Annotated in this window: 36 protein-coding genes (1 of these 36 cut by a window edge); 15 read left to right on the plus strand and 21 right to left on the minus strand. The window is 65.7% G+C overall.

Annotation, left to right across the window (positions count from 1 at the left end):
* The 3 genes from U5775_RS19760 to U5775_RS19770 form a co-directional block, all read left to right on the plus strand.
* A protein-coding gene (locus tag U5775_RS19760) for an efflux RND transporter permease subunit (protein WP_322059777.1) crosses the window boundary here: on the plus strand, positions 1 to 1,383 show its final stretch. The gene continues 1,776 nt to the left of window position 1, outside the view; the window shows 1,383 of its 3,159 coding nt (coding positions 1,777-3,159); its start codon lies beyond the left edge, outside the window; it ends in the stop codon at positions 1,381 to 1,383.
* Between the two features lie 38 nt (positions 1,384 to 1,421).
* Positions 1,422 to 2,975, plus strand: coding sequence for an efflux transporter outer membrane subunit (locus tag U5775_RS19765; RefSeq protein WP_322059814.1), 1,554 nt, complete (start codon positions 1,422 to 1,424; stop codon positions 2,973 to 2,975).
* Positions 2,976 to 3,282: 307 nt separating this feature from the next.
* Entirely contained in the window at positions 3,283 to 3,705 is a 423-nt protein-coding gene (locus U5775_RS19770; RefSeq protein ID WP_322059778.1) for a hypothetical protein, read from the plus strand.
* Between the two features lie 348 nt (positions 3,706 to 4,053).
* Here U5775_RS19770 and U5775_RS19775 read toward each other — a convergent pair whose 3' ends face one another.
* Positions 4,054 to 6,573: a penicillin-binding protein 1A gene (locus U5775_RS19775; RefSeq protein WP_322059779.1), complete on the minus strand. Its 2,520-nt coding sequence runs from the start codon at positions 6,571 to 6,573 to the stop codon at positions 4,054 to 4,056.
* A 634-nt stretch (positions 6,574 to 7,207) separates the two neighbouring features.
* Here U5775_RS19775 and U5775_RS19780 point away from each other — a divergent pair.
* The 4 genes from U5775_RS19780 to U5775_RS19795 all read left to right on the plus strand — a co-directional run bounded on the left by U5775_RS19780 (position 7,208) and on the right by U5775_RS19795 (position 11,833).
* A complete protein-coding gene (locus tag U5775_RS19780) occupies positions 7,208 to 7,858 on the plus strand; it encodes a hypothetical protein (RefSeq protein WP_322059780.1) in 651 nt (216 codons plus the stop codon).
* Positions 7,859 to 8,216: 358 nt separating this feature from the next.
* Positions 8,217 to 8,897: a PspA/IM30 family protein gene (locus tag U5775_RS19785; protein ID WP_322059781.1), complete on the plus strand. Its 681-nt coding sequence runs from the start codon at positions 8,217 to 8,219 to the stop codon at positions 8,895 to 8,897.
* Positions 8,898 to 9,005: 108 nt separating this feature from the next.
* Positions 9,006 to 10,190: a tetratricopeptide repeat protein gene (locus tag U5775_RS19790; protein WP_322059782.1), complete on the plus strand. Its 1,185-nt coding sequence runs from the start codon at positions 9,006 to 9,008 to the stop codon at positions 10,188 to 10,190.
* A 131-nt stretch (positions 10,191 to 10,321) separates the two neighbouring features.
* The gene (locus U5775_RS19795; RefSeq protein ID WP_322059783.1) at positions 10,322 to 11,833 is read left to right on the plus strand and encodes an NAD(P)/FAD-dependent oxidoreductase; all 1,512 of its coding nucleotides are present in this window, start codon (positions 10,322 to 10,324) and stop codon (positions 11,831 to 11,833) included.
* Positions 11,834 to 11,858: 25 nt separating this feature from the next.
* Here the strand turns inward: U5775_RS19795 and U5775_RS19800 are convergent, their stop codons facing one another.
* Both U5775_RS19800 and U5775_RS19805 read right to left on the minus strand, forming a co-directional pair.
* Complete coding sequence (locus tag U5775_RS19800) at positions 11,859 to 12,629, minus strand: class I SAM-dependent methyltransferase (RefSeq protein WP_322059784.1); 771 nt, start codon at positions 12,627 to 12,629, stop codon at positions 11,859 to 11,861.
* 136 nt (positions 12,630 to 12,765) lie between these two features.
* On the minus strand, positions 12,766 to 12,894 hold the full coding sequence (locus U5775_RS19805) for a hypothetical protein (protein ID WP_322059816.1): 129 nt from the start codon (positions 12,892 to 12,894) through the stop codon (positions 12,766 to 12,768).
* Positions 12,895 to 13,170: 276 nt separating this feature from the next.
* On the opposite strand from U5775_RS19805, the gene U5775_RS19810 reads away from it, so the two are divergent.
* Positions 13,171 to 14,589, plus strand: coding sequence for a methyl-accepting chemotaxis protein (locus tag U5775_RS19810; protein WP_322059785.1), 1,419 nt, complete (start codon positions 13,171 to 13,173; stop codon positions 14,587 to 14,589).
* A gap of 94 nt (positions 14,590 to 14,683) precedes the next feature.
* Here U5775_RS19810 and U5775_RS19815 read toward each other — a convergent pair whose 3' ends face one another.
* The 4 genes from U5775_RS19815 to U5775_RS19830 all read right to left on the minus strand — a co-directional run bounded on the left by U5775_RS19815 (position 14,684) and on the right by U5775_RS19830 (position 18,804).
* Positions 14,684 to 15,502: an ABC transporter permease subunit gene (locus U5775_RS19815; protein ID WP_322059786.1), complete on the minus strand. Its 819-nt coding sequence runs from the start codon at positions 15,500 to 15,502 to the stop codon at positions 14,684 to 14,686.
* Positions 15,499 to 16,434, minus strand: a complete 936-nt coding sequence (locus tag U5775_RS19820) for an ABC transporter permease subunit (protein WP_322059787.1) — start codon at positions 16,432 to 16,434, stop codon at positions 15,499 to 15,501. The genes U5775_RS19815 and U5775_RS19820 overlap by 4 nt, the downstream gene beginning before the upstream one ends.
* Positions 16,431 to 17,591 (minus strand): ABC transporter ATP-binding protein, encoded by a 1,161-nt coding sequence (locus U5775_RS19825; protein WP_322059788.1) that lies wholly within the window; start codon positions 17,589 to 17,591, stop codon positions 16,431 to 16,433. Before U5775_RS19825 ends, U5775_RS19820 begins: the two co-directional genes overlap by 4 nt.
* Positions 17,592 to 17,703: 112 nt before the next feature.
* Positions 17,704 to 18,804 (minus strand): polyamine ABC transporter substrate-binding protein, encoded by a 1,101-nt coding sequence (locus U5775_RS19830; protein WP_322059789.1) that lies wholly within the window; start codon positions 18,802 to 18,804, stop codon positions 17,704 to 17,706.
* A gap of 514 nt (positions 18,805 to 19,318) precedes the next feature.
* On the opposite strand from U5775_RS19830, the gene U5775_RS19835 reads away from it, so the two are divergent.
* Positions 19,319 to 19,522: a DUF1289 domain-containing protein gene (locus tag U5775_RS19835; RefSeq protein ID WP_322059790.1), complete on the plus strand. Its 204-nt coding sequence runs from the start codon at positions 19,319 to 19,321 to the stop codon at positions 19,520 to 19,522.
* A gap of 119 nt (positions 19,523 to 19,641) precedes the next feature.
* On the opposite strand, the gene U5775_RS19840 is transcribed toward U5775_RS19835, so the two are convergent.
* The 3 genes from U5775_RS19840 to U5775_RS19850 all read right to left on the minus strand — a co-directional run bounded on the left by U5775_RS19840 (position 19,642) and on the right by U5775_RS19850 (position 23,165).
* Positions 19,642 to 20,286: an OmpW/AlkL family protein gene (locus tag U5775_RS19840; RefSeq protein WP_322059791.1), complete on the minus strand. Its 645-nt coding sequence runs from the start codon at positions 20,284 to 20,286 to the stop codon at positions 19,642 to 19,644.
* Positions 20,287 to 20,370: 84 nt separating this feature from the next.
* Positions 20,371 to 21,561, minus strand: a complete 1,191-nt coding sequence (locus U5775_RS19845; RefSeq protein WP_322059792.1) for a nitronate monooxygenase family protein — start codon at positions 21,559 to 21,561, stop codon at positions 20,371 to 20,373.
* A 170-nt stretch (positions 21,562 to 21,731) separates the two neighbouring features.
* On the minus strand, positions 21,732 to 23,165 hold the full coding sequence (locus tag U5775_RS19850; protein WP_322059793.1) for an aldehyde dehydrogenase family protein: 1,434 nt from the start codon (positions 23,163 to 23,165) through the stop codon (positions 21,732 to 21,734).
* A gap of 223 nt (positions 23,166 to 23,388) precedes the next feature.
* On the opposite strand from U5775_RS19850, the gene U5775_RS19855 reads away from it, so the two are divergent.
* A complete protein-coding gene (locus tag U5775_RS19855) occupies positions 23,389 to 24,120 on the plus strand; it encodes a hypothetical protein (protein WP_322059794.1) in 732 nt (243 codons plus the stop codon).
* A 79-nt stretch (positions 24,121 to 24,199) separates the two neighbouring features.
* Here U5775_RS19855 and U5775_RS19860 read toward each other — a convergent pair whose 3' ends face one another.
* Positions 24,200 to 25,792 (minus strand): ABC-F family ATPase, encoded by a 1,593-nt coding sequence (locus U5775_RS19860; RefSeq protein WP_322059795.1) that lies wholly within the window; start codon positions 25,790 to 25,792, stop codon positions 24,200 to 24,202.
* 212 nt (positions 25,793 to 26,004) lie between these two features.
* Positions 26,005 to 26,913 carry an NAD(P)-dependent oxidoreductase gene (locus tag U5775_RS19865; RefSeq protein WP_322059796.1) on the minus strand — a complete coding sequence of 303 codons (909 nt, stop codon included), beginning with the start codon at positions 26,911 to 26,913 and terminating at the stop codon, positions 26,005 to 26,007.
* 280 nt (positions 26,914 to 27,193) lie between these two features.
* Here U5775_RS19865 and U5775_RS19870 point away from each other — a divergent pair, with 280 nt between their 5' ends.
* Positions 27,194 to 27,403, plus strand: a complete 210-nt coding sequence (locus tag U5775_RS19870; protein WP_238463415.1) for a dodecin — start codon at positions 27,194 to 27,196, stop codon at positions 27,401 to 27,403.
* A gap of 184 nt (positions 27,404 to 27,587) precedes the next feature.
* On the opposite strand, the gene U5775_RS19875 is transcribed toward U5775_RS19870, so the two are convergent.
* The 4 genes from U5775_RS19875 to U5775_RS19890 form a co-directional block, all read right to left on the minus strand.
* A complete protein-coding gene (locus tag U5775_RS19875) occupies positions 27,588 to 28,673 on the minus strand; it encodes a BMP family ABC transporter substrate-binding protein (protein ID WP_322059797.1) in 1,086 nt (361 codons plus the stop codon).
* Positions 28,674 to 28,746: 73 nt separating this feature from the next.
* Entirely contained in the window at positions 28,747 to 29,676 is a 930-nt protein-coding gene (locus U5775_RS19880; protein ID WP_322059798.1) for an ABC transporter permease, read from the minus strand.
* 64 nt (positions 29,677 to 29,740) lie between these two features.
* Complete coding sequence (locus tag U5775_RS19885; protein WP_322059799.1) at positions 29,741 to 30,847, minus strand: ABC transporter permease; 1,107 nt, start codon at positions 30,845 to 30,847, stop codon at positions 29,741 to 29,743.
* A gap of 183 nt (positions 30,848 to 31,030) precedes the next feature.
* Positions 31,031 to 32,704 (minus strand): ABC transporter ATP-binding protein, encoded by a 1,674-nt coding sequence (locus U5775_RS19890; RefSeq protein WP_415913610.1) that lies wholly within the window; start codon positions 32,702 to 32,704, stop codon positions 31,031 to 31,033.
* A gap of 280 nt (positions 32,705 to 32,984) precedes the next feature.
* Between U5775_RS19890 and U5775_RS19895 the strand changes: the two genes are divergently transcribed.
* Entirely contained in the window at positions 32,985 to 33,917 is a 933-nt protein-coding gene (locus tag U5775_RS19895; RefSeq protein WP_028216261.1) for a LysR substrate-binding domain-containing protein, read from the plus strand.
* A 135-nt stretch (positions 33,918 to 34,052) separates the two neighbouring features.
* On the opposite strand, the gene U5775_RS19900 is transcribed toward U5775_RS19895, so the two are convergent.
* The gene (locus tag U5775_RS19900) at positions 34,053 to 35,474 is read right to left on the minus strand and encodes an 8-oxoguanine deaminase (protein WP_322059800.1); all 1,422 of its coding nucleotides are present in this window, start codon (positions 35,472 to 35,474) and stop codon (positions 34,053 to 34,055) included.
* Between the two features lie 616 nt (positions 35,475 to 36,090).
* On the opposite strand from U5775_RS19900, the gene uraH reads away from it, so the two are divergent.
* Entirely contained in the window at positions 36,091 to 36,444 is a 354-nt protein-coding gene (uraH, locus tag U5775_RS19905; protein WP_322059801.1) for a hydroxyisourate hydrolase, read from the plus strand.
* 205 nt (positions 36,445 to 36,649) lie between these two features.
* Positions 36,650 to 37,843, plus strand: coding sequence for a urate hydroxylase PuuD (locus U5775_RS19910; protein ID WP_322059802.1), 1,194 nt, complete (start codon positions 36,650 to 36,652; stop codon positions 37,841 to 37,843).
* A gap of 103 nt (positions 37,844 to 37,946) precedes the next feature.
* Here U5775_RS19910 and U5775_RS19915 read toward each other — a convergent pair whose 3' ends face one another.
* From U5775_RS19915 to U5775_RS19930, 4 genes are all read right to left on the minus strand, one after another.
* Entirely contained in the window at positions 37,947 to 39,671 is a 1,725-nt protein-coding gene (locus tag U5775_RS19915) for a TolC family outer membrane protein (protein ID WP_322059803.1), read from the minus strand.
* Positions 39,668 to 41,782, minus strand: coding sequence for a peptidase domain-containing ABC transporter (locus U5775_RS19920; protein WP_322059804.1), 2,115 nt, complete (start codon positions 41,780 to 41,782; stop codon positions 39,668 to 39,670). The genes U5775_RS19915 and U5775_RS19920 overlap by 4 nt, the downstream gene beginning before the upstream one ends.
* Position 41,783: 1 nt before the next feature.
* Entirely contained in the window at positions 41,784 to 43,001 is a 1,218-nt protein-coding gene (locus U5775_RS19925; protein WP_322059805.1) for an HlyD family secretion protein, read from the minus strand.
* Positions 43,002 to 43,095: 94 nt separating this feature from the next.
* Positions 43,096 to 44,052 carry a hypothetical protein gene (locus U5775_RS19930; RefSeq protein WP_322059806.1) on the minus strand — a complete coding sequence of 319 codons (957 nt, stop codon included), beginning with the start codon at positions 44,050 to 44,052 and terminating at the stop codon, positions 43,096 to 43,098.
* Positions 44,053 to 44,664: 612 nt separating this feature from the next.
* Here U5775_RS19930 and U5775_RS19935 point away from each other — a divergent pair.
* Positions 44,665 to 45,339 (plus strand): ESPR-type extended signal peptide-containing protein (locus U5775_RS19935; RefSeq protein ID WP_322059807.1); only part of this gene is annotated, 675 nt, incomplete at its 3' end.

A 45,339-nucleotide genomic window follows, 5' to 3' on the forward strand; every position in this document is an offset into this window, starting at 1 on the left:
GCCTCGTTCGACGCCACGCTGCGCCAGACGAAGCGTCTCGAAGAAGCGCTGAAGGGCCGGCCCGAGATCGACCATTCGATCGACTTCGTCGGCACCGGCGCGCCGCGCTTCTATCTGCCGCTCGATCAGCAATTGCAGCAGCCGAATTTCGCGCAGTTCGTCATCACCGCGAAGTCCGTGAAGGATCGCGAGAAGCTCGCGAGCTGGCTCGAAACCAGGCTGCGCAACGACTTTCCGGCCGTGCGCACGCGTCTTTCGCGCCTCGAAAACGGGCCGCCCGTGGGCTATCCCGTGCAGTTCCGCGTGAGCGGCGACGACATCGCGACCGTGCGCGGGATCGCCGAGCGCGTGGCCGCGGCCATGCGCGCCGATACGCGCACCGAGAACGTCAACTTCGACTGGGACGAGCCCGCCGAGCGCTCGCTGCACTTCGAGATCGACCAGCAGAAGGCGCGCGCGCTCAATATCTCCTCGCAGGACGTCGCGAACTTCCTGCAGATGACCTACTCGGGCTACACCGTCACGCAGTACCGCGAGCGCGACAAGCTCATCAGCGTGGATCTGCGCTCGCCCGCCAACGAACGCGTGGACCCGGCCCGCATGCTCTCGCTCGCCATGCCCACGCCGAACGGCCCGGTGCCGCTGGGCGCGATCGGCCACCTCGTGAACTCGCTCGAATACGGGGTGATCTGGTCGCGCGACCGGCAGCCGACCATCACCGTGCAGGCCGACGTGCGCCGCGGCGCGCAAGGCATCGACGTCACGCATGAGCTGCAAAAGCAGCTAGAGCCGATTCGCGCGACGCTGCCCACGGGCTATCGCATCGAGGTGGGCGGCTCGGTCGAGGAAAGCATGAAGGGCCAGGCGTCCATTTTTGCGCAGCTGCCGGTTCTCGTGATCGCCGTGCTCACGCTGCTCATGATCCAGTTGCAGAGCCTCTCGCGCGTCATGATGGTCGTGCTCACCGCGCCGCTCGGTCTGATCGGCGTCGCGCTCGCGCTGCTGCTCTTCGGCGAGCCGTTCGGCTTCGTCGCGATGCTCGGCGTGATCGCCATGTTCGGCATCATCATGCGCAACTCGGTGATCCTCGTGGACCAGATCGAGACCGACATCCGCGCGGGACACAAGCGCTTCGACGCCGTGGTCGGCGCGACGGTGCGGCGTTTCCGCCCGATCATGCTGACCGCCGCGGCTGCCGTGCTCGCGCTGATCCCGCTCGTGCGCTCGAACTTCTTCGGGCCGATGGCGACCGCGCTGATGGGCGGCATCACGAGCGCGACCGTGCTCACGCTGTTCTTCCTGCCCGCGCTCTACGCCGCCGCGTTCCGCGTGCGCAGCAGCGAAACCGACGCGCCCCGCCCCAACGCGGAGAACACACCATGAACCGCGTCATGAACCGCATCACCCACGACAGCGCGCCGATGAAGACCCGCCATCCGCGTCCATCGCATCGAACGAGACCGCGCGCGTGCGCGGCGGCGCTTTGTGCGCTCTTCGTGAGCGCCTGCGCATGGGGTCCGGGCGGCGCGCCGCCCGCGATGCCCGAGCCCGCGCATTACGGCGCGCAGGCGCAGCCGGCGCAAACCGTGGCCGCGCAAGGCGTCGCGCAGCAGTTCGTGACGGGCGCGCAGCCGGTGCCGCAATGGTGGACGCTCTACGGCTCGCCCGAGCTCGATGCGCTCGTCGACGAGGGCCTCGCCAACAGCCCGAATCTCGCATCCGCCGATCACAGCCTGCAGGCCGCGCGCGAGCAGTTGCGCGGCCAGGTCGGCAGCTCGATGCTGCCGACCATCGACGCGCTCGGCACCGCGCAGCGCCAGCGCGCCCCCGGCGTCCCGCAGCTCGGCATCGACAAGCTTCAGTACGACCTGTTCGCGGGCCTCGTCGAAGTGCGCTACTCGTTCGACATTTTTGGCGCGACGCGGCTGAACAACGCCGCGCTCGCCGCGCGCGTGAACATGCAGGCGTTCCAGTACGAGGCGGCGCGCCGCGCGCTCGCGGCCAACATCGTCGCGAGCGCGCTGGGCGCGGCCACGCTGCACGCGCAGATCGACACGACCGAGCGGCTCGTCGCGCTCGCCAACGCGCAAGCCGACGACGTGCAAAAGCGCTACGCGCTCGGCGCGGTCTCGCATACCGATCTGCTCAGCGCGCAGCAAAGCGCGGCTTCGCTCGCTGCGAACCTGCCGGGGCTGCGCCAGCAACTCGCGGCGCTGCGCCACGCGCTCGCGGTGCTGCTCGGCCGCACGCCCGACGCCGCCCCGCCCGATCTCGACCTCGCCAGCTTGACCTTGCCCGCGCAGGTGCCCGTCGTCGTGCCGTCGGATCTGCTCAAGTCGCGGCCCGACATCGAGGCCGCCGGTGCGGCGCTGATCGCCGCGTCCGCCGACGTGGGCGCGGCCACGGCGCAGATGTTCCCGAGCATCACGCTTTCCGCGGGCCTTGGTCAGGGCGGCTTCAGCTGGCCCGTCGTGACCTCGGGCGCGGGCGCGCTCTGGGCGATCGGCGCCTCGCTCACGCAGCCGATCTTTCACGGCGGCGCGCTGCTCGCGCAGCGCCGCGCGGCGCTGCAGTCCTACGACGCGGCCAACGCCTCGTACAAGCAGACCGTGCTTGCGGCATTCCAGGACGTCGCCGACCGGCTCGCCGCGCTCGAGCATGACGCACAGGCCCTCGACGCGGCCGGGACATCGGCGCAAACCGCCCAGGGTGTCTATGAGGAGACGAACGCGCGCTACCGGCTGGGCGCGGTGCCCTACTACGCCGTGCGCCAGAGCGAGCAGCAATGGCGCAACGCGCGGCTCGACGAAGTCCGCTATCGCGGGGCGCGGCTTTCGGATACGGCGGCGCTGTTCCAGGCCATGGGGCAGCCGCCGACGAGCGCCGATGCACCGGCTGCGAACGCCCAGACGCGCGCTGTGAGCAATGAAAACGGCGAGAAGGCCGCCGGCGCGGCAGTGCCGTCGCGTGAGTAGAACGCGCCCCCGAGTTCCCTGCGCGTGAGCGAAAAATAGAACGACACATCCGCCACGCGCATTCCCCGAGTGTCCTTTCCCTGCGCCGCTTCACGACTCGCTGCCCTCTGTTAATCGGCTGTCGACGCCGCCTTTCCGTCGGAAAGATCTGAGCCTTATTTTCGAGACAATGCTGCTACACTGCGTCGCAAATCGAGATAACAAAAGCCGGTCCATTCGGATTCCTCTGTAAATTGCGACCGTCTCCAGCGGAGACAGCCGTTGCCGAGGCATGCAACGGCGCACGACAACCTTGACGAGCTCGATCATGCGAATCCTGTCGAATCGCGGCCTTGGCGCCGCAGTGCTTCTCATGGCCAGCGTCACCGCGCATGCGGGCATCGACTGTTCCGGCTCGCACGGCGGATTCCGCTTCATGACCTCGGATAGCTGGACAGGCACCGACAAACTGGAGCACTTCGGTGTCTCCGCGCCGTTTGGCGCGCTCGGCGGATGGCTCATGCGCGACACCGATCATCCCGTGATCTACGGCACGCTGATCGGCACCATACCGGGCCTCGCGAAGGAGACGCTCGACGGCACCTGCCGCACGGACGGGTTCTCGCCCAAGGATCTTTTCGCCGACGCGCTGGGCGCGCTCACGGGCGCGTGGCTCGCGCATTGGGCCCTCATGTACTCGCGCGACTCGCACGCCAAAACGTTTGGGCTGCAATACGACAACGTGTTTTGAGCTCGCGCGATGTGTACGTTGCCTCACGTCGCGCGTTTGCTCGTAGAGCCTTTTGGATCATGGAGTTAGCTTCGCTCTCCCAACGTTATCAACAGGGCCTTCAACAAAAACTGTGGACAACGGAGGGTTGGGTCGGGGGTGGGTTTATCAACAGTTTTTGTTGAAGTCCCTGTGGAAAAGCCCTGGGCAACCCGACCAAGTCCTTGATGCACAAGGAAAACAACGCCCCAAAACAAAACGCGGCACACCGTTGCCGGTGTGCCGCGTTCAAGACATCGCTACGAGCGGGCCTGAGTGGATACAAGCCTATCTACCAGGCAGCCCGAAACGTCCGCTAAAGAGTCCCCATCAAGGCTTGTTCGTCTCAAACAAATCCATGATCTGCTTGCGCTCGGTCTGCGTGACGCTCGGCGGCGCGAGACCGCCCGGCCCCATCGTGCCGGTCGCACCGCTCGCGTCGCTGGCCGCGCCCGCCGGGTTGCCCGACTCCATGCCGATCGCCGAGACGAAGCCCGCGCCCGGCGTCGCATCGGAGTAGTAAAGCTCGTCGCCGATCGTCGTGAGCCCGGACGGCATCGGCGGCTCTTCCTGCGGCATGCCGCGCAGCGCACGGCCCATGTAGTCCACCCAGATCGGCAACGCGAGCTGCGCGCCGAACTCGCGGCTGCCGAGGCTCTTCGGCTGGTCGTAGCCCATCCACGCCACGGCCACGAGGTTGCGCTGATAGCCGGCGAACCAGCCGTCGTGCGCGTCGTTGGTCGTACCGGTCTTGCCCTGCAGGTCGTCGCGATGCAGGACGTTCGTACCCGCGCCCGTGCCCGCCGTCGCGACCGAATGCAACAGGCTGTTCATCACGAACGCATTGCGCGGCGTGAGCGTCTGCGGCGCATTCTGGCCCGCCACCAGCGGCTGGGCGCGCAGGATCGGCTGGCCGTGCGCGTCGTCGACTTCGGCGATCAGATACGGGTTGATGCGATAGCCGCCGTTCGCGAACACCGAGTACGCGCCCGCCGACTGCAGCGGCGTGACGAGGCCCGCGCCCAGCGCCATCGGCAGGTACGGCGGCGTCTTGTCCGCGTCGAAGCCGAAGCGCTGCGTCACGTAATCCTGCGCGTACTTCGTGCCGATGTACGAGAGGATGCGGATCGACACGAGGTTCTTCGACTTCTGCAGCGCGAGACGCATCGTCATCGGGCCTTCAGGGTAGTCGTCGTCCTTCGGCTCCCACGCGTCGCCGCCCGGCGTGCTGGGCGGGAAGTACAGCGGCGCGTCGTTGATCATGGTGGCCGGTCCGAGGCCCTTCTCGAGCGAGGCCGAATAGATGAACGGCTTGAAGCTCGAACCAGGCTGACGCCACGCCTGCGTGACGTGGTTGAACTTGTTCTTGTTGAAGTCGAAGCCGCCGATCAGCGCGCGAATCGCACCGTCCTGCGGCGTGAGCGACACGAGCGCGCCTTCGACCTGCGGCAATTGCGTGATCTGGTAGTTGCCCTTCGCGTCCGTCATCAGGCGCACGATCGAGCCCGGCTTGATGCGCATCGTCGCCGACGCGCGCGCCGAAAGGCCGGCTGCGGCGAAGCGCAGGCCGTCGCCCGTCACGTTGATCTGCGTGCCGTCGAGCAGTTGCGCCGTGACCGACTTCGGGCTTGCGGCGATCACCACCGCCGAGACGATGTCGCCATTGTCGGGGTGGTCGGTGAGCGCGTCGTCGATGGCCTGATCGCGGTCGTCGCCGGGTGCCGGCAACTGCACGAAGCCTTCGGGACCGCGATAGCCGTGGCGGCGCTCGTAATCCATCACGCCCTTGCGCACGGCCGCGTAGGCCGCGTTCTGGTCGGCCGAATCGATCGTCGTCGTGACCGTGAGGCCGCGCGTGTAGGTTTCGTCCTTGTACTGCGAATACATCATCTGGCGGACCATTTCCGCCACGTACTCCGCATGCACGCTGTATTCGGTGCCCGCGGTGCGCGTGTGCAGCGGCTCCTTGATCGCCTCGTCGTACTGTTCCTGCGTGATGTACTTGAGTTCGAGCATGCGCTTGAGGATGTACTCCTGGCGGATCTTCGCGCGCTTCGGATTGACGATCGGGTTATACGCGGACGGCGCCTTCGGCAGACCCGCGAGCATCGCGGCCTCGGCGAGCGTGATGTCCTTGAGGTCCTTGCCGAAGTACACGCGCGCAGCCGCCGAGAAGCCATAGGCGCGCTGCCCCAGATAGATCTGGTTCATGTACAGCTCGAGGATCTGGTCCTTCGTGAGCGCGCGCTCGATCTTGTAGGCGAGCAGCATTTCGTAGATTTTGCGCGTATAGGTCTTCTCGCTCGAAAGGAAGAAGTTGCGCGCGACCTGCATCGTGATCGTGCTCGCGCCCTGCGAGGCGCCGCCGTGCATCAGGTCGGCCACGCCCGCGCGCAGGATGCCGACGAAGTCCACGCCGCCGTGCTCGTAGAAGCGGTAGTCCTCGATGGCGAGCACCGCTTTCTTCTGCACGTCGGGGATGTCCTGGAAGCGCACGAGCTGGCGCCGCTCCTCGCCGAACTCGCCGATCAGCACGTGGTCGGCGGTGTAGATGCGCAGCGGCACCTTGGGCTGATAGTTGGTGAGCGCGTCGAGCGAGGGCAATTGCGGCCCCATCACGACGAGCGCATAGCCAACGATCAGCGCGCCCACCACGCAGAGCGTGGCGATCAGGCCCGCGAACCAGATCGCGATCGACGCGCCGATCGAGCGGCGGCGCGGACGCTCGTCGCGCGAGTCGCCACCGCGCGAGTCACGCGGGCCGCGCGGCGGCTGACGTCCATTGTTGAAGGAGGGTTCCCGATCGTCGTTCGGGTAGTGCGGGGAAGGCGGTCGTTTAATGATAGGCATGACTGGAATGATTGGCGCGTTCGTTCTGCGCCCCCGGCTGCGCGCGGCTCGCGCGCATAGATCTCGATCCTGGCGTCATGGCGCCAATGCGGCGTGTGGCAGCGCCGCACTGCTGAACGCGGCGCCCTGTGGCGTGACCGGCAACGCCCCCGTCCGGCCACGCGGCGCGCATGTTCGGCGCACCGTCGCAAGGTTACTCTTTCAATACCCTTTCGCATGGGCGCCTTTACGGCAGCGCCCGTGGAAATGTAACAGCGCATTCTAAATAATTCGTGCGCGGGCGGTCGGGCTTTTTTTGTAAGAGTTTCTTTGGAACGGGTCTGCGACCCTCTTTTTTCGTCCTTCGTGACACCACTTGCGCCAATCGGCGCGTTCTGCGGAGAAAGTTGCGGAATCAACGGAGAAGCAGACCGGGAACGCGCGGAGTTTGCCCGCTAATGTGGAACATTATTGCGCTACGAAGCGGCGCCAGGCGCGCGTGTTTGCGTTGCGCATCGCGCGTCGCGTCTTATGATGGAAAGGTTGCTGCACGCCCTCCTCGCCTTGCCTGCCGGCCAATACGCACCTCTCCATTAGCCGTCGCGCGCATGCGGGACCCGAGTTCACTCGAAGCCGATCCAACGGCCAGCCGACCATGAACAAGCCCAGCGAACGCATCGTCGTCTTCGTCACGCCCGCGCAAAAGCGTGCGATCTCCGCCACGGCCGATGAACTCGGCATCAGCATCAGCGAACTGATGCGCCGCGCCGTGATGGCTTTTAGCGCGACGAGCGACCAGGTGAAGGCGGCGAGCATCGTCGACCGGCTGAGCGCGACGCGCGAGCCCGACGCGCTCGCGCAGGTGCTGCGCAAAGCGGCAAGGCCGCTGCGAACCGGGCGCGCGGCGGGTCTGCGGCCGGCTGTTGCGGAGCCTGCGGCGGCTGACGCGCAAGCGGACGTCGAAGCCGCCGGGACGCTGAACACCGAAGCGCCGCTGCCAGCAGGAAGCGCAGAAAACACCGTCACGGTGCCTGAGGCCAGCACCGAACCGGATACGGCGGATATCACGGACACCAGCCGCGCCGAGCGCGAATTGGCCCTGGCCGTTGCGCGCCTCTCCGGCGCCGCCGAGCAAGCGCCCGGGATGACCGAAGCGGAAACTGGCGCCGCGCTCCCCGAGGACGCGCATCGCGAAGAATCCGAACCGCTGCGGCCACTGAGCGGCACGCCGTTCGCACGCGCCGCGCGCGACGAAGAAGACGCTCGCCGCAGCGATCCCGCACCTGATACGGGCAAATTTGCCTGACGCCAGGACGCGCCAATCGAGCCGCCACCGCAGGCCCTTTAAGTCCCTTTTAAGAGACCCCGTGGTGTAATATCCGCGAGCGATGCGCCAGGGCCCCTGAGCCGGCCGAGCCGAACGATACGGCTCAGTGTGTGGCGCAAGGGTTAATTTAGCGGCGTTGGCCTGTTGCAATTGGCAAAAACGCCCCGAATTGCGCGCTGCATGCGCGGCTAGCGCAAAGCGGCGTAAGCTGAACGCGAGATTGTCGCGCGGCCCGTTCGGGTCCGCCGCAACACATCGCGCGCAACGCGAACGCCGCACGCGCGCATCGCGGCCCGCTGGAGCACAGCGGGGCCGATCTCAATCACCGGAGGAATTCATGTCGCTTTTCGACTCCATCTCTCGCACGGTCAAGGGTCTCTTGAACGACGCCGCCGACTCCGTGCAAGACCCGTCGCGCGACGCGCGCCAGATCGTGCGCGAACTCGACGACAGCATCGGGAAAGCCGAGAACTCGCTCGTCGAGATCCAGGCGCAGGTCGCGATGCAGCAAAGCAAGCGCGACGTGGCCGCGGACAAGGCGAAGAAGTATGAAGACGGCGCGAAGCGCGCGCTGCAATCGGGCGACGAAGCGCTCGCACGCGAAGCGCTCGGCGCCCAGGCCACGGCCGAAGCCGAACGCGATGCGCTTGGCGCAGAACTCGCCAAGCTCGAACCGTCGGTCGATCAACTGAAGCAGCAGATCGACGACATGCGCGGCCGCCGCAACGACCTCAATGCGCGCTCGAACATCCTGCAGGCGAAGCAGCAGATCGCCCAGGCGAAGGACGTGGCGGCCACGGCGCTCGGCGGTATCGGCGGCAAGAATCTTGCCGAGGACTTCCAGAAGCTCGAAGACAAGGTGAGCCTCTCGAACGCGCGCTCGGACGCCCGCCTGAACTCGGCGGACACGACGAGCGGCAAGGCGCTCGACGACAAGCTCGCCGCGCTGAACAAGGGCCCGTCGGTGGACGACCGCCTCGAAGCCCTCAAGAAGCAGCTCAATACGCCGGCACAGTAACTGCGCCGGGCGTAAAGGATGCGGCGCGGCCAGCATTCGGTGCGCGGTGCGCCGCATCCAACGTTTCGTATGTCATGGAGACGGGCGACAAGCCGCCCGGCCTGCAACATGAAAAAGTATCTTGTCGCACTTTTCGCAACGCTGACGCTCGTGAGCGGCCTGGCGTTCGCCGTGCCGAGCGTGCAGCAGATCGAATCCGCGATGTCGCAAGGCGACTGGCAGCGCGCGGACTCGGGGCTCACCCAGGTCCTGCAGGCGCACCCCGACAATGCCCGCGCGCATTACCTCTACGCGCAGGTGCTCAATCGCGAAGGCCGCTACGCCGACGCGCTCACGCAGGTCGAGCAGGCGAAGTCGCTCGATCCGCAGGTCCGCTTCACGCAGCCGCAGCGTTTTGCGCAGGTCGAAGCGAAGATCCGCTCGGACGCCACGCGCGCAGGCGCCACCACGACGAGCCACACCAATAACCCCTTCGCCCAGCAGGCGCAGTCGGCAGCGCCGGCGGCGCTCGCCGCGGCCAGCGTGCCGCAAAAGCACGGTCCTGGCATCGGCATGTGGATCGGCATTGCCATTGTGCTGGTGGGCGTGGCGCTCGTGCTGCGCTGGACGCTGCGCCGCGCGAAGTCCACGGAAGACGCGAGAGCCGGCGACGACCGCCGCGATCAGCTCAAGCGCGCGACCGACCTGCTCAACGCTGTGCGCTCGCTCAAGCTCGATCTGAGGCTCTCGACGGCGCCGGGCCATGAAGCGCTCGAAAAGGAAGTGGAAGGCTTCGAGACGCAATTGCGCAGCGTGGTCGAAACGCTCTCGGGCAGCACGAACCCGGTGGCCCCGTATCAGATCGAGGATCTCGAGCGCCAGTTCGCGAGCCTCAAGGCGCGCGCCGAAGGCCGGCCCGATCCGAACGCGCAGGCGGCCGCCGCGCCGTCGTATGGCGGCAGCGGCTCGGCCTATGCGCGCGAAGCGGATGCGGCGTTCGGGCATAACCCGCAATATCCGCCGCAGTACCCGCCGCAGCAGCCTCCGCAAGTCATCGTGCAGCAAGGCGGCGGTGGCATGGGCGGCATGGGCGGGCTGCTCACCGGCGTGCTGCTCGGCGAGGCGCTCAACCATGGCCGCGACCGCGTGATCGAACGCGACGTGATCGTCGACGACAATGGCCAGCGCGTTCCGCGTGATGACGGCAATGGTGGCGGCGTCGACTTCGGCCAGGGCTCGAACGACTGGGACGATGGCTCGGGCGGCGGCGTCGATATGGGCAGCAACGACAGCTCGGACGACTGGAATACCTGAGGGCGTCCAGCGAAGCGGCGCACCCGCCGCCATAATGAAGGTAACGACGGGCTCCCTCGCGGAGCCCGTTTTGCATCCTTCGCCTCTTGCACATCGTCCGCCACGCGGCGGGCGATGCCGGACATTCAGACATGACCTCACACGCTTGGCGGCACGAGACACCGGGCGCCGCACACGCTACGACGCCGCGCATCGCCATTGTCGGCAGCGGCTTCGCCGGCATCGGCATGGCGATCCGTCTGCGGCGCATGGGCATCGAGACGTTCACGATCTACGAGGCGGCAGCGAGCCTCGGCGGCACATGGCGCGACAATGCCTATCCCGGCGCCGCTTGTGATATTCCTTCGCACCTCTATTCATTTTCGTTCGAGCCGAATCCGGACTGGACGCGCACCTATGCGCCGCAGCGCGAGATTCTCGACTATCTGCGCCACTGCGCGCATAAGTACGACGTCGAGCGCTACATCCGCTATCGCTCGCGCGTGAGCGCCGCGCGCTTCGACGCGGCGCGCAGCATCTGGCTGATCGAGATCGAGTGCGACGGCGTCATGCAAACCGTCGAGGCCGATTTGCTGATCGCCGCGAACGGCCCGCTCTCGCGCCCCGCCCTGCCCGCCGTCAACGGGCTCGAGCGTTTCGAGGGCAAGCTCTTTCATTCGGCGCGCTGGGATCACGATTACGCGCTCGACGGCAAGCGCGTCGCCGTAATTGGAACCGGTGCAAGCGCGATCCAGTTCGTGCCGCAGATCCAGCCGCGCGTCGCGCAGCTCACGGTGTTCCAGCGCACGGCGCCCTGGATCATGCCGCGCCGCGATCGCGCGATCGGTGCGCGGCGGCGCTGGGTCTATCGCCATGTGCCGCTCGCGCAGCGCGCCGCTCGTGCGGCGATTTACTGGCAGCTCGAATCGCGCGCGCTGGGGTTCGTCGTCGATCGGCGCCTGCTCAAAGCGCCGATGAAGTTCGCGCGCAACTATCTCGCGCACAAGGTCAAAGATCCCGTGCTGCGCGCGAAGCTCGCGCCCGACTACGTGCTGGGCTGCAAGCGCGTGCTGCTGTCGAGCGATTACTTTCCGGCGCTTGCGCAGCCGAACGTGGCGCTCGTGACCGAGCCGATCCGCGAAGTGGTCGCCGACGGCATCGTCACCGCGGACGGCGTCCATCGTGCATTCGATGCGGTCGTTTGCGGCACCGGCTTCCAGGTGAACGACGTCGATGCGCCGTTTCGCGTGACGGGCCTGAACGGTGTCGATCTGAGCGCTGCGTGGCGGCGCGACGGCCCCGAGGCCTATCTGGGCGCAAGCGTGGCGGGCTTTCCGAATTTCTTCTTCATCATCGGGCCGAACACGGGCCTCGGCCACAACTCGATGATCTACATGATCGAGTCGCACATCCGCTATATCGCCGACTGCATTCGCGCTCTGCAACGCCGGCGCGCGCGCACGATGAACGTGCGGCCCGAAGTCCAGCGCGCCTTCAACGCGCAGTTGCAGACGCAGTTCGCGCGCACGGTGTGGACCTCGGGCTGCCACAGCTACTACCAGACGATGAGCGGCAAGGTCACGTCGCTGTGGCCGGGCTTCACGTTCGTGTTCCGGCGACGCACACGCCGCGTGCGCGAGCGCGATTACGAGTTCGGGCGCTAATCGCTATCCCGGCCCGCTCGCAGCGTTAGCTGCGCACCGGCTTGCCCGCATACACGCGCGTCTCGCAGGCGAAGTTCACGCGCCCGTCGCGCTGCGTCTCATCGAAGAGCTTGCGCAGCGCCGCGAGCATCGGCTCATGACGCGCATCGCCGGGCTTGGGCGCATACGACGAGGACGCGAGACGCCCGCGCAGCCCGTCGTAGTCGAGCAGTTGCGCATTCGGAAACACGGTCTTCTGCTCGAAGCCGTCGCCGAACCAGTCGGCCATGGCGTCGTCGTCGGGCCAGGTCTCGGCCACGCTCGCATAGTCGGGGCTGAATTCGCGCAGCAGCGCTTCGTAGTCTTCGAGAAATGTCGAGCCTTTCACGAGCCGGATGTTCCAGAACAGCATGATCTTGCCGCGCGGCTTGAGGATGCGCGCGAACTCGCGCCGCGCGCCGGCCTTCTCGAACCAGTGGAACGCCTGAGCTGCCGTCACGAGGTCGACGCTAGCCGTTTCGAGCGTCGTGTCCTCCGCGGTGCCGGCCACGCTGCGATAGCCCGCATGGTCCGCGAGGTAGCGGTCCGCGGCCTCGCGCATCGCCGCGTTCGGCTCGACGGCCACGACCGGGTGGCCCGCGTCGAGAAAGAGCTTCGTCGAAATGCCGGTGCCGGCGCCGATGTCGGCCACCGTGGCGCCCGGCGCGACGCCGCATTCGACGTGCGCGAAGGTCGCCACTTCGCGCGGCCAGGTCGGCCGGTACTTCACGTAGTCTGCGACCCGGCTGGTGAAGCGCCGGGTGGAATCGTCGATCATCGTGTTCCCTTGTCTCGTGGCCTGCGCGTGAGCCCGGGGCCCCTGCGCAGGACGTCAAACCCGCTGCGGCGCGTTCAGATGAGCGCGCCGCGCCCGTCCGCTGCTTTCCGGCCGCGCACCGCGCGCGGCCTCGCACTCAGGCGCCGCTCAAGAGCTTGAGCAACCCCCAGAGGAAGCGGCAGACCATCACGATCAGCTCCCAGAGCTGAATCAGTTGTTGCCAGAGCGCTTCGATCGCGCCCTCCTTCATTATTGCGTCGATCATCGTGTTTCCGCTGCGGCCCGCGCCGCCTGCCTGGCGTCATGCCATAGCGCGCTCGCAGTGGACCCGCATTCCCCGATCATAGCGCCTGGCTCCCCGGTGACGCTAAAGTCCTCGCGCAGCCTGCCGTAAACGCGTTGAAATCCGGGCGCTCGCGTGCTTGCTGCGTGCTTCCATGTAGCGACCGGGCGCGACACGTCACACAAAAAAAACCACATGGGCAGCGCTGCATGGAACCCGAGCGCTTTGCACCAGGTCCCGTCGACAAGGAGACACTCGATGACAGCTTTGCGCATGGGCTGGCGCGGCCGCCGCCGCACCGGGAAATCGGCTTCGATCGTCGGCGATATCGCCGCGCACGCGGGGCGCCTCGGCATCGAAATCTGCGACGTCTCGGGTCACGTCGACGCCGTGGCCGAGCGCGTCCAGCATCAGGCCGATGTGTGCCACGCCTTGCGCGAGTCGGCCGCGCACACCCTCGCCGGCAATCATCAAATCGCCGCCGCCGCGCGCGCCATGCGCGAGCTCAGCGCGGGCACCACCGCCACCGTGCAGGCCTCGCAGCAAACCATCGAGGCGTCGCTCGAGGATATCCACGGCCTCGTCGAGGGTGTGACGGTCATCGAGAGCCAGATCGGCGCGCTCAAGAGCGCGCTCGCGCACGTCTCGAAGGTCTCCGAAGAAATCTCGCTGATCGCCCGGCAGACCCAGCTGCTCGCGCTGAACGCCGCCATCGAGGCCGCGCGCGCCGGCGAAATGGGCAAGAGCTTTGCCGTCGTCGCCGCCGAGGTCAAGAATCTCTCGGCCAAGACCGCGCAGGCCACCGGGCAGATCGAGCAGACGCTCGCGCAACTCACGCAGCAGACCGAACGGCTCTTCGCCGAAGGCGCGGCCAATACCGAGCGCGCACATCGCGTGCGCGAGGGCACGCACACCATCGGCGAAGCGGTGCACAGCACCGGCGACGCCATCACGCAGCTCGACGCGCACGCCGGCCAGATCGCGCAGCTCACGGGCGAGATCGAGGCGAAATGCGACGGTCTCGAAACCCAGGTGAGCCAGATGGCCAATGGCGTGGAAGATTCGAGCCGCAATTTCGCGCAGGCCAAGGACCAGCTCGGCAAGCTGCTCTCGGTCTCCGAAACGCTGATCGAGCTCTCGGCCGCCACCGGCGTCCAGACCGACGACACGCGCTTCGTCGAGGCCGTGCAGCGCGCGGCGGCGCAAGTCGGCAAGCTGTTCGAAGCGGCGCTCGCGCGCGGCGAGATCGCCACGGCGGATCTCTTCGACAATACCTACGTGCCGGTGCCCGACACGAACCCGCAGCAGCACGTCACGCGTTTCGTCGCATTCACCGATCACGTGCTGCCCGCGATCATCGAGCCGCTGCTCGCGCTCGACGAACGCGTGGCGTTCTGCGTCGCGATCGATCCGCGCGGCTACATTCCCACGCATAACCGCAAGTTCTCGCATCCCCAGGGCAGCGATCCGGTCTGGAACGCCGCGCACTGCCGCAATCGCCGCGTCTTCAACGACCGCACGGGCCTCGCGGCCGGCTCGCATACGAAGCCGTTCCTGCTGCAGACCTATCGGCGCGACATGGGCGGCGGCGAGTTCGTGATGATGAAAGATGCCTCCGCGCCCATCGTCGTGAATGGCCGGCATTGGGGCGGGCTGCGCATGGGCTACCGGCTTTGAGCATCTCGAGCGTTGGCTAGCCGATCATGAAAAACGGCGCGTGGACCGAAGCCCACGCGCCGTTTTCGATGGAGGCGCCCACTTCGCGCGCGCGTCAGACCGCCATCGCCATGCGCTTGCGCTCGGCGCGCTGCATGAAGTAATTGCCGACGATCACGCCCACCGTCACCACGAAAATGAAAAGCGTGGCAAGCGCATTCATCTCCGGATTCAGGCCGAGACGCACGCGCGAGAACACCACGAGCGGCAGCGTCGTCGAGCCCGGGCCCGAGAGGAACGCCGAGAGCACGAGGTCGTCGATCGAGAGCGTGAACGAGAGCAGCCAGCCCGCCGCGAGCGCCTGCGAGATCAGCGGCAGCGTGATCTGGAAGAACACCTTGAACGGCGTGGCGCCCAGGTCGAGCGCGGCCTCCTCCAGCGACGGATTGAGTTCGCGCACGCGCGACTGCACGATGATGGCCACATAGGAGATGCACAGCATCACGTGGCCGATCCAGATCGTGAACACGCCGCGCCCCGCGGGCCAGCCGAACAGTTGCTCCATTTCGACGAACAGCAGCAGCAGCGAGATGCCCTGAATCACTTCGGGAATCACGAGCGGCGCGTTGATCATGCCGGTATAGAGCGTGAAGCCGCGAAAGCGCCCCATGCGCGCGAGCACGAAGCCCGCCCACGTGCCGATGATCACCGAGGCGAACGCCGTCATCAGCGCGATGCGCAGCGAAAGCCACGCGGCGGTGATGAGCTCGTCGTCGGTGGCGAGCGCCTGATACCAGCGCGTCGAGAAATGCGTCCACACGGTCACGAGCTGCGAGTCGTTGAACGAGTAGATGATCAGGCTCAGGATCGGGATATAGAGGAACGCAAAGCCGATGCCGAGCGCGATGAACTGCAGAACGCGATTCGGTTTCATTTGCCGCGGCCCTCCAGCTCTTTCGCCTGGAAGTGCTGGAACAGCGCCATCGGCACGAGCAGCAGCAGGACCATCGCGCAGGTGACGGCGGAGGCCATCGGCCAGTCGGCGTTGTCGAAGAACTCGTTCCACATGACGCGGCCGATCATCAGCGTGTTCGCGCCGCCGAGCAGCTCCGGGATCACGTACTCGCCCACCGCCGGAATGAACACCAGCAGGCAGCCCGCGATGATGCCGTTCTTCGAGAGCGGCAGCGTGATCTTCGTGAACGCGACCCAGGGCTTCGCGCCGAGGTCGTAGGCCGCCTCGAGCAGCGTGAGGTCCATCTTCACGAGGTGCGCGTAGAGCGGCATCACGAGGAACGGCAGATACGAATACACCATGCCGATATAGACGGCCGTGTTCGTGTGATAAAGCTCGATGGGTGTATGGATGATGCCGGTCGACATCAGGAAATTGTTCAGCAGTCCGTTGTTCTTCAGAATGCCGATCCATGCGTAGACGCGAATCAGGAACGAGGTCCAGAACGGCAGCATCACCGCCATCATGAGGATGTTGCGCGTGGACGGATTCGAGCGCGCGATGTAATACGCCATCGGATAGCCGATCAGCAGACACAGCAGCGTCGAGATGGCCGCCACCAGCACCGAATTCACGTAGGTCGCGAAATACAGGCTGTCCTGGAACAGGAACGCGTAGTGCGAAAAATCGAGCGCGATGTGCCAGACGCCGTCCGCATACGACGTGAGCTCCGTGTACGGCGGAATGCCGAGCTGCTGGTCGGCGAAGCTGATCTTCACCACCAGAATGAACGGCACGAGGAAGAACAGCAGCAGCCAGAAGAACGGGCCGGCCACCACGGCCGTGCGGCCGGTCAGATTGAAGCGCTGCGCCGGCCAGTGCAGGATGCGCCTGAAAGTGAGCGCGCTCATGACGTCAGCACCACGCCGGCCGAGGCGCTCCAGCGCACGTAGACCTCGTCGTCCCAGGTCGGCGAGTCGATCTCGGAGAGCGCGAGGCTCGACATGTTCGCGATCACCGTCTTGCCCGAGTCGAGCCGGACGTGATAGAGCGAGTAGCCGCCCATGTACGCGATGTTCTTGACGACGCCACGGCCCCAATTGAACGTCCCCTCGGGCGGCTTGCGCGTGAGCGCGATGCGCTCGGGCCGCACCGAAATCGTCACGGGCATGCCGAGCGGGCCCGTGATGCCGTGACTCACGTAGAGGCGCACGGGCAAGTCCGGCGATTCGATGAACACGTGATCGGGCTCGTCTTCCACCACGCTGCCCTCGAACAGGTTGGTCGAGCCGATGAATTCCGCCGAGAAACGGCTGTTCGGAAACTCGTAGACCTCGTTGGGCGCGCCGAGCTGCACGATCTCGCCTTCGCTCATGACGGCGAGGCGGTTGGCCATCGTCATGGCTTCTTCCTGGTCGTGCGTGACCATGATGCAGGTGACGCCCACCTTCTCGAGAATGTTGACGAGCTCGATCTGCGTGCGCTGGCGAATCTGCTTGTCGAGCGCCGACATGGGCTCGTCGAGCAGCAGCAATTTAGGACGCTTGACGAGCGAGCGCGCGAGCGCCACGCGCTGCTGCTGGCCGCCCGAGAGCTGATGCGGCTTGCGCTTCGCGAAGCGCGACATCTGCACGAGCTCGAGCGCCGCGGCCACGCGGTCTTTCAACTCGCCCTTCTTCACGCCTTCCTGGCGCAGCCCGAAGCCGACATTCGACTCCACCGTCATATGCGGAAACAGTGCATACGACTGGAACATCATGTTGACCGGACGACGGTACGGCGGCAGCGTCGCGAGATCTTCGCCGTCGATCAGGATCTTGCCCGAGGTGATCGTCTCCAGACCCGCGAGCATGCGCAGCAAGGTGGACTTGCCACAGCCCGAGCTGCCGAGCAGCGCAAACAGCTCGCCCTTCTTCACCGAGAGGTTGACACCCTTGACGGCCGTCGTTTCGCCGAACTTCTTGACGACGTCGACGACCTGCACGAAGTTGTCCGCGGCCGAATCCGCCGCGGTGAAGCCCGAAGGCAGCGCGCCGGGGGCTGCCGGCACGCTCGACTGATCACTCATGATTCTCTCTGCCCTGCCTGGTTCTGCCTTGATGCTGGACGGGGTTGATGAACAAAGCCCCCGGCATCGTGCCGAGGGCTCGGGTAAAACGGGAACGACCGCGTCGGCCGCGTCAACGGCCCGATTTGAACTCGGTCCACAGACGCGTCTGCAGACGCTGGATTTCAGGCGGCAGCGGCTTGAGCAGGAACAGCGTCTTCAGGACTTCCGGCGACGGATAGACGGCCGGGTCGTTGGCGATGTCCTTGTTCACGTACTTGCGTGCTTCGGCGTTCGCGCTCGGGTAGTAGACCGCATTCGTGATGGCCGCGTGGACCTGCGGCGTCTCGATGTAGTTGATCCACTCGTAGGCGGCTTCCTTGTGCTGCGCGTCCTTCGGGATGGTCATCACGTCAAACCAGATCGGCGCGCCGCCCTTCGGAATGTAGTATTCGATCTTGTACGGCTTCTTCGCGTCGATGGCGCGGTGCTTGGCGATCACGACATCGCCCGACCAGCCATAGGCGAAGCAGATGTCGCCGCCCACGAGATCGTTGATGTAGCCCGACGAGTTGAACTGCGTGATGTACGGACGGATCTTCTTCATCATCGCGAGCGCGGCGCGATAGTCGTCCGGGTTCGTCGAGAGCGGATCTTTGCCGATGTAGTGCAGCGCGGCCGCGAACATCTGGTCCGGCGCGTCGAGCACCGAGACGCCGCAGGCCTTCAGCTTCGAGATGTTCTCGGGCTTGAACAGGATGTCCCAGTTGTCGAGCGGCACGTTCTTGCCGAGGATCTGCTGCGCCTTCGTGACGTTATAGGCGAGACCGGTCGTGCCGTAGGCCCAGGGCACCGCGTACTTGTTGCCCGGATCCGCGCCGGCGACCAGCGCCATCAGTTGCGGATCGAGATACTTGAGGTTGGGGATTTTCGACTTGTCGAGCGGCGCGAAGATGCCGGCGGCGATTTGCTTGCCCGCGTAGTTGCTGGTCGGCACCACGATGTCGTAGCCCGAATTGCCGGCGAGGAGCTTGGCCTGGAGCGTGTCGTCGCTATCGTAGTTGTCGTACTTGACCTGAACGCCGGTCTGCTTCGTGAAGTTCGGAATCGTGTCTTTGGCAATGTAATCGGACCAGTTGTACACGTTCAGTTGCGTATCCTTCGCCACTGACGCCACCCACGGCGCCGCGCACAGCGCGAGTACAGCCAGTTTCGCCAAAACCCGTTTCTTCATCCCGTTCTCCGCTTGTTTGTTAGCCTGCTTGTTGGTTAGCCTGGCTTGCAGCCTGTCTCTGGCCGGCGTCCAGCCGGCTGTCCGCCGCGCCTGGCGCGGCTCCCCTGAAGTTACCGAACCTACCATCAAACATGCCAGGCGACAAAAAAAGCGCGCCGGCGTGTCGCGCAAACGGAACAGGACCTGCCGCGCGGCGAGGACGGTCGCCGTTAATGGTTGCGGCGCACGGTAAATCGCGCGCAATTTTAGCCGTTTATCGGCCCCTGTCCACCAAAAAAACCGCCGGCGCGACATTCGCGCGACGCCCCCGCCCGGCGGGCCGCGCGCCAATTCGCGCTGAATCGATTCGTCAGGCATGGATTTCGCACGCGCCCGGCCGTTGCCCCCACTGCCAGATAGACAACGCAGAGAGAAAGAAGCGACAAAGAAGGCCGCGCCGGCGAATCGGTTAACATAGCGGGGTTTTCCGCACGGCCGGTGCAGCGCGCCGGCCATCCCGCCCCAAGACATATCGATGGCCTCCAATCTCCACGACCTTCCCGACAGCCCATGCATCGGCGTGTGCTCGACGCTCTTCGACGAAATCTGCAAAGGCTGCGGCCGCACCGCGATGGAAGTCTCGAACTGGGTCTTTCTGACCGACGAGGAAAAGCGCGCCGTCTGGGCACGCATCGAGCGCGAAGGCACCGCGATGCGCTTCCAGAAGAATCGCGCCTGACCCGCGGCACCTGACCGGCCGCACCTGCGCTCCGCCGCGCGCGGAGTGAAAAAAACGCCGGACAAACCGGCGTTGCTTTCGCGCTGATGTCGCGCGTCCGTCACATTGCGCAGCGGCGATCAGAACTTCATGCCGACACCCACGCCCACCACGATCGGGTCGATATAGAGCGTGCCGAGCGACGAGCCGTTGAGCGACGCGCCCGTGCGCATCCAGATCTTCTTGACGTCCACGTTCACGAACACGTTTTTCGCGACCTGGTAATCGACGCCGAACTGCAGCGCCGGGCCGAAGCTATGGTTGTCGATCGACACGGACTGGTCGCCGACGTGCAGGCCGTTGTTGTAGAACAGCGTGTAGTTGATACCCGCGCCCACGTACGGACGGAATACGCCCGCGTTGTTGAAGTGGTACTGCAGCAGCAGCGTGGGCGGCAGCACGCCAACGCCGCCCAGCGCGCCGAGACTCGACGTGACCTGGTTGCGCGACGTGCCGAGAATGAGCTCGGCGCCGATATTGTTCGTCACCATGTAGGTGAAGTCGAGCTCGGGAACGATCGCGTTGTTGACGTTGGTGTTGAGCGTATTGAGCGCGCCGCTCGAACTCACCTGCGGCACGATGGAGATCGCGCGCAGGCGCACGAGCCAGTCGCCCGCGTAGATACCCGTGTCAGGCGAGCCGGCGGCGTGAGCGGCCGATGCCGCGAAAGCCGCACCGAGTGCGAGTGCGGCGGCCGTCGCGATGGTTTTGCATTGCCTCTTCATGATGGTTATCCCCGTTATCCCTGCGGTGATTCGCAGGTCCGCAGGAATTTTCGACGGAGGTTCCCATCGCGAAGTTGATGTCCGTCAGATCAATGCAAACGCCGCCCGATGTGCGACAGCAGGCCGCGAAACACCGGTCAAAAGAAGCTCAAGAAGGTCCCTGACGCTGCGAATGGCGTTGCCAAATGGCAACGCTTCTCGGCCACGGAAGAACAGGCCATTGGCCACGTCGCCGCGCAGCGCCGCCGCAAGACGGGTATCGATGCAGAAATGGCCGAATTTTTCGATGCCATCGCGCAGGCCGCAGATCGACAGGCATTCGAGCCCGGTCGGGCACGCGTTCTTGACGAGACCGATCTTGTTGCGGATGCGCGCTTCGTTGCGCAGGTAACGGTCGAGCCACGGCGTTTTCACCGCGCGCGCGGGCAGACCGGTCACGCTCACGAACTCGACGATGTCCTCCGGTTTGGCGTCGGCGAGCACGCGCTTGAAGTTCGGATGCGCATCGCCCTCTTCCGTCACGGCGAACGGCGTGCCCACCTGCACGCCATTGGCGCCCGCGTCCAGCCACTTGCGCACGGCCTCGTGGCTGTTGATGCCGCCCGCCACGATGAGCGGCACCTCGCGGCGCGTGATGCCGAGCGACGCATAGACGCCGTCGAGCTCCTCGAAGATACGGTCGAACGCGAAACGCTCGTTATTCATGTCGGCGATGTCGGTCACGCCGAGGTGGCCGCCCGCGTGCGCGGGATGCTCGAGCACGATGGCATCGGGCAAACGCCCCTTCTTGATCCACTTCTTGAGCACGAGCGAGACGCCGCGCGCATCGGAGAGGATCGGGACGAGCGCGATGTCCACGCCCTGGGTAAGATCGGGCAGATCGAGCGGCAGGCCCGCGCCCATGACGATTGCGTCGGCGCCATGCTCGCAGGCCACGCGCACGTAGTCGGCGTGCGCACTGACCGCCTTCATCACGTTCACGGCGATCATGCCGTTGCCGCGCGCGAGCTTGCGTGCGGCTTCGATCTCGCGGCCGAGCGCGACGAGATTCGCGCGCGTGAGCGTCTCGTGCCGGTGGTCGGCGCGGCACTGCTCGACGAGGTCGTCATGGTGATGGCGCAAGTCGATGCTCGCGATGGTGCCGAGTGCGCCTTCGCTCGCGACACTGCCCGCGAGCCGGTGCGCCGAGATGCCGACGCCCATGCCGCCTTGCACGATGGGCAGCAGTTGACGGCCGCGAATGGCCAGCGGCGCGAAAGAATGGGTAGGAAACATGGTGGACCGCTTTGCGTTGTCGGTGGCAAAACGTCAATGGTCGCGCGCCGCCCACAGACGATATTGATATGTATCAATAAAAAATGCGGGGATCCGCAAAGATCCCCGCAGAAATGACACCAATCAAGACGCCGCACCGAAACATTTGCAAGGCGCGAAACGGCGTCAAATCAAGCTTTCGGCACCTTGAACTGCATCGACTTGTACTCCAGGTACTCTTCGAGGCCGTATACGCCGTTTTCGCGGCCATGGCCCGACTGCTTGTAGCCGCCGAACGGCGCGGCCATGTTCCAGGTGCCTCCGTTGATGTCGATCTGCCCCGTGCGGATGCGGCGCGCCACGCGTGCCGCGCGCTCGTCGCTGCCGGCCCAGACCGCGCCGCCCAGGCCATAGAGCGAGTCGTTGGCGATCGCCACGGCATCGTCCTCGTCCTTCGCCGTGAGGATCGTGAGCACCGGGCCGAAGATCTCCTCCTGCGCGATGGCCGCGTCGCGCGGCACGCGGCCGAACACCGTGGGCTTCACGAAGAAGCCCTTCGTCACGCCTTCGGGCAGGCCCGCGCCGCCTGTCACGAGTTCGGCGCCATCGGCGATGCCGCGCTCGATGTACTGCTGCACGCGCTCTTGCTGCACCTTCGAGGCGAGCGGCCCGAGCTTCGCCTTCTCGTCGCGCGGATCGCCGACCGTGTAGGCCTCGACGGCCTCCTTCGCGAGGGCGCGCACTTCCTCGTAGCGCGCTTCGGGCACGATCATGCGCGTATGCGCCGAGCAGGTCTGCCCCGAGTTCAGGAAGCAGGCGCCCACCGTGCCCTTCACGGCCGCTGCGAAATCGGCATCGTCGAGCACGACCGCGGCGGACTTGCCGCCCAGCTCCAGCGCTACGCGCTTGACCGTGGCCGCGGCCACCTCGGAGACGCGCTTGCCTGCGCGCGTCGAGCCCGTGAACGAAACCATGTCGACGTCGCGATGACGCGCGAGCAGCTCGCCGACCACGGGCCCATAGCCGGTCACGAGATTGAAGACGCCCGCGGGCAGGCCGGCCTCGTGAATGGCCTCGGCGAGCACGAACGCGTTGAGCGGCGCTACCTCGGACGGCTTGAGCACGACCGTGCAGCCCGCCGCGAGCGCCGCGGCCACCTTGAGCGTGATCTGATTGAGCGGATAGTTCCACGGCGTGATGGCCGCCACCACGCCCACCGGCTCGCGCACGACGAGCGAATTGCCCACGCGCTGCTCGTATTGGAACTCGCTCGCGAGCTTCGCATAGGCGCCCCAGTTGTAGACGGGGCCGCCCACCTGGATCGCGCGCGCGAGCTTCAGCGGCATGCCCACCTCGCCCGCGATCAGTTGGGCAAGCTCGTCGGTGCGGGCCTTGAGGTTATCGGCGATTTTCTGCAGATAGGCGCCGCGCTCGGCGGCGGGCGTCGCGGCCCATTTGTCGAAGGCCGCGCGCGCGGCGGCGACAGCCGATTCGGCATCGGCTTCGTTGCCTTCGGGGATGCGGCCCATAACGGCCTCGGTGCCCGAGTCGAACACGTCGATCGTGCCCTTGCCCGCCGGGGCGACCCAGTTACCGTTGATGTAGAGCTGGTCGTAGTTGTTCATGCGCGTTCCTCCTGTCTGTCGATGGCCGTTTGCGCTTCAGCGCCGACTGCCATTCCATGCCAAGCTTCGTGTTCGTTTGCGGGCGCGGTTGGCGCGACGGCAAGCTGGCATTCTAGCGCGGTTGACGCTTACGTAAGGCCACGGCGCGTGCAGGTCTGACAGACGTCGAAAGAGATCGCGCCCTATACTCGTGCGACCTTTGAATCCGTCAAGCACACGATCGATGAAACGCCCGCTGTTCTGCCTTGCCATTGCGCTGACACCGCTTCTCGCCCACGCGGACTGCGAGACGAACTTCCAGAAGTGGATGCAGCAACTGCATCCCGGCCAAAAGCTCGACACCGTTCACGCTGGGTGCAAAGCCTGGCCAGCGAATCCCACGCGGACCATCGCTGTCCTGCCGATGCCGCATGCAGACGCGAACGACAAGGCGGGCGCGCTCGATCTCGAAGTGCTCGTCGCCGATACGAAATCGGGTGCGGTTATCGCCCATACCTTCGAGCCTTCGGCGATCCGCTACGACGCTGTACGCTTCGGCGCGCTCGATATCGACACCACGCCCTGGCCGCTGGCACCCGGCAATCCCGCGTTCGGCGTAGGCGTGGAGCACGAATATCCGCCCATGGCCGCCCCGAAAGCCGAGGTATCGATGAGCCTCTATGTGGTGGACAGTCAGCGCCTGCGCAAGGTGCTCGACCGGCTGCAACTGGACTACGCACACGGCCGATATGACGCCATGGGGATGGGCTTTTACGTCGACACCCAGCGCACGATCGAATTCGGTCCCACCGGCGAAGGCGGCTACGCTGCGCTCAAGATCAAGGAGAAGTCGGTACGCACCGAACACAAGGATCTGAGCGACCACGCCGACGAACAAACGACGTACCGAAATTACACGATCGACTATCGCGACGGGGCGTACCGCGTGCCGAAGAATCTGGCGTCTTTGTACTGAACTGGCGGCGCACCAAGCAAAACGGGCGACGCTCACGCGCCGCCCGTTTTCATTTCACGCCTCGATCAGCGATCGAAGCTCAATGCAGCCCCTGGCTGGCAAGGAAGTCCTCGTAATTGCCGCTGTAATCGTTGATCTTGCCGTCGGTTTTCACTTCGATGATGCGGTTAGCAAGACCGTTCACGAACTCGCGGTCGTGCGACACGAACACCAGCGTGCCTTCGAACTTCTCGAGCGCGATCTGCAGCGACTCGATCGATTCCATGTCCATGTGGTTCGTGGGCTCGTCCATGAGCAGCACGTTGTGGCGGCCGAGCATCAGCTTGCCCCAGATCATGCGGCCCTTCTCGCCGCCCGACAGCACCTTCACCGACTTGCGGATGTCGTCGGCGTTGAACAGCAGACGGCCCAGCGTGCCACGCACCGATTGCTCGTCGTCGCCTTCCTGGCGGTACTGGTCGATCCAGTCCATCAGCGTGACGTCGGCCGGAAACTCTTCGTATGTGTCCTGCGGCATATAGCCGATGTTCGCGTTTTCGGCCCACTTCACCGTGCCGTTGTCGACGGCCAGGTTGCCGAGCAGCGAGCGCAGCAGCGTGGTCTTGCCCGCGCCGTTCTCGCCGATGATCGCGATGCGCTCGCCCGGCTGCACGCTGATACTGAATTTATTGAAGATGCGGCGCTCGTAGGTCTTCGTGATCTCTTCCGCGACCACGACGATGTTGTGCAGCTTCTTCTCGAATTCGAAGCGGATGAACGGGTTCTGGCGCGACGACGGCTTGAAGTCCTCGATCTTGATCTTGTCGATCATCTTCAGTCGGCTGGTGGCCTGACGCGCCTTCGACTTGTTCGCCGAGAAGCGGCGCACGAAGTCCTGCAGATCCGCCACGCGCTCCTTCGCCTTCTGGTTGGCCGCCTGCTGACGCTCGCGCGCCTGCGTCGACGCCAGCATGTAGTCGTCGTAGTTGCCCGGCCAGACCTTCAGCGTGCCGTAGTCCATGTCCGCCATGTGCGTGCAGACCTGGTTCAGGAAGTGTCGATCGTGGGAAATGATGATCATGGTCGAGTTGTACTCGTTCAGAACATCTTCCAGCCAGCGGATCGAGTTGATGTCGAGGTTGTTGGTCGGTTCGTCGAGCAACAGGACATCGGGCTTCGAGAACAGCGCCTGCGCGAGTAGCACGCGCAGCTTCCAGCCCGGCGCCACGGCGTTCATCGGGCCGTTGTGGAATTCCGTGCCGATGCCGATGCCGAGCAGCAGTTCGCCCGCGCGCGCCTCGGCCGTGTAGCCGTCGTACTCGGCGAACTTCGCTTCGAGTTCGGCGGCGTGCATGTAGTCGTCGTCGGTGGCTTCGGGGTTCGCGTAGATCGCGTCGCGCTCGGTCATCGCGGCCCACATTTCGGTGTGGCCCATCATGACGACGTCGAGCACGCGCACGTCTTCGTACGCGAACTGGTCCTGGCGCAGCTTGCCCAGACGCACGTTCGGCTCGAGGATCACGTTGCCCGAGCTCTGCTCGAGGTCGCCACCGAGGATCTTCATGAACGTGGACTTGCCGCAACCGTTCGCGCCGATCAGGCCATAGCGGTTGCCTTCGCCGAATTTGACCGAGATGTTCTCGAACAAGGGCTTCGGCCCGAATTGCATGGTGATGTTGGCGGTAGAGAGCACAGCGCGTCCCGGAAAGTAGATCGACGAAAAACCTGTAATTTTAGCAGGTTATGTCAGTTCGCGCGCGGCTGCCAGCGCTCTGGCCAAGTGGGCGCGCCCGGAAAACTACCGGAAATTCGTGGCAGATTCGTGCCGGCCGCCTGGTGGGGCTTCGGGAGCCTGGGGAGCCGAAGCGTCGCCTGACGCCACCTGCTCCCCGAGCCAAAGCGCGCTCAGGCGCGCCGCGGTGTCTGCAGGATGTCGACGAAGCCCGAGAAGTCGGCCTCGGCCAGTCCCATCGCCGCGCCGAGGCGCAGGATCTGCTGCACGGCGCCCGCGACCGGCATGGGCGTGCCGGTGAGGCGCGCGGCGTCCGCGACCGTGTCCACGTCCTTCTGGAACGTTTTCAGCGCGCCGATCGGCACGAGGTCGTCCTGGGTCATGCGCGGCACGAACGTGCGCAACAGCGTGGAGTCGGCCCAGCCGCCCGCGAGCGCCTCGGGCAGCTTGGCGGCGTCGATGCCGCTGCGGCGCGCGAGCCCCACCGCCTCGGCGATCGCCGCGACCGTCGCCGTGACGATGGCCTGATTGCACAGCTTCGTGGTCTGGCCCGCGCCGGGGCCGCCCATGTGCGTCATCCGCGCCGCGTAGGCGGCGAGCATCGGCGCTACCGCGTCGACGTCTTCCGCCGCCCCGCCCGCCATGATCGCGAGCGAGCCCGCCTGCGCGCCCGCCACGCCGCCCGAGACCGGCGCATCGACCCAGCCCACGCCCAGCGCCGCCGCGCGCGCGGCCAGTTCGCGCGTCAGTTCGGGCGGAATGCTCGAATGATCGACGATGCGGCGCACGCGCACGGCCTGGCTACCCTCGCCTTTTCGCTCGGCGGCGGCCAGCAAGCCGTGTTCACCGAACACGACCTGCTCGACCGCGGCGCCGTCCGCGACGCACAGCAGCACCACGTCCGCGTGCTGCGCGAGCCCGGCCGGCGTGGCGGCGACCTGCGCGCCATCGGCAACCAGCGCCTCGGCCTTCTCCGGCGTGCGGTTCCAGACGCGCACCGCGTGACCCGCGCGCAACAAGTGGCGGATCATCGGCGCGCCCATCAATCCCGGTCCACAAAATCCCAGTTCCTGCTTTTGCATCGTCTTCGTCTCCTGCTTCGTGCCTCGCTACCTTGCGGCCCGGTACGTTTGAAATTGCGCGCCCCCTCCTGCCTGCCCCAGCCGGCATGGCCGATGCGGCGCCATAGCGAGGCGCCATGATACCGGCACGGCGTCCGCATTTGCGGCCTGCTCGCCGGGCCATTGCCTATACTCGATTGGCGCGTCAGCCGAACGCGCCGCAGAACGCCCCCCACGAAGCTTTGTCATGGCGCCGGAGTCAGTGCTAAAGCACCAACTCCGGCCGACAGGAGACATTGTCATGAACGACCACGTCTACAAGCAGATCGAACTCACCGGCTCCTCGACCGTCTCGAGCGACGACGCCATACGCTGCGCCATCGGGCGCGCCTCGAAAACGCTGCGCAATCTGCACTGGTTCGAGGTCACGGAAACGCGCGGGCTGATCGAAGACGATCAGATCACGCGCTGGCAGGTGACGATCAAGGTGGGGCTGCGGATCGACGAATAAGGCGCCGACCGAGGGTCGCGCGGCGGCCCGCGCACGCCTTGAAGGCTGCGCGCAGCCGCAGTGGTGCTGCAAAGACCGGACGGCAAGCGCGCTCGGCCATCACGAACCCGCCTGGCCGCGCGCGATTGCCAGGGCCGATTGCGGCTTACGCTTCGCGCCGCAATCGCGCCTTTATGCCCTACGCTTATTTCGGCAGCGAGCCATCCACGCCCTCGACGTACCAGTTCAGGCGCTGCAATTCCGGATCGGTGAGCGTCTTGCCGGCCGGAATCTTGACCGCGCCGGTCTGGTCCTTGATCGGGCCCGTGAAGACGTCCCACTTGCCGCTCGCGATCTGCTCGCGCTTCGCGGCGACGGCCTTCTGCGCGTCGGCGGAAAGCTCGGACGTGTTCACGTCGCCGAGATCGACGGCCTTCTGCGGAATGCCCCACCACACGGGATCGTTCTTCCATTTGCCGTCGAGCACCTGCTGGATCGCGGCGACGTAGTAGACGCCCCAGTTCGCCTCCACCGAGCCCAGGTGCGCGTGCGGGCCGAACTTCTTCATGTTCGAATCCCAGCCGAACGCGTGAACGTGCTTCTCTTCGGCGGTCGCGAGCGTCGCGCTCGAATCGGTGTTCTGCAGCAGTACGTCGGCGCCCTGGCCGATCAGCGTTTCAGCGGCCTGCTTTTCCTTGCCCGGATCGAACCAGCTATTGATCCAGATGACCTTGGTATGCACTTTCGGATTCACCGAGCGCGCGCCCAGCGTGTACGCGTTGATGTTGCGCACCACTTCGGGAATCGGCACCGAGGCGACGAAGCCAAGCGTGTTGGTCTTCGTCGCATAGCCCGCGGCGACGCCCGCGAGATACGCGCCCTGATACATGCGCACGTCATAGGTGCCGAAGTTCGCGGCCTTCTTGTAGCCGGTCGCGTGCAGGAACACGGTATCGGGGAAGTCCTTCGCGACCTTTAGTTCGAAGTCCTGATAACCGAAGCTGGAGCCGAAGATGATCTTGTTGCCCTTACTCGCGAGATCGCGGAATACGCGCTCGGAGTCGGCGGATTCGGGCACGTTCTCGATACGCGTGATCTTGATCTTGTTGCCGAACTTCTGCTCGACCATTTTCGAGCCCTGATCGTGCGCGTAAGTCCAGCCTGCATCGCCCGGATTGCCGAGATAGACGAACGCGACGCCCGGCGCGTCGGCGGCCTGAGCCTGCGGCGCGAGCGCTGCCGCGCCGCAGGTTGCGGCGACGGCGAAAGCGGTCAGGATGGTTTTTCTCATCGTGGATCTCCTGTCGTGGATAGGGATACTGCGAGCGTTCGAATTTTTTGAAGCGCCGCCTACGCGGCCCCACCTAGGCGGCCCCATAAAACGGCTTGCCGAGCGAGGCCGGCGCGTTCAGGCGAATCGTGTTCGGATTGCGGGAAATGAGGACGAGCACGACGATCGTCGCCACATAGGGGAGCATCGCGAGGAACTGCGTGGGCACCGGCACGCCGACGGCCTGCGCATAGAACTGCGCGCCCGTGACCGCGCCGAACAGCAGCGCGCCGATCAGGAGACGCCCCGGCCGCCACGTCGCGAACACGACGAGCGCAAGCGCGATCCAGCCGCGCCCCGCCGTGATCTGCTCCTGCCACAGATGCAGTTGCACGACCGAGTAATAGCTGCCCGCGAGGCCCGCCATCGCACCGCCGAACGCCGTCGCGCCGTAGCGCACGCCAATCACGGGAAAGCCCACCGAGTGTGCGACCTGCGGAGATTCGCCCACCGAGCGCAGCACGAGCCCCGCGCGCGTGCGATAGAGGAACCAGCCGACCACGGCAAACATCAGGAATGCGAGGTAATCGACGGGCGTGAGACTGAAAAACGCGGGCCCGACCACGGGCAGATGCGAGAGACCCGGAATCGGCCAGGCGTCGATCGTCGCCGAGCTGGCCGCCGAGGTGTAGGGCTTGCCGACATACGCCGAAAGCCCGACGCCGAAGATCGTGAGCGACAGCCCCGTGGCGACCTGGTTGGCCTGCATCGTGAGCGTGAGGAAGCCGAACAAGAGCGCCATGGCGACGCCCGCGCCGATGCCGGCCAGCAGCCCGAGCCAGGGATCGCCGGTAATCGTCGTGAGCGCGTAGCCGGTCACGGCGCCCATCAGCATCATGCCTTCCACGCCGAGGTTGAGCACGCCCGACTTTTCCGTGACGAGTTCGCCCACGCCCGCGAACATCAGCGGGATGGCCGCGGTGACGGCGCTCGAGGCGAGCGAGCTGGCTTGCTGGATATCCATGTGGTGAAGCCTCTTTCGTATGCTTTTCGGGGTGGTTTTTTTCGTGGAGGTACCGATCAGTGAGTCAGCGTGCCGCCGCGACCGGATGGCGGCGGCGCACGCGGTAATTCACGAAGAGGTCCGCGCCGAGCAGACAGAACAGCAACAAGCCCTGGAACACGCCCGAAAGCGCCTGAGGCAGTTGCAGCGAGGTCTGCACCGCTTCGCCGCCCAGATAGAGCAGCGCCATCAAGAGGCTCGCGAGCACTATCCCGACCGGATGCAGCCGCCCCACGAACGCGACGATGATCGCCGTGAAGCCATAGCCGGGCGACCACGTCGCCTGCAACTGGCCGATCGGGCCCGCGATCTCGCCCATGCCTGCGAGTCCGGCGAGGCCGCCAGAGATCAGCAGCGAGGTCCAGATCGTCTTCTTATCGGAAAAGCCCGCGTAGCGCGCGGCGAGCGGCGCGAGGCCGCCCACGCTCATGCGATAGCCCGCGAAGCTGCGGCGCATGAAGAGCCACACGAGCGGAATGGCCACGAGCGTGAGGAAGATCGACGTGTTGAGCCGCGTGCCGCGCAGCCAGTGGATGCGCCAGTCGCCGCCGAAGGTCGGATAGAGCGCATCGCCGCTGAACATCTCCGAAAGCGGGAAGTTCATGCCGTTCGGATCGCGCCACGGCCCGCTCACGAGCCAGATCAGCAGTTGTGTGGCGACGTAGGTGAGCATCAGGCTCGTGAGGATTTCGCTCGTGTTGAAGCGGCTCTTGAGCCACGCGGGAATCGCCGCCCAGGCCATGCCGCCCAGCACGCCCGCGAGCATCATGAGGAACAGGATCCACCAGCCCGTCGACTGATCGAAGTAGATGGCCACGCCGCTCGCCGCGATGCCGCCGAGCACCATCTGCCCTTCCGCGCCGATGTTCCAGACGTTGGCGCGATAGCCCGCCGCGAGGCCCAGCGCGATCAGGCACAGCGGCGAGGCCTTGAGCAGCAGCTCGGACCAGCCGTTGATGCTCGAGAGCGGGTCGATGAAGAACGCGTGCATGGCCTCAACGGGATCGCGCCCGACGAGGCCGAAGATCAGAAAGCCGATCGCGAGCGTGAGGAGTGCGGCGACCAGCGGCACGGCGATGCGAACCGTGCGGGAAGGCGTCGTGCGGGCTTCGAGGCGGTACGGAAAGATCATGGTGGCGATATCGGCAATCGGTCCGGTGGTCGTGGTTCTGGCTTGGGTAGAAAGCTTTGTGCCGTTGAGCGCGCTTCGCTCAGGTCCGCGTCACGCGGCGCGCTTATCTCGGCTTATCTCGTTCGTGGTGCGTTCGTATCGCGTGCGCAATGGGCCTGGCGTCGACATCGCGGCCCGGCAGCGTCACGCATGCGCGGAGGGCGGCGCGGCCGGCTCCGCGGGCGGCGGCCCGCCATCGGGGCGCCCGGCGCCCTCACCTCGATCACCGCGATCGCCGAACAGGCCCGCCATCCAGCGGCCGATCTCCTCGGCGTTGGTCTCGCCGGTGAGGCGCGCCGGCGACAGCCGGCCGCCCGCGAGCACCGCAATGCGATCGCAGATGTCGAAGAGCTCCTCGAGCTCCTCCGAAATCACGAGGATCGCCACGCCGCGCGCCGAAAGGTCGAGCAACTGCTGCCGGATGAACGCCGCCGCGCCGACATCGACGCCCCAGGTGGGCTGGGCAACCACCAGCACCTTCGGCGCCTGCAGGATCTCGCGCCCGACGATGTACTTCTGCAGGTTGCCGCCCGAGAGGCTCTGGGCCAGTGCATCGGGACCGCCGCAGCGCACGTCGAACGCGCCGATGCAGCGCTCGGCGAACGCGCGCATCGCGCCGGTCCTGAGCCAGCCCGAGCGCACCATGCCCTGGCGATGCCCCGTGAGCAGCGCGTTTTCGGCGAGCGACATCGCGGGCACCGCGCCGCGCCCGAGCCGTTCCTCGGGCACGAAGGCGAAGCCCAGCTTGCGCCGCGCACCGGCGGAAAGGCGCGCGGCAGGCTTGCCGCAGATCGTCACGACATCGGCGGCCGCGCCGTGGCGGCCCGCGCGCGACTGGAACGCGTCGCGCGCTTCGCCCGAGAGCGCGGCGAGCAGTTCGGCCTGGCCGTTGCCCGATACCCCGGCAATCCCCAAGATCTCGCCCGCATGCACGGCGAACGTGACGTCGTCGAGCGAGGTGCCGAACGGGTCTTCGCTCGGCATCGACAAGTGCTTCACGTCGAGCAGCACGTCGCCAGGCGTATGCGCGCGGCGCGTGTAGGCGGGCAATTCGTGGCCCACCATCAGCCGCGCCAGCGACGCATGCGTCTCCTCGCGCGGAATCACGTTGCCGGTCACCTTGCCTCCGCGCAGCACCGTGGCCGTGTCGCAAAGCTCCTGGATTTCATCGAGCTTGTGGCTGATGTAGAGAATGCTGCAGCCTTCCGATGCGAGCCGCCGCAAGGTGCCGAACAGCTTGCGCACGGCCTGCGGCGTGAGCACCGAGGTCGGCTCGTCCATGATGAGGAGGCGCGGGTTCTGCAGGAGGCAGCGCACGATCTCCACGCGCTGGCGCTCGCCCACCGTGAGGCTGTGCACGTGGCGCTGGGGATCGACGTCGAGCCCGTATTGCGCCGAGACCTCGCGAATGCGCTGGCCGAGCGCCTTGAGGTCGAACGGCTCGTCGAGCGAGAGCGCGATGTTCTCGCCCACCGTGAGTGTTTCGAACAACGAAAAATGCTGGAACACCATGCCGATGCCGAGCTTGCGCGCGGCAGCGGGGCTCGCGATCTCGACCGCTTCGCCTTCCCAGCGGATCTCGCCCGCGTCGGGGCGCACCGCGCCGTAGACGATCTTCATGAGCGTGCTCTTGCCCGCCCCGTTCTCGCCGAGCAGCGCGTGAATCTCGCCCGCCGCGACCGACAGCGTGACGTTGTCGTTCGCGCGCACGGCCGGATATTGCTTCGTGATGCCCGCAAGCGCCAGCCGCGGCGCGCCGGCGCCCGAGGAGTGTCCCGTGGGGGGAGCGTCGGCCAGACGTGAAGAAGAATCGCCCATGAAGGTTCCGCCGTAGTACGTTATTGGCTATCTGTGTTCTGACGTGGTGCGGTGCCGCTCGATGCCGCGGCGAGCCCCCGTAACGCGTCGCCGTGCGAAACGACAATACCTTGTTAGCCGTGCCAGCGTCGAGCCGCCAAAAACCCGCGTGCCCCGCGCGGCGCGGACTCGACAAGGAGGCTTAGTGGAAAGCCTCCCTTGACGGACCTTTCAGTTCATATTAAAAATCATATACCCACAAAGCCCCTCGATCAGCCTAAACATATAATCCGGAGAGTTCATGAGCCAGCAACGCGAGGCGATCGACACGTACCTTTTGCGCGTCTTGCACACCCTTTTGATGGAGCGCAGCGTCACGCGCGCCGCCGTCAAGCTCAATCAGTCGCAACCTGCGATCAGCGCGGCGCTGCGGCGTCTGCGCGACATCACCGGCGACCCGCTCCTCGTGCGCGGCAAGTCCGGCATGGTGCCCACCGAATACGGCCTGCGCCTGCTCGAACCGGTGCAGAACGCCCTGCGCGAGATCGAGCGCATTCGTTTCCAGCAGCATAATTTCGATCCGGCCACGTCCATCCGCTGCTACCGCATCGGCTGCCCGGACTACCTGAACGTGCTGTTCGTGCCCACCGTGGTCGAGCGTTTTCGCCAGGCCGCGCCCAACGCCACGCTCGAGTTCCATTCGCTTGGGCCCTCGTTCGACTACGAGCTCGCGCTCGAGGAAGGCAAGCTCGACATCGTGATCGGCAACTGGCCCGAGCCGCCCGAGCAATTGCACCTCTCGAACCTGTTCGTCGACCAGATCGTCTGCCTGATGAGCAATACGCACCCGTTCGCCAAGCGCGGCGGGCTCACGCTCGACCAGTACCTCAATGCGCCGCATCTCGCGCCCACGCCGTACTCGGTGGGCCAGCGCGGCGCCATCGACGTGCATCTCGCGCGCGAGCGCCTCAAGCGCCACGTGGTCGTCACGCTGCCGTACTTCAACCTCGCGCCGTACGTGCTCATCAAGTCGGATCTCGTCTTCACCACGACGCGCCTGTTCGCCGACCACTACGCGCGCTTCCTGCCGCTCACGGTCGTGCCCGCGCCGCTCGATTTCCCGCCGATGCAGTACTACCAGTTGTGGCATGAACGCTGTCATTACTCGGACGAAGTACGCTGGTTACGCAGCCTCGTGACCGAAGCCACGAAGACGCTGATCGACAAGCCCTGAACGGTGCGCGACGCCGCGGGCGCAAGGTAGCCGCCACCACGCTGCGTGAGCGCACTTTCAACGTATTTCCGCCACGGGCGGCCCGCTCACGCGCGCCGCCCGTTTGCTTTGGCACCGCTTTAGCCCCGCGGCCCTTTACCTCGCCGACTGCACGAGCTGCGCCGCGAGCCGGTTATGCCGCTCGATCACGGGCCCGAGCTCGACGGTCTGCAGCACGCCCTCCTTCACGACGGTCCGCCCGCCGATCACCGAGAGCGCGACCTGCGACGGCGCGCAGAACACGAGCGCCGCCACCGGATCGTGCAGCGCGCCGGCAAAGAGCGGCTGGCGCAAATCGAACGCGATGAAATCGGCGGCCATGCCCGGCGCGAGCGCGCCGATGTCGTCGCGGCCCAGCACGCGTGCGCCGCCCAGCGTGGCGATTTCCAGCGCTTCGCGCGCGGTCATCGCGTCCGGACCGAAGCCCACACGCGCGAGCAGCATCGCCTGGCGCGCCTCGGCCACCATCTGGGCGCCGTCGTTCGAGGCGGAACCGTCCACGCCGAGCCCCACCGGCACGCCCGCGAGGCGCATTTTCTTGACGGGCGCGATGCCCGAGGCCAGCCGCATGTTCGAGCACGGGCAATGCGCGACGCCCGTGCCGGTACGCCCGAACAGACCGATGCCGTGCTCGTCGAGCTGCACACAGTGCGCATGCCAGACGTCGCGGCCCACCCAGCCCAGATCCTCGGCGTACTCGGCGGGCGTCATGCCGAACTTCTCGCGGCTATAGGCGATGTCGTTGACGTTCTCCGCGAGGTGCGTGTGCATGGAGACGCCATAGTGGCGCGCGAGCGTCGCCGACTCGCGCATCAGGTCGCGGCTCACTGAGAACGGCGAGCACGGCGCCACCACGACGCGCAGCATCGCGTAACGGCCCTCGTCGTGATACGTCTCGATGAGGCGCTGGGTATCGGCGAGAATCGCGTCTTCGTTTTCGACCACGGAATCGGGCGGCAGGCCGCCGTCCTTCTGGCCGACGCTCATGCTCCCTCGCGCCGCGTGAAAGCGCATGCCGATTTGCTGCGCGGCGCGGATGCTGTCGTCGAGGCGGCTGCCGTTCGGATAGATGTAAAGGTGATCGCTCGAAGTCGTGCAGCCCGACAGCAGCAGCTCGGCCATGGCCGTGAGCGTCGAGACCTCGATCATCTCGGGCGTGAGGTTCGCCCAGACCTTGTAGAGATTCGTGAGCCAGCCGAACAGCTCGGCGTCCTGCGCGGCGGGCACGGCGCGCGTGAGGCTCTGGTACATGTGATGGTGGGTGTTGACGAGCCCCGGCGTGACGATATGGCCGCTCGCGTCGATCACCTCGTCGGCCGTGGCGGGCAGACTTTCCGTCGGGCCGACCGCGACGATGCGGTTGTCTTCGACAAAGAGGCCGCCGCCGCGGATCTCGCGGCGCGCGTCGTCCATCGTCACCAGCATGTCGGCGTTCTTCACCAGCAGGGTCTTGCCGCGCCCCGGCCGTTGCGCCTGCTCCGCGCCTGGCGTGCGCGATGTGCGGTTGGTGGGTTCCATCGTGTCTGTTCGCTCCGTTGTCTTGCCGCGGTGCACGCTTCGCGCCGATGAGCGCGCCGCATGCCGCGTTTGAGATACCGTGAATGTGAAGCAGACGCCCTCGCCGCACGCGCCGGCCATCCGGGATTCCGGTGCCGACGCGTCCCGACTGCAGACGCCGCTGGCCCGGTTACCCAGCGCCTGGCGCCGTCTTCGGGACGCGCGGCCCACCGGAAGGCGGGACGCGCATGACCGTTACCTTCCGCGGCCAAAATTACGCTGACAATTCGCCCAGCCGAGATACCCGAATTCACGCGATTCATATAAAGGTCGATTTTTGGCGGGTTTACGATCTGGCCATGGGTAGAAACCCGAACCCCGAACCGGCCCGAAAGCCCCGTGGAGCAAGGCGCAGCGCGCGAGGCACATGCTCCAGGCATTATCTTTCCTATCGCTCGCGCGCTTATGCCGCAATCGTTCTTAAAATGCGTGCACGGCGCTCGCTTCGATCCGCCGACGGGTATGTAGCCACAGCTGACGTGGAGCCTCGATCCGCCGCAAGAATCTTCGGATTCACCGGATCGGGCTGCCGCCGAAACCTCGCAATGACACCAGGAAAACACAAGGAAAACTGCGAATGGGCAAGCTGACTACCCACGTGCTCGACACCGCGAACGGCCGTCCCGGCGCGGGCATCAAGGTCGAACTCTACGCGCTCGACGGCGAGGCACGCCGTGCGCTGAAGACCGTCACGACCAACCACGACGGCCGTTGCGACGAACCGCTGCTCGAAGGCACGGCACTCGCCACGGGCGAATACGAACTGGTGTTCCACGCCGGCGACTACTTCGCCGCGCTCGGAGCCAAAGTGCCGGAACCGCGCTTCGTCGACCGCGTCGTGCTGCGTTTCGGCATCGCCGACACCGGCGCGCACTACCACGTGCCGCTGCTCGTTTCGCCGTGGGCGTACAGCACCTATCGCGGTAGCTAAGCGGTACTGCGAAACCAAAAACGCATAACAGCATAGCAACGAGACTGGCGGCCAGCGCGCGCGAGCGACGCCCCGCTTTTGCGGCGCCGGACTTTCTCACGGCGTTTGGCGCGAAGCCCGATAACCCGGATCCTGCGTGCCGCCCCCCAGTCAGCGCGAGACGCATCGCCGTCCGCGCGCAACGAATCAGGAGTGGAGGAGTTTCATGGAAGGCTTTATTACCGACTGGCTGAACCTCGCATTGCGCTGGTTCCACGTCATCGCGGCCATCGCCTGGATTGGCGAATCGTTCTACTTCGTCGCGCTCGACAACAGCCTCAAACCGCCTACGGACCCGAACCAGAAGCGTCGCGGCGTGTTCGGCGAACTGTGGCACGTGCACGGCGGCGGCTTCTACAACATGCAGAAGTACACCGTCGCGCCGCCCGAAATGCCGGACGACCTGCACTGGTCGAAGTGGCCCTCGTACACGACGTGGCTCTCGGGCGCGTCGCTGTTCACGGTGCTGTACCTGATGGCGCCGAACACGTACCTGATCGACAAGAACGTGCTCGACATGGGCCCGGTCGTCGCGATCTTCTCGGCGCTCGGCTTCCTCGCCGCCGGCTGGATCGTCTATGACTCGCTGTGCCGCGCACTGGGCACGAAGGACAAGCTGCTCGGCGTGTGCGTCGGCATCTACGTCGTGATCGCGGCCTACCTCGCCTGCCACATCTTCTCGGGCCGCGCAGCGTACCTGATCATGGGCGCGATGCTGGCGACGATCATGTCGGCGAACGTGTTCTTCGTGATCATCCCGGGCCAGCGCAAGATGGTTGCCGCGATGCTCAAGGGCGAAACGCCGAACCCGATCTACGGCAAGCGCGGCAAGCAGCGCTCGGTGCACAACACCTACTTCACGCTGCCCGTCGTGTTCGCGATGCTGTCGAACCACTACGCGATGACCTATGCGCACGCCTACAACTGGGCCGTGCTCGTGGTGATCATGCTGGCCGGCGCGCTGATTCGCCAGTTCTTCGTGATGCGTCACCGTGGTCAGCAGCTCTGGTATCTGCCGATCGGCGGCGTGGTGCTGATGTTCGTCGCGCTGGTCTGGACGCTGCCGCGCCCGGTCGTGCCGCAAGCCGAAGCCGCGAACGCCCCGACGCTGAAGATCTCGGACATCCAGCCGATCCTGCAGCAGCGTTGCGCAACCTGCCACTCGGCGCACCCGACGATGATGGGCGCCGCGCCCGCCGGCGTGATGTTCGATACGCCCGACGAGATCTCGCAGAACGCCCAGCGGCTGTATCAGCAGGCCGTCACGCTCAAGGCGATGCCGCTCGGCAACGTCACGCACATGACCGACGACGAGCGTCAGAAGATCGCCATGTGGTTCCAGGGCGGCGCCAAGCAGTAATCGCCGCCGGAACGGCTCAAGTAGTCAGCTAGTACGCAAAAGGCCCGAAGCGCAATGCTTCGGGCCTTTTGCTTGGGTCGATATGCGTCGGAGTCCGTAGCGTTCAGGGGATGAGCGGCACGTAGCTGTTGCGCAGAACCGATGCCGCGGGCGCCATGTCCGATGCCGAGAGTACGCGCGGCGCTGGCGGTGTGCTTGTAGCCGTGGCGTTTTGCGGCGGCGGCGCGTCTTCATGCTTCGGCTGCTCGACACGCGCCTCGCTTTGCGCTGCTGGTCGCGTTGCTGACGCCTCGCCGTTGCTCGTAGCCGGCATGACCACTGTGTTGCTGGGCGATATAGCTTGCGGAGCGGGGGGGTTCTCCTCGCCGTTCGCGTTGCGGTGCGCCGGCGCTTCGATCGCGTAACTCGGGCTTCCTGTGTCCGGTAGCGGTTGTACTGGCATCTGCGGGACCGCGCTGGCCGTGCCGCCCTCGCGCTGCCGAGCCTTCCCTCGTTCACCATTCTCCGGCGGCACGCCGCCCGCAAAGAGCTGCGCATTGATGCGCCCGACTTCGTCGAGATCGAGCGTGGCAGTCTGCGAAAGCAGTTTGAGCAACGCGAGCACGGAATCGTAGCGCGCGCGGATCAGGTCGCGGCGGCTCGCGTAGAGCGTGTCGGTCGCGCGCAGCACGTCGAGGCTCGTGCGACTGCCCACGCCGAAGCCGACGCGCGTCGCGTCGAGCGCAGTCTGTCCGCGCCGCACGACCTGTTCGAGCGCGCTCACGCGGGCACGCCCCGAACTCACGCGCAGCCACGCGTCGCGCGCGCCCGCGCCCGAGTCGCGCACCGCCGCGTCGAGCTCGTCGCGCGCCTTGTCTTCGAGCGCGCTCGCCTCATCGACTTTCGCCGTGATCTCGCCGCCCGCGAAAAGCGGAATCGTGACCGAGAGCATGCCGGTCGTCGTCGTCGTGGGTCGCGAATAGCCGCCCGCCGCGCCGGCCGGCGTGTGCGTCACCTGGAGATCGACCGTCGGATAACGTCCCGCGCGCGCCTTTTCGGTGTCGAACTTCGCGATCTGCAGCGCCACTTCGCCGATCTGCACCGCATAGCCGTGCGTTTGCGCCTGCGTGACCCACGGCTCGACGTCGGCCGGCTGCAGCAAGGGCGCGCCGCCCGGCGGCAGCGGCGCGAGCGTCTCCACGCCCTTGCCCGCGAGACGTTCGAGCGCCGCGCGCGCGAGACGCGCCTGGCTCTGCGCGTCGAGCAATTGCAGTTGCGCCTGCGCGCGGCTCGCCTCGCCGTCCTGCACGTCGATCAGCGTGGCCTCGCCTGCCGCCTTCGCGCGCACGACCAGCGCGAGGTGCGCATCGAGCGCGCGCAGATAATCCGTCGCCCGCGCCACTTCGTCATTGGCGGCGAGCGCGTCGAAATAGGCCTGCGCCACCGCGAGGATGGTGTCCTGCGTCGCGCTCGCGACCTGCAGACGCCCTCGCGCGACCTCGTAGTCGGCCTGGCGGTATGCGGTCCAGTTCGCCCAGTTGAAGACGGGCTGCGTCAGCCCGATCGTCCAGCCGCTCTGCCAGTAGTGCTGGTTCGGGAAGTCCTCCATCACGATGCCGTTATAGGCGCGGCCCCAGCCGCCCGTGACGTGCGGCAGCAGTCCCGCGCGCGCTTTGGGCACGGCCTGCGCGGCGGCGCGCGACGCGGCGAGCGAGGCCGCGAGCGCCGGGTCGTGATCGAGCGCGTCGCCGACCACGGAAAGCAGGTCCGCGGCGCGCGCCCCGCTCGCGAGCAGCAGGCAGGCAAGCGCGAGCGCGCGCACGGCGCGCCGGGGACGAGCGCCACTCATGCCACGCCCTCCATCGCCGCGCTGGCCCGCTCGCGCTCGACGCGCACGAACGCGCCATCGACGAGCCGGTAGTGCTTTTCGAAGCCCTCGGCCATCGCGACGTCGTGCGTGATGACCACGACCGTGCGATCGATGCGCTGGAGCAGCGCCGAAATGCGCCGCACCGCCACGGGATCGAGATTCGAGGTCGGCTCGTCGAGCAGCAGCAACTCGCGCCGCTGATAGAGCGCGCGTGCCAGCAGCAGCCGCTGCCGCTGGCCCGCCGAAATATTCGCCAGCGAATCGCTGATGACCGTGCGCGTGCGCATCGGCAAGCGCATCACGTCATCGAGCAAGCCGACCTCTTCGAGCAGCGCGAGAATGCGCGCTTCGTCGGGATTACCTTCGAAGAGCGAAATATTGTCGGCGATCGAGCCGTGCAGGATGATGTCGCCCTGCCGCATGTGGACCGCGTGGCGGCGAATCTCATCGACGCTCAGATTCGGCCACGCAATCCCGTTGAGCGTGATCTCGCCCTGCTGCGGCGCTTCCGAAGCGGCCAGCAATTTGAAGAGCGTGGACTTGCCCGCGCCCGACGGCCCCGTGATGACGATCTTGTCGCCGCGCACGATATCGATGTTCGCGCCCGCGAGCACGGGCTGGTCCGAGACGCCGTAGGCAAAGGTCACGTTGCGCACGCCGATGCGCTCGAATTCGCGGACCTCGACGGTCTTGTGCACGTCGGCGAGCGCCGTGTAGCGCTCCGGCTCGCAGGCCACGATATCGTCGACCCGGGCGACCGGCACGCTCAGCATGTAATACGCAAAACCCGTATTGATGGTGGAGGCGATCCGTTCGGAAAAGAGCGCCTTGTAGATCATGAACGAGTAGAACGCGCCGACGGAAATCACGCCGCCCAGCATCAGCTTCGCGGCGAACCAGGTGACGGCCAGCGTCTCCACGTGCATGAGCAGCTTGAGCACCGCGTCGCGTGTGGCGGAAAGCCGGCTGCTCTGGAACAACGCCGAGGCATAGGTGCGAAAGAGCTCCATGAAACGCGCCACGCGACGCGTCTCGCCTTGCGAGAGCTTGATGAGCGACGCGCCGCGCACGGTCTCGAAGAGCGCGTCGTCGCAACGCGCGCCCTCCTGAAGCACGCGGGCGTGCGCATCGCGCATCGACGCGAAAATGGCCCCGGAAACCACGACGTAGACGGCAAAAATCACCAGCACGACGATGGATAGTTTGGTGTTCTGAACGAACATCAACAGCATCGCCAGCAAGCCGACCGTCACGTCGATGCAGAACGACACGGCCTGGCGCGAGGCGAAGCCGTTGATCTCTTCCTGCGACTTGAAGCGCGTGAAGATGTCGCCGACATTGCGCTTCTCGAAGTACGCGATAGGCACGCGCAACAGGTGCGCAAACAACCCTTCCGTGGCGTTCACGCTCATGCGCGCGTACAGCAGCTCGACCAGCACGCCCTGCACGTACTGGCTCAGCGCGCCGACGAGGAAGATCGTCCCGAACGTGAGCGCGAGCACGTTGAGCAGCTCGAGGTTGTCCTCGGCCACGACGTGATCGAGCACGAACGAGCCGAAATAAGGTTGCGCGAGGATCGCAAACTGCGCCCCGAACGCAACGAAGAGAATCTTGGCGAACTGGCCGCGCAGTTGCGGATTGAGCGCACGCAGGCGCGCAAGCGCGTCGGGCACCCGCGAGCGCCGCTTGATTCGCGTGAGCGCCGGGGTCGGCGAGCATTCGATCAGATAGCCGGAAACGCACGCGACGAACGTATCCATGGCGATGCGCCGGCGCCCCACCGCGGGGTCGAGCAACGTGACGTAGTTGCGCGTGGCGCGCTCGAACACGACGAAATGCGCGCCGCCGAAATGAATGATCGAGCCGCGCTTGATTTCGCCGACCTGCGAAGCATCGAAGCGGAACGCCTGGACTTCGAGGCCGAAATCGGTCGCCGCGTCGTAGAGGTCCATCAGCGAAAGACCGTTCGCCGAGATCGGCCGATACGCCGAAAGCTCGCGCACCTCCGTGGCGCGCCCGAAATGCGTGAGCACCATGGCAAGACACGCGTAGCCGCACTCGGCGACTTCGTTCTGGTAGATCACCTGCATTTCAGCCTCGTACGATCTTGAACAGCGGCTCGAGCACCCATTCGGCGATCGTGCGTCGCTCGACGACGACGCTCGCGGTCGCCTGCATGCCCGGCAGAATGTCGAAACGCTGCGAGCCGTAGTGGAACGTGTGGCCGGGCAGCGTGACCCACGCGATGTACTCGTCGCCCGGCTCCGGCGGCGCGCCGCCGTTGGCCGCATCCGCGGCGGCCGCTCCGGTGGGCGCTGACGGCGCGGCGACCGTCGTGCGTGAAATCGAGTCGATGCGGGCTTCGTATGAGCCGAAGCGCGCATAAGGGAACGCGTCGAACTTCAGGCGCACCGTCTGCCCCTCGTGCACGAAACCGCGCCGACGCGACGGAATGCGCAATTCGGCGCGCAACGGTTGCGTGGGATCGGTGACGATCACCATCGCGATGTCGTCGGGCTGGAGCGTGCTTCCCTGCACGAGACGCGAGAACGTCACCATGCCCGCCTTCGGCGCCGAAATCGTCGCGTCGCGCCGGTTTTGCTCGAAACGCGCATCGGCTTCCTGGAGATCGCGCGCATGGCTCGCGTCGAGTTCCTTGAGTTGCGCGGCGAGAGCAGTCTGACTGTTCTGCAGATCGGCGAGCGCCGCCTGGGTCTGCTGCCGACGCGAAGCCGCCTCCGCTCGCGCGATACGGCTCTGGTGCAGATCCGCGCGCGCCTGCTCGACGCGGTCGGCGGCAACGTAATCCGACACCGATTCGAGCCGTGCGACCTTCTTCTGCGCCTCGCTCACGAGCAGGCTGTTCTGTGCTCCCTGCACGTCCAGTTCGGCAAGCTCGGCGCGACGGCTCGCTTCGTTCGTGCGCGCCGTGGCGAGCTGTGTCGTGAGGTCGATGTGCCGCTGGGTATAGCGCGCGTCGGCGGCGCGGCGCTCCTCGTCGCGCACCTGGGCATCGAATGCCGTTCGGCGCGTGCCGTCGCTCGCGAGCGAGAGATCGCGCTCGACGCGGAAAAGCGGCTGGCCGGCGCTCACGTGTTCGGGCGGCCGGACGTAGATCGACGAGATCAGCCCGCTCGCGCCTTGTATCTTGATTTCCGCGGGAGACACGATCTCGCTCCGCACGTCCTGCTTGAGTTCGACTTCGTGCGTAAAGGCAAACACAATGCCCAGCACCACGATCGTCGATGCCGCATAGGCAATCCAACGCCAGCGGATATCCCGGAACTCGGGAAGATAGATCGGTTCCACGTTGTTGATCCCCGCGGCCGGTCGTGCCGGCCGACGTGTATTTTCCGGCGCTGCGCGCCGTCTGGTCTGCTCGTGCTGCTATTTATAAGTAGGGCTAACGGACTGCGGCGAAGTGGTAAACCGACGGATGTCCGGCGTAGAGCCAGTGCGGATAATTCTCCCCGCGCGCAATCTCGATATCGTGGGCGAGGCGCTGCGGTGCGGCGGCATCGGCAAGCGCGATGGGCTCGAACATCCTCAGGCCGAAGCGCCCTTTCTCGAAGCTCAGATAAAACGGCAGCAGGAGCGCATTCACGGGCGCACCGAGCCTGAAAACGCCGTTGTGCACGCGTGCGGGCCGGCCGCCTATCGTCACACCCACGGTCTCCATGGGATACCTCGCGAGCGTAAACGGCGGAACGTCGGAAAACACCACGGCTACGCCATCGCGACGCAACGCGCGCATGACGCGCAAACCCAGACCATTGCGACTTTCGCGGCCATTTTCGTCGTAGGTATAAAGCACCTGAATCGAAGGAATCATGGCCGCATCGTTGCCGTAAATATCGCGCGGCACACCGGAAACGACCGACATCGACTCCAATCCCAACGCGCGACGCACTTCGTCTACGACATAGATATTCGCGTATTGCGAGACGTAGTGAAATGGCGAGAGCACCACGACGCGGCCCGGTTCCGCGGCCTTGATCTGCTTGATCCGCGCGGCCAGTTGATGAGCCGCCGCGCGCAGATCGGGCCAACTGTCCCGCCGCAATGAGCGCCCGGCGTAAATGCGTTCGTCGAGCCATGCTTCGCGCACGTTTGCGCTCATGGTACGTAACGCATCCGCGCGCCCGAGGCCGACGTCGATACGCCCGGTCTCATAGCGCGATACGCCAGTCGCACGAATACGGCCGTCGTAGACCGCATGAATCATCCAGTTGGCCAGTGCGATTCGCTCGATGGTCGCGAAAGGCAAGCAAGCGAGCACCCTCCTGCGCAGCGCCAGCCGCCCGCGCGCGAGTTGCGCGCCCAGGCGCTTGAGGTATTGCAACGATATGTAGGCGGTCATTTGCCTGGCCCAGCGATGTCGGAAGGAACCCTAACCCTGAAAGCTAGCCCCAAAAGCAGAAAGGGGGCGTCCCCCCTTTCGTTCAGCTCAGGCGATTAGCGCGGAACCGGCGTCGAGCCACCCGAGCACGGGCACGTGCACGATGTCTTGCAGCAACCGCCTGCGGCTTGGGTGTTGGCGAGCTGAGCGCGATCGATTTTTTGCATTTCTGGTTCTCCAGTGTATAAGTGGAAACCACCCCGTTTTGGTGGCGCGGCTATCTTAACAGCCCGAATTAAATCCAATCCGTTATTGACATATTTTCATATTAATTTACAAAAATACACAACACTCTCAAGTAATTCAATTTGACCATCAAAATGGTAAGAATGTTGATTTGATTTTGCTATCAAGGCATCAGAATCTCAGTCATCTTCAAAAATTATCGGCATCCGAATCTATTTTCATCTTTCGATGTGGAATTAAGAATATTCGTATTCCTGATTCCCGCATTCCGCCAATAGAGTTGCATGACGCATCGCCGAGATGGAGTTTACTTTTAGGCATCCCGGCTCTCATCTGGATGTCAGAGGCGCATGCGCGGACCAAATCAACTCTAATATGGTTTCCTAAATGAATAAGACCTATCGCTCTGTCTGGAGCGAAACAGACCAAACCTGGGTCGCCGCGCCCGAAACCGCCACGGCCCATCGCAAGTCTTCACGCCGGCTCGCCGTCCTTGCCACCGGGGCCGTTGGACTCGCAGCAAGCTTCTCGCCGGCTGCGACATTTGCCGCAACGGCCGGGACTGTCGGCCAGGGCGGCCTTGAGATCTGCTCCGGCGCAAAAGGGTATGCGTGGGGCTACAGCGGCGGCAGCGAATCGCTGGACTGCTCGACCGACGGCAAGGGCACGTCCGACGGCCTCGCCTTCTCGCTGAACAACGCCGGTGACACGAAGGGCGGCTATGGGTTTGGCGCCTCGACCGCACAGGTGGCCGGCTACCAGAACGGCACGCTCAATATCCGTGGCGCGAGCGTAATGGTCTATGGCCCGACGACGTTCGACAGCGTCGTCACGATGAGCAACCAGAAGATCGTGCAGCTCGCGCCGGGCAAGGTCTCGGCGGACAGCACGGAAGCCGTCAACGGCTCGCAGCTCTACGCCGTTTCCTCGGCCATCGGCAATGCCGTGCAGTACGACTCGTCGGCTCGGAACGCGGTCACGCTCGGCGGCGCGAACGCCAGCGCGCCGGTCGCGCTGCACAATGTCGCCAACGGGCTGCTGAGCGCATCGAGCACCGATGCA

The organism is Paraburkholderia sp. J63 (genome assembly GCF_905220245.1).
GTDB lineage: Bacteria > Pseudomonadota > Gammaproteobacteria > Burkholderiales > Burkholderiaceae > Paraburkholderia.

What these genes read in the sequence shown, in the direction of transcription:
- U5775_RS19765 (WP_322059814.1), top strand. Translation starts at nt 1,422, where the DNA reads ATGAAGACCCGCCATCCGCGTCCATCGCATCGAACGAGACCGCGCGCG.
- U5775_RS19770 (WP_322059778.1), top strand. Translation starts at nt 3,283, where the DNA reads ATGCGAATCCTGTCGAATCGCGGCCTTGGCGCCGCAGTGCTTCTCATG.
- U5775_RS19775 (WP_322059779.1), bottom strand. Translation starts at nt 6,573, where the DNA reads ATGCCTATCATTAAACGACCGCCTTCCCCGCACTACCCGAACGACGAT.
- U5775_RS19780 (WP_322059780.1), top strand. Translation starts at nt 7,208, where the DNA reads ATGAACAAGCCCAGCGAACGCATCGTCGTCTTCGTCACGCCCGCGCAA.
- U5775_RS19785 (WP_322059781.1), top strand. Translation starts at nt 8,217, where the DNA reads ATGTCGCTTTTCGACTCCATCTCTCGCACGGTCAAGGGTCTCTTGAAC.
- U5775_RS19790 (WP_322059782.1), top strand. Translation starts at nt 9,006, where the DNA reads ATGAAAAAGTATCTTGTCGCACTTTTCGCAACGCTGACGCTCGTGAGC.
- U5775_RS19795 (WP_322059783.1), top strand. Translation starts at nt 10,322, where the DNA reads ATGACCTCACACGCTTGGCGGCACGAGACACCGGGCGCCGCACACGCT.
- U5775_RS19800 (WP_322059784.1), bottom strand. Translation starts at nt 12,629, where the DNA reads ATGATCGACGATTCCACCCGGCGCTTCACCAGCCGGGTCGCAGACTAC.
- U5775_RS19805 (WP_322059816.1), bottom strand. Translation starts at nt 12,894, where the DNA reads ATGATCGACGCAATAATGAAGGAGGGCGCGATCGAAGCGCTCTGGCAA.
- U5775_RS19810 (WP_322059785.1), top strand. Translation starts at nt 13,171, where the DNA reads ATGACAGCTTTGCGCATGGGCTGGCGCGGCCGCCGCCGCACCGGGAAA.
- U5775_RS19815 (WP_322059786.1), bottom strand. Translation starts at nt 15,502, where the DNA reads ATGAAACCGAATCGCGTTCTGCAGTTCATCGCGCTCGGCATCGGCTTT.
- U5775_RS19820 (WP_322059787.1), bottom strand. Translation starts at nt 16,434, where the DNA reads ATGAGCGCGCTCACTTTCAGGCGCATCCTGCACTGGCCGGCGCAGCGC.
- U5775_RS19825 (WP_322059788.1), bottom strand. Translation starts at nt 17,591, where the DNA reads ATGAGTGATCAGTCGAGCGTGCCGGCAGCCCCCGGCGCGCTGCCTTCG.
- U5775_RS19830 (WP_322059789.1), bottom strand. Translation starts at nt 18,804, where the DNA reads ATGAAGAAACGGGTTTTGGCGAAACTGGCTGTACTCGCGCTGTGCGCG.
- U5775_RS19835 (WP_322059790.1), top strand. Translation starts at nt 19,319, where the DNA reads ATGGCCTCCAATCTCCACGACCTTCCCGACAGCCCATGCATCGGCGTG.
- U5775_RS19840 (WP_322059791.1), bottom strand. Translation starts at nt 20,286, where the DNA reads ATGAAGAGGCAATGCAAAACCATCGCGACGGCCGCCGCACTCGCACTC.
- U5775_RS19845 (WP_322059792.1), bottom strand. Translation starts at nt 21,561, where the DNA reads ATGTTTCCTACCCATTCTTTCGCGCCGCTGGCCATTCGCGGCCGTCAA.
- U5775_RS19850 (WP_322059793.1), bottom strand. Translation starts at nt 23,165, where the DNA reads ATGAACAACTACGACCAGCTCTACATCAACGGTAACTGGGTCGCCCCG.
- U5775_RS19855 (WP_322059794.1), top strand. Translation starts at nt 23,389, where the DNA reads ATGAAACGCCCGCTGTTCTGCCTTGCCATTGCGCTGACACCGCTTCTC.
- U5775_RS19865 (WP_322059796.1), bottom strand. Translation starts at nt 26,913, where the DNA reads ATGCAAAAGCAGGAACTGGGATTTTGTGGACCGGGATTGATGGGCGCG.
- U5775_RS19870 (WP_238463415.1), top strand. Translation starts at nt 27,194, where the DNA reads ATGAACGACCACGTCTACAAGCAGATCGAACTCACCGGCTCCTCGACC.
- U5775_RS19875 (WP_322059797.1), bottom strand. Translation starts at nt 28,673, where the DNA reads ATGAGAAAAACCATCCTGACCGCTTTCGCCGTCGCCGCAACCTGCGGC.
- U5775_RS19880 (WP_322059798.1), bottom strand. Translation starts at nt 29,676, where the DNA reads ATGGATATCCAGCAAGCCAGCTCGCTCGCCTCGAGCGCCGTCACCGCG.
- U5775_RS19885 (WP_322059799.1), bottom strand. Translation starts at nt 30,847, where the DNA reads ATGATCTTTCCGTACCGCCTCGAAGCCCGCACGACGCCTTCCCGCACG.
- U5775_RS19890 (WP_415913610.1), bottom strand. Translation starts at nt 32,704, where the DNA reads ATGGGCGATTCTTCTTCACGTCTGGCCGACGCTCCCCCCACGGGACAC.
- U5775_RS19895 (WP_028216261.1), top strand. Translation starts at nt 32,985, where the DNA reads ATGAGCCAGCAACGCGAGGCGATCGACACGTACCTTTTGCGCGTCTTG.
- U5775_RS19900 (WP_322059800.1), bottom strand. Translation starts at nt 35,474, where the DNA reads ATGGAACCCACCAACCGCACATCGCGCACGCCAGGCGCGGAGCAGGCG.
- uraH (WP_322059801.1), top strand. Translation starts at nt 36,091, where the DNA reads ATGGGCAAGCTGACTACCCACGTGCTCGACACCGCGAACGGCCGTCCC.
- U5775_RS19910 (WP_322059802.1), top strand. Translation starts at nt 36,650, where the DNA reads ATGGAAGGCTTTATTACCGACTGGCTGAACCTCGCATTGCGCTGGTTC.
- U5775_RS19915 (WP_322059803.1), bottom strand. Translation starts at nt 39,671, where the DNA reads ATGAGTGGCGCTCGTCCCCGGCGCGCCGTGCGCGCGCTCGCGCTTGCC.
- U5775_RS19920 (WP_322059804.1), bottom strand. Translation starts at nt 41,782, where the DNA reads ATGCAGGTGATCTACCAGAACGAAGTCGCCGAGTGCGGCTACGCGTGT.
- U5775_RS19930 (WP_322059806.1), bottom strand. Translation starts at nt 44,052, where the DNA reads ATGACCGCCTACATATCGTTGCAATACCTCAAGCGCCTGGGCGCGCAA.